Source organism: Streptomyces sp. NPDC086023 (assembly GCF_044540325.1).
In the GTDB taxonomy this organism is placed as follows: Bacteria; Actinomycetota; Actinomycetes; order Streptomycetales; family Streptomycetaceae; genus Streptomyces.
Window position 1 is genome coordinate 165,969 of the sequence record NZ_JBITRX010000014.1, and the last position, 45,996, is coordinate 211,964.

General features: G+C 74.9%; 31 protein-coding genes and 1 riboswitch (1 of these 32 cut by a window edge). Of the genes, 19 read left to right on the forward strand and 12 right to left on the reverse strand.

Annotated features, from left to right (window positions below; all coding sequences use genetic code 11):
- On the forward strand, positions 1–490 hold the 3' portion of the coding sequence (locus ACIF6F_RS26265; protein WP_399951286.1) for a VOC family protein. 14 nt of this gene lie to the left of the window's left edge; only the last 490 of its 504 coding nucleotides appear in the window; its start codon lies beyond the left edge, outside the window; the stop codon is at positions 488–490.
- Between the two features lie 85 nt (positions 491–575).
- On the opposite strand, the gene ACIF6F_RS26270 is transcribed toward ACIF6F_RS26265, so the two are convergent.
- Entirely contained in the window at positions 576–1,481 is a 906-nt protein-coding gene (locus ACIF6F_RS26270; RefSeq protein ID WP_399951290.1) for a LysR family transcriptional regulator, read from the reverse strand.
- 157 nt (positions 1,482–1,638) lie between these two features.
- Between ACIF6F_RS26270 and ACIF6F_RS26275 the strand changes: the two genes are divergently transcribed.
- Positions 1,639–2,844 (forward strand): MFS transporter, encoded by a 1,206-nt coding sequence (locus ACIF6F_RS26275; protein ID WP_399951293.1) that lies wholly within the window; start codon positions 1,639–1,641, stop codon positions 2,842–2,844.
- 300 nt (positions 2,845–3,144) lie between these two features.
- Here the strand turns inward: ACIF6F_RS26275 and ACIF6F_RS26280 are convergent, their stop codons facing one another.
- Complete coding sequence (locus tag ACIF6F_RS26280) at positions 3,145–3,966, reverse strand: alpha/beta fold hydrolase (protein WP_399951387.1); 822 nt, start codon at positions 3,964–3,966, stop codon at positions 3,145–3,147.
- A 166-nt stretch (positions 3,967–4,132) separates the two neighbouring features.
- On the opposite strand from ACIF6F_RS26280, the gene ACIF6F_RS26285 reads away from it, so the two are divergent.
- The 7 genes from ACIF6F_RS26285 to ACIF6F_RS26315 all read left to right on the forward strand — a co-directional run bounded on the left by ACIF6F_RS26285 (position 4,133) and on the right by ACIF6F_RS26315 (position 19,621).
- Positions 4,133–11,470 carry an amino acid adenylation domain-containing protein gene (locus tag ACIF6F_RS26285; protein ID WP_399951296.1) on the forward strand — a complete coding sequence of 2,446 codons (7,338 nt, stop codon included), beginning with the start codon at positions 4,133–4,135 and terminating at the stop codon, positions 11,468–11,470.
- Positions 11,471–11,567: 97 nt separating this feature from the next.
- Complete coding sequence (locus tag ACIF6F_RS26290) at positions 11,568–12,773, forward strand: FAD-dependent monooxygenase (RefSeq protein ID WP_399951390.1); 1,206 nt, start codon at positions 11,568–11,570, stop codon at positions 12,771–12,773.
- Between the two features lie 49 nt (positions 12,774–12,822).
- Complete coding sequence (locus ACIF6F_RS26295; protein WP_399951299.1) at positions 12,823–13,701, forward strand: SDR family oxidoreductase; 879 nt, start codon at positions 12,823–12,825, stop codon at positions 13,699–13,701.
- A 344-nt stretch (positions 13,702–14,045) separates the two neighbouring features.
- Positions 14,046–15,788, forward strand: a complete 1,743-nt coding sequence (paaN, locus tag ACIF6F_RS26300; RefSeq protein ID WP_399951302.1) for a phenylacetic acid degradation protein PaaN — start codon at positions 14,046–14,048, stop codon at positions 15,786–15,788.
- Positions 15,785–17,029: a LuxR C-terminal-related transcriptional regulator gene (locus ACIF6F_RS26305; RefSeq protein WP_399951305.1), complete on the forward strand. Its 1,245-nt coding sequence runs from the start codon at positions 15,785–15,787 to the stop codon at positions 17,027–17,029. Before paaN ends, ACIF6F_RS26305 begins: the two co-directional genes overlap by 4 nt.
- Positions 17,030–17,276: 247 nt before the next feature.
- On the forward strand, positions 17,277–18,704 hold the full coding sequence (locus ACIF6F_RS26310) for an NAD(P)/FAD-dependent oxidoreductase (RefSeq protein ID WP_399951308.1): 1,428 nt from the start codon (positions 17,277–17,279) through the stop codon (positions 18,702–18,704).
- Positions 18,705–18,898: 194 nt separating this feature from the next.
- On the forward strand, positions 18,899–19,621 hold the full coding sequence (locus ACIF6F_RS26315; RefSeq protein WP_399951311.1) for a DUF4232 domain-containing protein: 723 nt from the start codon (positions 18,899–18,901) through the stop codon (positions 19,619–19,621).
- Between the two features lie 182 nt (positions 19,622–19,803).
- Here the strand turns inward: ACIF6F_RS26315 and ACIF6F_RS26320 are convergent, their stop codons facing one another.
- Complete coding sequence (locus tag ACIF6F_RS26320; RefSeq protein ID WP_399951314.1) at positions 19,804–20,751, reverse strand: XdhC family protein; 948 nt, start codon at positions 20,749–20,751, stop codon at positions 19,804–19,806.
- 290 nt (positions 20,752–21,041) lie between these two features.
- On the opposite strand from ACIF6F_RS26320, the gene ACIF6F_RS26325 reads away from it, so the two are divergent.
- Together ACIF6F_RS26325 and ACIF6F_RS26330 are read left to right on the forward strand one after the other, a co-directional pair.
- The gene (locus ACIF6F_RS26325; RefSeq protein WP_399951317.1) at positions 21,042–21,941 is read left to right on the forward strand and encodes a potassium channel family protein; all 900 of its coding nucleotides are present in this window, start codon (positions 21,042–21,044) and stop codon (positions 21,939–21,941) included.
- 226 nt (positions 21,942–22,167) lie between these two features.
- Positions 22,168–22,422 carry a hypothetical protein gene (locus tag ACIF6F_RS26330; protein WP_399951320.1) on the forward strand — a complete coding sequence of 85 codons (255 nt, stop codon included), beginning with the start codon at positions 22,168–22,170 and terminating at the stop codon, positions 22,420–22,422.
- Positions 22,423–22,439: 17 nt separating this feature from the next.
- On the opposite strand, the gene ACIF6F_RS26335 is transcribed toward ACIF6F_RS26330, so the two are convergent.
- A complete protein-coding gene (locus tag ACIF6F_RS26335; protein ID WP_399951393.1) occupies positions 22,440–23,102 on the reverse strand; it encodes an NADPH-dependent FMN reductase in 663 nt (220 codons plus the stop codon).
- Between the two features lie 455 nt (positions 23,103–23,557).
- Positions 23,558–23,754, forward strand: a riboswitch (cyclic di-AMP (ydaO/yuaA leader).
- Positions 23,755–23,758: 4 nt separating this feature from the next.
- On the opposite strand from ACIF6F_RS26335, the gene ACIF6F_RS26340 reads away from it, so the two are divergent.
- Both ACIF6F_RS26340 and ACIF6F_RS26345 read left to right on the forward strand, forming a co-directional pair.
- Positions 23,759–24,538 (forward strand): transglycosylase SLT domain-containing protein, encoded by a 780-nt coding sequence (locus tag ACIF6F_RS26340; RefSeq protein ID WP_399951324.1) that lies wholly within the window; start codon positions 23,759–23,761, stop codon positions 24,536–24,538.
- Positions 24,539–24,805: 267 nt separating this feature from the next.
- The gene (locus ACIF6F_RS26345; protein ID WP_399951327.1) at positions 24,806–26,026 is read left to right on the forward strand and encodes a cytochrome P450; all 1,221 of its coding nucleotides are present in this window, start codon (positions 24,806–24,808) and stop codon (positions 26,024–26,026) included.
- A gap of 69 nt (positions 26,027–26,095) precedes the next feature.
- On the opposite strand, the gene ACIF6F_RS26350 is transcribed toward ACIF6F_RS26345, so the two are convergent.
- Together ACIF6F_RS26350 and ACIF6F_RS26355 are read right to left on the reverse strand one after the other, a co-directional pair.
- Positions 26,096–26,341 carry a hypothetical protein gene (locus tag ACIF6F_RS26350; RefSeq protein ID WP_399951329.1) on the reverse strand — a complete coding sequence of 82 codons (246 nt, stop codon included), beginning with the start codon at positions 26,339–26,341 and terminating at the stop codon, positions 26,096–26,098.
- Positions 26,342–26,461: 120 nt separating this feature from the next.
- Positions 26,462–28,048 carry an FAD-binding oxidoreductase gene (locus ACIF6F_RS26355; protein ID WP_399951332.1) on the reverse strand — a complete coding sequence of 529 codons (1,587 nt, stop codon included), beginning with the start codon at positions 28,046–28,048 and terminating at the stop codon, positions 26,462–26,464.
- 361 nt (positions 28,049–28,409) lie between these two features.
- Here ACIF6F_RS26355 and ACIF6F_RS26360 point away from each other — a divergent pair, with 361 nt between their 5' ends.
- A complete protein-coding gene (locus tag ACIF6F_RS26360; RefSeq protein ID WP_399951335.1) occupies positions 28,410–29,807 on the forward strand; it encodes an APC family permease in 1,398 nt (465 codons plus the stop codon).
- A 126-nt stretch (positions 29,808–29,933) separates the two neighbouring features.
- The gene (locus ACIF6F_RS26365) at positions 29,934–30,551 is read left to right on the forward strand and encodes a class I SAM-dependent methyltransferase (protein ID WP_399951338.1); all 618 of its coding nucleotides are present in this window, start codon (positions 29,934–29,936) and stop codon (positions 30,549–30,551) included.
- Between the two features lie 33 nt (positions 30,552–30,584).
- Here ACIF6F_RS26365 and ACIF6F_RS26370 read toward each other — a convergent pair whose 3' ends face one another.
- Both ACIF6F_RS26370 and ACIF6F_RS26375 read right to left on the reverse strand, forming a co-directional pair.
- Positions 30,585–31,472 carry a squalene/phytoene synthase family protein gene (locus tag ACIF6F_RS26370; RefSeq protein ID WP_399951341.1) on the reverse strand — a complete coding sequence of 296 codons (888 nt, stop codon included), beginning with the start codon at positions 31,470–31,472 and terminating at the stop codon, positions 30,585–30,587.
- 186 nt (positions 31,473–31,658) lie between these two features.
- Positions 31,659–33,845, reverse strand: coding sequence for a M4 family metallopeptidase (locus tag ACIF6F_RS26375; protein ID WP_399951344.1), 2,187 nt, complete (start codon positions 33,843–33,845; stop codon positions 31,659–31,661).
- A gap of 132 nt (positions 33,846–33,977) precedes the next feature.
- Here ACIF6F_RS26375 and ACIF6F_RS26380 point away from each other — a divergent pair, with 132 nt between their 5' ends.
- Entirely contained in the window at positions 33,978–34,958 is a 981-nt protein-coding gene (locus ACIF6F_RS26380; protein WP_399951347.1) for a LysR family transcriptional regulator, read from the forward strand.
- 96 nt (positions 34,959–35,054) lie between these two features.
- Positions 35,055–36,767: a serine/threonine-protein kinase gene (locus ACIF6F_RS26385; RefSeq protein ID WP_399951350.1), complete on the forward strand. Its 1,713-nt coding sequence runs from the start codon at positions 35,055–35,057 to the stop codon at positions 36,765–36,767.
- A 59-nt stretch (positions 36,768–36,826) separates the two neighbouring features.
- Here the strand turns inward: ACIF6F_RS26385 and ACIF6F_RS26390 are convergent, their stop codons facing one another.
- Positions 36,827–37,501 carry an HAD family hydrolase gene (locus ACIF6F_RS26390; protein WP_399951353.1) on the reverse strand — a complete coding sequence of 225 codons (675 nt, stop codon included), beginning with the start codon at positions 37,499–37,501 and terminating at the stop codon, positions 36,827–36,829.
- A 67-nt stretch (positions 37,502–37,568) separates the two neighbouring features.
- Here ACIF6F_RS26390 and ACIF6F_RS26395 point away from each other — a divergent pair, with 67 nt between their 5' ends.
- Positions 37,569–38,828, forward strand: coding sequence for an MFS transporter (locus tag ACIF6F_RS26395; protein WP_399951356.1), 1,260 nt, complete (start codon positions 37,569–37,571; stop codon positions 38,826–38,828).
- Between the two features lie 19 nt (positions 38,829–38,847).
- Here ACIF6F_RS26395 and ACIF6F_RS26400 read toward each other — a convergent pair whose 3' ends face one another.
- The 3 genes from ACIF6F_RS26400 to ACIF6F_RS26410 form a co-directional block, all read right to left on the reverse strand.
- Positions 38,848–39,378, reverse strand: a complete 531-nt coding sequence (locus ACIF6F_RS26400) for a DinB family protein (protein WP_399951396.1) — start codon at positions 39,376–39,378, stop codon at positions 38,848–38,850.
- Positions 39,379–39,545: 167 nt separating this feature from the next.
- Positions 39,546–43,331: an NB-ARC domain-containing protein gene (locus ACIF6F_RS26405; RefSeq protein WP_399951399.1), complete on the reverse strand. Its 3,786-nt coding sequence runs from the start codon at positions 43,329–43,331 to the stop codon at positions 39,546–39,548.
- Positions 43,289–44,059, reverse strand: coding sequence for an alpha/beta fold hydrolase (locus ACIF6F_RS26410; RefSeq protein WP_399951359.1), 771 nt, complete (start codon positions 44,057–44,059; stop codon positions 43,289–43,291). Before ACIF6F_RS26410 ends, ACIF6F_RS26405 begins: the two co-directional genes overlap by 43 nt.
- Before the next feature lie 286 nt (positions 44,060–44,345).
- Between ACIF6F_RS26410 and ACIF6F_RS26415 the strand changes: the two genes are divergently transcribed.
- Complete coding sequence (locus ACIF6F_RS26415; protein WP_399951362.1) at positions 44,346–45,905, forward strand: alpha/beta hydrolase; 1,560 nt, start codon at positions 44,346–44,348, stop codon at positions 45,903–45,905.
- Positions 45,906–45,996: the final 91 nt, after the last annotated feature.

A 45,996-nucleotide genomic window follows, 5' to 3' on the forward strand; every position in this document is an offset into this window, starting at 1 on the left:
GCACCACCCGCAGCAGCCGCACGACCCGCGGCACCCGCAGGACCAGCCCGCATCCGGCGGCCACCCGCCCACCCCCGTGGCCCGGCTCGACCACACCGTCGTGTACGCCAGCGACCGGAGCCGGTCGGCCGAATTCCTGGCTTCCGTCCTCGGCCTGGAGGTGTCGGCGCCGTTCGGGCCCTTCCTCCCCGTCGACCTCGGCAACGGCGTGACCCTCGACTACTACGCGCTGGCCGACGAGCCGATCCAGTCCCAGCACTACGCCTTCCTGGTCGCCGAGGACGCGTTCGACGGCATGATCGACCGGCTGACGGCGGCCGGGGTCACCTACTACGCGGACCCCCACCACACCGAAGCCGGGCAGATCAACCGTCTCTTCGGCGGCCGCGGCGCGTACTTCGAGGACCCGGACGGCCACAACATGGAGATCATGACCCGCCCCTACGTCCGCCCCGTCCGCCCCCACGTCCGCCCGTCCGACCGCCCTTAGGGTCGAACGGCCCCGGGGTACCGGACAATCCCCGGGGACCCGGACAACCCCCGGGGCCCCGCCCAACCCCCCGGCGGTACGGGCGCTACGCCGCCTCCCGCCCCAGCGTCTCGCCGACCGCCTGGGCGAAGGCCTGGGCCTGGGGGGTGGCGTGCTCCCGGTGCCTGACCAGGCCCAGGAGCGAGTCCGGCAGCCCCTCGACCGGCACGAAGGCGATGGAGCTGCGCCGGCCGTGGTACTCCGCGGTCGACCGGCACAGCAGCATCGCGCCCCGGTCCGCGGCCGTCAGCGACAGGCCCTCCTGGAGGGTGTTCACCAGCGGCCCGGCCGGTACGGGCAGGCCGCCCGGGGTCTCCCCGGGGGCCTGCGCCCGGCGCCAGTACTCGGGCGCCGAGCCGCGGATGCCGATCAGCCGGCACCCGGCCAGCTCCTCCGCCGACACCGACTCGCGCCCGGCGAGCGGGTGCCGGGCGGACACCGCGAGGGTCTGCGGCTGCCGCGAGAACACCGGGCCCAGCACCAGGTCCTCCTCCGCCACCGGCAGCAGCACCACCGCGCAGTCCACCTCCTTGCGGCGCACCGGCCCGAACGGGTCCGACAGGGCGATCTCCGCCACCTCGATGGCGCACTCCGGGTACCGGTCCTCGAACAGCGCGATGGCCTGCGCCAGGTAGTCGTCCACCGTGCCCTGGAAGCCGATCCGCAGCACCCCGCCGAAGCCGCGGGCGGCCGCCCGCGCCTCGTCCACCGTCGCGCGCAGCGCCTCGTACGCAGGACGCAGCGATGCGAGGAACGACTCGCCGAGCGGCGTCAGGCCGACGCGGCGGCTCGTACGCTCCACCAGCGGGGCGCCGATCCGGCCCTCCAGCGACCGGAGGAGCTGGCTGACCCGGCTCTGGGACACGTACAGCCGCTCGCCCGCCCGGCCGAAGTGCAACTCCTCGGCGAGCACGAGGAACGCCTCCAGCTCGCGGAACTCCAGACTGCTCATGGGTCACCTTTCTACCCCGCGTTCGGACCCCCGCTGTCTACCGGGCGGAGGCCCGCGCCCGCCAGCCGCGCCCGGGCAGTCGATCAAGTAGCCCAGCTCATCGAAGCATGAGGGATTGGCCGTTGTTCCCGCAGGTCATCGCGGGTTGGCTGAACTCATGGCACAGACAGAGGAAATCGCAGGGGTGACGCCGCAGGCCTCCGGCCCCCGCGGCGGCTGGCCCGCCGTGGCGGCCGTGGCAGGCGCGACGTTCACCGTGGTCACGTCCGAGATGCTGCCGGTGGGCCTGCTGACGCCCATCGGCGACGCGCTGCGGGTGACCGAGGGCACGGCCGGACTCACGCTGACCATCACCGGCCTGGTCGGGGCGGTGTCCGCGCCGCTGCTCACCCCGGCGCTCGGCCGCTTCGACCGCCGCCTGGTGCTGTGCGGTCTGATGGCGGTGCTGGTCGCGGGGAACCTCCTCGCGGCCTGGTCCCCGAACTTCGCCGTCATGGTGGCCGCCCGCGTGCTCGTCGGCATCGGCATGGGCGGCGTCTGGGCGATCGCGGCCGGACTCGCGGTACGACTGGTGCCGGGCGGCTCCGTCGGACCGGCCACCTCGCTCGTCTTCAGCGGGATCGCGGTGGCCTCCGTGCTCGGCGTTCCGGCCGGCACGTACATCGGCGAACTGGCCGACTGGCGCACCGCGTTCGTCACCATGGCCGGGCTCGCGCTGCTCGTGCTGATCGCGCTGGCGGTGCTGCTGCCGAAGCTGCCCGCGGAGCAGGAGATCCGGCTGGGCGGCGTGCTGAGGCTGGTCGGCAACCCGCGGGTCGCGACCGGGCTGGCCGTCGTGGCGCTGCTGGTCACGGGCCACTTCACCGCCTACACGTACGTACGGCCCGCCCTGGAGGAGATCTCGGGGGCGAGCGCCTCCATGATCGGCACGCTGCTGCTGGTGTACGGAATCGCGGGCGTGCTCGGCAACTTTGCCGCGGGCGCCGGTGCCGCCCGCTCCCCGCGCGGCACGCTGCTGGTGATCAGCCTGGTGCTGGCGGCGACGGTCTGCCTGCTGCCGGTGGTCGGCGGCTCGGTGATGACGGCGGCGGTGCTGCTGGCCGTCTGGGGCCTGTCGTACGGCGGGGTCTCGGTCTCCACGCAGACCTGGCTGCTTGGTTCGGCCCCGGAAGCCCGCGAGGCGGCCTCCGCGCTGTTCGTCGGCGTGTTCAACGGGGCCATCGCGCTGGGCGCGTTCGTCGGCGGCCTGGCCGCGGACGGGTCCGGCATCGAGGCCGTGATGTGGCTCGGCGCGGCCCTCGCCGCGGGCGCCCTGGCGGTGACGGCCCTGGGCCGCGGCCCCGCGCGAGCCACCCGAGGCTAGGCGAGCCACCCGAGGCTAGGCGGGCCGCGGCTAGGCGGGCCGGGCCCCGGGATCCTCCGGACCGGACCCGGCGGACCCCCAGACCCGCCCCCGACGGGGGCGGCGGTGGAACGGCGCTCCGGGGCAAGCCCCCGCCCCCGGAGCGCCGCCCCCGGTGGCCGGCGGTACGTGCCCCAGGCCCCGGCAGCGGTACGTGCCCCAGAGCCCGGCAGCGGGAAGCGGCCGACCCGACCGCGACCTGACGGCGGCCCCACCGCGGCCCCACCGGCGAGCCGGCCGGGCCGCCGGTGCCCGCCCCGCTCAGCAGCCGACGCCGTCGAGGAACTCCCGGATCAGCGCCGCCCATTGGGTCGGCCGCTCGGCCGCGATGGCGTGCCCGCAGTCCAGGGCCGCCAGCCGGGCGCCCGGAATGCCCTCCGCCAGTTCGCGGGAGTGAACGGGTGTGGTCAGCAGGTCCCGGGTCGGCGACACGACCAGGGCGGGCACCTCCACCCGGGCCAGGTCGGCCCGCACGTCGAGGTGGTCGAAGAGGGCCAGCTGTGCGTCGGTGCCGGCCGGCATGCCCGCGGCGAACAACCCGAGCTGCTCCTCGATCTCGGCGCCGGACCGCGCCTCCAGCCACTCGGGCCCGCCGACCATCAGCGACAGGTACGCGGCCAGCTCCCGGCCCCGGGGGTCCCGCCGCCCCAGCGCCCGCCAGGTCTCGACCGCCAGCAGGAGCCGCGGGCTCGGGCGGGCGAAGCCGGCGGAAAGGACCAGGGCGGTGACCCGCTCCGGATGGCGGACCGCGGCCCGCACGGCGACCGTCGTGCCCATCGAGAAACCGGAAATGGCGAAAGTCCCGAGACCGGATTGCACTGCGCTTTCCACAATGCCGTCGGCCAGCTCGTCAAGACTCAGCGGGCCGTCCGAGAGAGGGGTGGAACCAGAGCCGGGAAAATCGGCGCCGACCACCGTCCTGGATTGGGCGAGGGATTCGATGACGGGGCCGAAACTGTCCCGCACATCGCTGCCCGCACCATGCGCGAGCAGCAGTCCGGGGCCGCTGCCCCACACGGAACGCGATAACGCGGAAGGAAGTGAAGAGGTCATGGCGGAGATGCTAGCGAAACGTCCGGCCATTTCTTCGGGTTCCCCGTCCACATTGCGCCATTCCTGCCGATGACTACTTGATCGAGTGGTCTCCGGCTACTCACTCAGGTAGTGGTGGACCGGTTGGCGTGAAACGTAGGCTCACGAGCATCGGGCAGTGAAAATTCCCTGCGCCCGAATTATCGAAGGAAGGCCGATGCTCGCTTCACGTCAGCTCCCGCTGTCCGCCTATCAGCGCGATATCTGGGCTGCCGAATCAGCCACCGTCGCCGACCCCCAGTTCAACGTGGTCATCCACGAACGGCTGGACGGCGACCTAGACACCGACGCACTGCGGGACGCCCTCCGGCACGTCCTGGAGACCAACGACGCGTTCTCCCTCCGGTTCGACGACCGGGACGGCGTCCCCTTCCAGTGGTTCGCGCCCGAGGACGGCGGACCCGAGGTGGAGTACGTCGACCACTCCGGCGCGCCCGCGCCCGCCGCGGCCTGTGCGCGGTGGCAGCGGGACTCCTTCAACCGCCCCTTCACGCTGCGTCGTTCGCGTCTGTTCACGGCAGCGGTGCTGCGCGAGAGCGAGCGGGTGGTGCACCTGCACCTCAACGTCCACCACCTGATCGCCGACGCCTGGGCGCTCAACCTCGTGCTCCGCCGGGTCCACGACGAGTACGCCCGCCGCACCGGCACCGCCGTCCAGGCCGGCACCGGCTCCGGCACCCCCGACGCCACCGCCACCCCCGGTGCGACCACCACTCCCGGGGCGACCCCCGCCCCCGCCCCCGCCCTCGTGCCCTCCGTGACCACGCTGCTGGACGCCGAGGCCGCGTACCGTGACTCCGCCGCATACGACGAGGACCGGGCCCATCACCGGGAGGCACTCGCGGGCATCACCCCCGCCCTCTTCCCCCGGACCGTGGCCGCCGAGGACGCCCCCGTGCTGCGCGGCCGCCACACCTTCACGGTGGACGCCACGCTGGTCCGCCGCATCCGGGAGGGCGGCAGCTCCCCCTTCGCCTTCGTGGCCGCCGCCTTCGCCACCTACCTCGCCCGCGTGCACAACGCCGACGAGGCCGTCCTCGGCGTCCCCTTCCTCAACCGCCGTTCCGAGGCCGAGAAGGCCGCCGTCGGCCAGGTCGCCAACAGCCTCCCGGTCCGCGTGGCCGTCGACGCCGCCGCCACCCTCCCCGAGCTGGCCGCCCGGGTCCGCGCCGGCACGGACACCCTGCGCGGCCACGAACGGCTCGCCCTCGGCGACGCCGTGCGCGAACTCCCCGCCACCGGGGCCGGATCCCGCCGCCTCTTCGACGTCACGCTCTCCTACCTCCGCTTCCCCCGCCCGGCCGCCCTGCCCGGTGTCGAGACCGAGACCGTGATCAAGGCGCCGGTGCACGCCCAGGACGCGCTGTCGGTGATGGTGCACGCCTTCGACGACGACGCCGACCTGCGCATCGACCTCGACTACGCCCTCGACGTCTTCGACGACGACCTGCCCATCGCCTCCGTCGCCGGCCACCTGCTCACCCTCATCCGGGCCGGCGTGGACGAGCCCGAACGGCCGGCCGTCACCCTGCCCCTGCTCGACGCGGCCGGCTACGCCGCGCTCGTCCGCGACTCCCGCGGCCCCCGCGTCCCGTACGCCGACGGCACCACCGTCCACGCGCTGATCGCCGAGCAGGCCGCCCGTACCCCCGGCCGCACCGCCGTGACCGGCGCGGACGGCACCGAGACCCTCACCTACGCCGAACTCGACGCCCGCTCCAACCAGCTGGCCCGCTCCCTGCGCGAGCGGGGAGTCGCCACCGGCGACCGCGTCGCCGTGCTGATGGAGCGCTCCCCGCAGCTCCTCGTCGCCCTGCTCGGCGTGCTCAAGGCGGGCGCCGCGTACGTGCCCGTCGACCCCGGTTATCCGGCCGAGCGCATCGGCCTGTTACTGGAGGACAGCCGCGCCGCCGCCGTCCTCGCCGACCCCGGCACCCGACTCCCCGAGGAGGCGGGCGCCCTCCGCCCGCTGACCGTCGAGGAACTCCTCACCGGCCCGGACGGCCCCGTCGGCCCGCACGCCGGGCCGCGCGACCTCGCGTACGTCATCTACACCTCGGGCTCCACCGGCCGCCCCAAGGGCGTCATGGTCGAGCACCACTCCGTCGTGAACCGGCTGGCCTGGATGCAGTCGGCCTACCCGGTCGGCGCGGACGACGTACTGCTCCAGAAGACCCCGATCTCCTTCGACGTGTCCGTCTGGGAGCTGTTCTGGTGGGCGATCGAGGGCGCCGGCCTCGCCCTGCTGCCCGTCGGCGGCCAGAAGGACCCCCGCGAGATCCTCGCCGCGATCGACGCCCGCCGGGTCACCGTGCTGCACTTCGTGCCGTCCATGCTCGGCCCCTTCCTCGACCTCCTGGAGGTCTCCCCGGAGCTGCGCGCCCGGGCCGGCTCGCTGCGCACCGTCTTCTGCAGCGGCGAGGCGCTGCCCGCCGCGCGCGTCGAGCAGTTCGACCGCGTCTTCGGAGCCGGTCCCGGCGGCCCGCGCCTGGTCAACCTGTACGGGCCCACCGAGGCGACCGTCGACGTGTCGTACCACGAGTGCCCCGGCGCCACCGGCGGGCCGGTCCGGCGGGTGCCCATCGGCCGCCCGATCGACAACACCGTGCTGTACGTGGTGGACGCGCACGGCGGGCTCCAGCCGGCCGGCGTCCCCGGCGAGCTGTGCATCGGCGGCGTCAACGTGGCCCGCGGCTACCTGGACCGGCCGGAGCTGACCGCCGAGAAGTTCACGGCGGACCCCTTCCCGGGCCGTCACCTGCCCGACGGGGAGCCCTTCACCCCCGAGAACCGCATCTACCGCACCGGCGACCTCGCGCGCCGGCTGGCCGACGGCTCCATCGAGTACCTCGGGCGGATCGACGGCCAGGTCAAGATCCGCGGCAACCGCGTCGAGCTGGGCGAGGTCCAGAACCGGCTCGCCTCCCTGGACGGGATCCGCGACGCCGTCGTCGTCGACCGCGACACGGCCGCCCGGGGCACCGTCCTGGTCGGCTACTACGTCGCCGACGCCGGGCGCGACCCGGCCGCCCTCCGCGCCGAACTCGTTTCCCGGCTGCCCGAGTTCATGATCCCCTCGTACTTCGTGCGGATCGACCGGGTGCCCCTGACGCCCAACGGCAAGGCCGACCGGCGGGCCCTGCCCGCCCCGGCGGCCAGTGCCGCCGGCGCCGCCGAACCGCCGCGGAACCCCGTCGAGGAGACCCTCCACGGCATCTGGGCGCGGGTCCTGGAGACCGAACCGGACCGCCTCGGCATCCACGACGACTACTACGCCCTCGGCGGCGACTCCATCACCATGCTGCGCATCCACGCGCAGGCCGAGAAGGCCGGCGTCCGCTTCTCGCTGACCGACCTCATGAACCACCCCACCGTCGCCCAGCTCGCCGCCCGCGCCGCCACCGGCACCGCGGCCGGAGCGCCGACGGACCTCGCGCCGTTCGCCCTGGTCTCCCAGGTGGACCGGGCCCGCCTCGAAGGCCGGGCCGACGCCCACCCCCTCACCCGCCTCCAGCTCGGCCTGCTCTACCACAGCCGGGCCGAGGAGCACTCGGCCGTCTACCACGACGTCTTCCAGTACAGCCTGGTCCTGGACTGGGACGAGGACCGCTTCCGGGAGGCCTTCGCGCGGCTGACCGCCCGCCACCCCGTGCTGCGCTCCTCCTTCGACCTCGGCTCCTTCTCCGAGCCGCTCCAGATCGTCGACCACACCGTCGAAGGCGGCCTGGAGACCGCGGACCTGCGCGGCCTCCCGGACGCCGAGGCCCGTGCCGAGATCGCCGCACACATCGAGGAACGCCGCTTCCACCGCTACGAGTTCGAGCGCGCCCCGCTCTACCTCTTCCGCGCACACGTCCTCGACGACACCGTCGAGCTGGTGCTCAGCTTCCACCACGCCATCCTCGACGGCGGCAGCGTCGCCACCCTGCTCCGCGAGCTCCTCCAGGACTACCTGCACGCCCTCGGCCATCCCATCGGGGCCGTGCCGGACACCGTCCTGCCCTCCGGTGCCCACCACGTAGTCGCCGAGCGCCGGGCCCTGGAGTCCGCGGACACCCGGCGGTTCTGGCAGGAGAAGCTGGCGGACGCGCCGCTGCTGCGGCTGGAGGCCTTCCGGCCGCACGAGACGCCGCGCGGCGCGGAGCAGCTCACCCGGCTCGTCGACCTGCCGAAGGAACTGACCGACACCGCCCGCGAGTTCGCGGCCGACCGCGGGCTGCCGCTGAAGTCGGTGCTGTTCGCCGCCCACGTCCTCACCCTGAGCCTGTACTCCGGCTCGGCGGACGTCACCACCGGCCTGGTCACGCACGGCCGCCCCGAGATCGAAGGCGCCGACCGCACCGCCGGCCTCTTCCTCAACACCATGCCCGTGCGCCTCGACACCGGCGCCCCCGCCGACTGGGCCGGCCTGGTCCGGGCGGCCTTCGACGAGGAGCGCCTCAGCCACGACCACCGGCGCTACCCGCTGAGCGCCGTCCAGGAGGACCGGGGGGCCGCCGTCCTCGAAACCGCCTTCAACTACATCCACTTCCGCCAGCTCGCGGCCGTGTTCGAGCTGCCGGGCGTGCGCCTGCTCGACTTCCGCACCTGGGAGGAGACCAACTTCCAGCTGCTGGTCAACGCCATGACCGACCCGGTCGAGGGCACCATACGGCTGCGGATGGACTTCCACGGCCAGACCTTCACCCCGGCCCAGGCGGAGCTGTACGCCGGCACCTACACCGCCGTGCTCGACCGGATCGTCCGGCACTTCGGCGAGGCCCCGGACCTCGGCTTCCTCACCGCGGTACGGGCCGACGCACCCGGTACCGACCGGCCCGCCCCCGCCCAGGCCCCCGCCTCGTCCCCGGCCCGCCCGTTCACCGACGTGGCCCGCGCCGTGGCCGAGCGGACCGCGCTCACCCCCGACGCCGTGGCCGTGGCCTTCGGCGCCCGCCGGTGGACGTACGCCGAACTCGGCCGCGCCGCCGACCGGGTGGCCGCCCGGCTGCTGGCCCTCGGCTCCCGCCCCGGCGACCGGGTCGGCATCGCGATGCCCCGCTCCCCGGAGACCGTCGCGGTGATCCTGGGCGTGCTGCGGGCCGGCGCCGCGACCGTGCCCCTGGACGTGAGCTACCCGGCCGAGCGGCTGACCTCCATGGTCGAGCAGGCCCGGCCGTTCCGGATCGTCGCGGACGCCGAGCACGCCGGACCGCTGGGCGGGCTGGCCCCCGTACTGCCCGCCGAGGAGCTCTTCGGGGACCCTGCCCCCGGGACCGGGCCGGACACCCCGCTCACCCCGCCGCCGGTCGCCCCGGAGGACATCGCGTACGTCCTCTTCACCTCCGGCTCGACCGGCGCGCCCAAGGGCGTGGCCATGCCCCACCGCTCCCTCGCCAACCTGGTGGCCTGGCAGAACGCGGTCCCGAGCGGCGTCGTCGGCGGCACCACCGCCCAGTACGCCCCGCTGAGCTTCGACGTCTCCTTCCAGGAGATCTTCTCCACGCTCTGCGGCGGCGGCACCCTGCTCCTGCTCTCGGAGGACGAGCGGCGCGACATGCCCGGCCTGCTGCGGCTGCTCGACCGCGAGGGCGTCGAGCGCCTCTACCTGCCGTACGTCGCCCTCCAGCAGCTCGCCGAGGCGGCCGCCGCCCTGGACCTCGCCCCGCGGAGCCTGAAGGCGCTGCTCTCCTCCGGCGAACAGCTCCGCGTCACCGACGAGATACGCCGGCTGTGCGCGGCCGTCCCCGGGGTGATCCTGGAGAACCAGTACGGGCCCACCGAGTCCCACGTGGTCACCGCGCACACCATGCAGGGCGACCCGGCCGGCTTCCCCGCCCTGCCGCCCGTCGGCCGGCCCGTCGACAACTCGGCGGTCCGGGTGCTCGACGCGCGGATGCGCCCGGTGCCGCCCGGCGTCAAGGGCGAGCTGTACCTCGCCGGCGACTGCCTCGCCGAGGGGTACGTGGGCCGGCCCGACCTGACCGCGGAGCGGTTCGTCACCCACCCGGTCACGGGGGAGCGGCTCTACCGCAGCGGCGACCTGGGCCTGGAACTGCCCGGCGGCGACATCGTCTGCCTGGGCCGCGCGGACGCGCAGGTCAAGGTGCGCGGCTACCGCGTGGAGCCGGCCGAGGTGGAACTGGCCATCACCCGGTTCGCCGCCGGCCACCCCGGCATCCAGGAGGCCGCCGTCGTCGCCCGCCGGCGCGAGGGCAACGACTCCTTCCTCGCCGCCTTCCTGACCGGCGACCCCGACGGCGCCGATCTGGCGCTGCTGCGCAAGCAGCTGCGCACCGTCCTGCCGGACTACATGATGCCCTCGCACTTCGAGTGGCTGACCGCCCTCCCGCTCACCCCGAGCGGCAAGCGGGACGACGCAGCACTGCGGCGGGCCGGACTGACCGCCGGCACGGCCGACGACGCGGCCGAGCCCCTCGACGCGTACGAGCGGACGCTGACGGAGATGCTGGCCGACCTCCTCCAGCTGCCCGCCGTGGGCCCGCACCAGAACATCTTCGACCTCGGCGGCACCTCGCTCACCGCGATGCGCCTGGTGGTCCAGATCGAGCAGCGGTACGGGACGAACATCCCGCTCTCGGAGTTCGTCGCCGCCCCCACGGCCGCGGCCCTCGCCGCCCGGCTCCGCTCCGGGGAGGCCCGTACCGCCTTCGACCCGCTGGTGCCCATCCGGACCGACGGGGACCGCCGGCCGATGTTCTTCGTCCACCCCATGGGCGGCAACGTGCTCTGCTACGTCCGCTACGCCCGGCACCTCCCCGAGGACCAGCCCTTCTACGCGCTCCAGGCGGCCGGTGCCGACCCGGGCACGGAGGCGCTGCGCAGCGTCGAGGAGATCGCGGCGAGCTACGTCGAGGCCATCCGCCGGGTGCAGCCCGCCGGCCCCTACGTGATCGGCGGCTGGTCCTTCGGAGGCTTCGTGGCCTTCGAGATGGCCCGTCAGCTGCGGGCGGCGGGGGAGGAGATCCGGCGCCTGGTGCTGCTGGACACCACCGCCCTCAACCCCGGACGGCGGCTCAACACCGGGGACGAGGCCCTGCTCGGCTGGTTCTTCTGGGAGCTGCTCTGGCTGCGCCGCGGCGGGGACTCCCCGCTGGAGCTGATCCCGGCCGGACTCGGCACGCTGGAGGAGAAGTTCGACTTCATCGCCCAGCTCGCCGTAGACGAGGGCGTACTGCCCGCGGGCAGCACCGGCGCGGTGGTCCGGCGGCTGTTCCACGTGTACGAGGCCAACTGGAAGGCGGCCTTCGCCTACCGGCCCGAGGTGGTCGACCAGGACATGGTCCTCATCCACGCCTCGGAGCCGCTGCCCGAGGTCCTCAACTCGATGCACACCGCGATCGAGAGCATGCACAAGGACCCCACGAACGGCTGGCGCGAGCGGACCAGTGGCCGCCTCGACGTGGTCGACGTACCCGGCGACCACCTCACGATCATGGAGGAGCCGTACGTGGGCCACATGGTCAAGGTCGTCGACGAGCTGATCGGCGACTGACATGAGCACCACTCACGTCCCGGACGACCACCGGGACGACACCTCCCACGACACATCCGACCGGCACCACGGACGAGGAAAGAGCACGGGCAGCGGCATGGAGCGGAACGGCGGGACGGCCAAGGCCATCGTCCTCGGCGCGGGCATCGGCGGGCTCACCGCCGCGATCGCCCTGCGCGGGGCGGGGCTCGACGTCGAGGTGTACGAGCGGGCGGGCGAGCTGCGCGCGGCCGGCTCGGGGCTGTCGGTGATGAGCAACGCCGTCGGCGCCCTGGACTCCCTGGGGGCCGGCATCGACCTGGAGCGGCGCGGCACGGCCCTGGAGTCGTACCACGTCAGGACCGGCCGCGGGCGGCTGATCAGGGAGTTCCCCTTCCCGGAGATCATCGGACGGCTGGGGGTGCCCAGCGTCCTGATCACCCGCGCCGACCTCCAGGCCGCGCTGCTGGAGGCCGCGGACGGCATCCCGCTCACCCTCGGCGCGGCCGCCACCGGCTTCGAGAGCGGCGAGGACCCGCGCGACGGCGTGCGGGTGCGGTTCGAGGACGGTTCCGAGGCGCACGGCGACGTGCTGATCGGCGCCGACGGCTTCAACTCCGTCGTCCGCCGGCAGCTGGTCGGCCCCGAGGACTCCCGGGACAGCGGGTACATCTGCTGGCTGGCCGTGGTCCCCTTCTCGCACCCGCGGTTCGCACCGGGCTCGGTCACCCACTACTGGGGCAGCGGCAAGCGCTTCGGCATGGTCGACATGGGCGGCGGACGGCTCTACTGGTGGGGCACGAAGAACATGCCCGCCGAGCGCTCCGCCGACTGGCGGGGGGACAAGTCCGAGATCCTCGCCGCGTACGCGGGCTGGGCCGACGAGGTGCAGGAGGCGATCCGGGCCACCCCCGAGGAGTCCGTCATCGCCGTGCCCTCCCGGGACCGCGCCTTCCTGGAGCGCTGGGGCCGCGGCCCGGTCACCCTGCTCGGGGACGCCGCGCACCCGATGCTCACCAGCCTCGGCCAGGGCTCCGGCATGGCCATCGAGGACGCGGTGGTGCTCGGCCGGGCCCTCAAGGGGGCGGCCGACCTGCCGCGCGCCCTGCGCCGCTACGAGGACGAACGCCGGGAGCGGACCCGGGCCATGGTGGCCGCCTCCCGCGGCATCAGCACCTTCGAGCAGTCCGAGGACCCGGTGCGCCGTCCCGTCCGGGACGCGTACTTCCGCTTCATGCCGGAGCGGAAGCTGGTCCGCACCCTGGAGGACTCGCTCACCTTCCCCCTCGCCGGCCCGGGTGCCCGCACCCCGGCCGCTGCCTAGCCGCACCGCACCGCACCGCTCAGGACCGAACGACTCAGGAGAGAACCACATGTCATCCCCTCTCGGCGCGCTCGCGCCGCACGGCAGGTCCGTGCTGGTCACCGGGGCCTCCTCGGGACTCGGCCGGGTCTGCGCGCTCGAACTGGAGCGCTCCGGCTTCCGGGTGTTCGCGGGCGTGCGCAACGCGGCGGACGGCGAGGCCCTGGCCCAGGAGGCCGCGTACGGGCGCATCACCCCCGTCCGGGTCGACGTGACCGAGGAGAAGAGCATCGCCGAGGCGGCCGAAAGGGTCGGCGAGGCGGTCGCGGACCGGGGCCTGTGGGGCCTGGTGAACAACGCCGGCATCTGCGTCTCGGCGCCGCTGGAGTGCGTCGCGCCCGAACAGCTGCGCCGCCAGCTGGACATCAACGTGGTCGGCCAGCTCGCCGTCACCCAGGCGTTCCTGCCCCAGCTGCGCCGCGCCCGCGGCCGCGTCGTCAACGTGACCTCGGGCCTGGGCAGCGTGGCCATCCCGTACCTGGGGGCGTACGCGTCGGCACAGTTCGCCAAGGAGGCGCTGACCGACGTGCTGCGGCGCGAGCTGCGCCCGCACGGGGTGGACGTCAGCGTGGTCCAGCCCGGGGCGATCATGACCCCGATCTGGGGGAAGGTCACCGAGACCGCGCGGGCCGCCATGGACGGCGTGCCCGAGCACGTCGCGGACCTGTACCGCATCCCGTTCCACCGCTTCCTGCACGCCAACGAGCGCCAGGCCAGGGACAGCAGGACCCGTCCCGAGGACTTCGCCCGCACCGTCGGGCAGGCGCTCACCGCCCGGCGACCCCGGTCGCGCTACCGGGTGGGCGCGGACGCCCGCACCGTGAGCGTGCTGGCGCGGGCCCTGCCGGACGCGGCACTCGACCGGTACCTGCGCCCGATCACCCGGTAGGAACCGGCATTCGGGTCGACCGACCGGTATGAAACAGGCCAGTCGGCGGGCCCGCCCGGCATCGATCCCGAAGGGAACGCGCCATGATCGTGACCGGAACTCTTCGCTCCGGGCGTGATGTGGCTTTCGTTCTCCATACCCCGGGTATGCCGGACGGGCCCGCCGCGGCCACCCCACGGCCCGGCAAGGGCCCCTGGTCCCACGAGATTTGAACACCTCCCACGCCCCGCGGCGTGCGGCGGGCCCGCGGTGCGCGACACGGCGGATGTGAACGGACCGTCACGTCGCCGCAGTGACCGAGTTTGCTGTGGAACCCGTGACCCCGCACGACAAGGATGAAGATCATGGCACGAAGCACTCAGCCCGCTCCCGCCGGCGCGGGCGGCTCCCTGGCACGGCTGATCACCCGGCACCGGACCACCCTCGACCGGGCCCTGGAGGTCATCCACACCCGCGAGCACTGGTCCCCGTACCCCGAGGAGACGGGGGCCTACGGGCCGGACGCGGCGGCCGACGGCGAAGCCGCCTTACGGGCCCTGCTCGGCCGCCCCCTGGACCTCGGCCAGCCCGGCCGGGACGGAACGGTCGGCCCGGCGCCCGACCAGGGCGGCGAGCGCTCCCCATACGGCCTGGATCTCGGCATCTCCTACCCCCACCACGACCCCGCGGTCCTGCTCCCGGCCATGACCGCCGCCCTGCCCGCCTGGCGGGACGCCGGGCCCGAGGCGCGCGCCGCGGTCTGCCTGGAGATCCTGGACCGGATCAACGCCCGCAGCCCGGAGTTCGCGGCCGCCGCCGCGCACACCAGCGGTCACAACCCCGTGATGGCCTTCCATGCCGGCGCCGTCCACGCCCAGGACCGCGGCCTGGAGGCCGTCGCCTACGCCTACTTCGAGCAGAGCCGGCTGCCCGCGGGGGCCCGCTGGCGCAAGCCCCAGGGCCCGGACCGGGCCGTCAACCTCAGCAAGCGGTACGCCGTGGTGCCCCGGGGCGTCTCCCTCCTCGTGGCCGGCAGCGTCTTCCCCGCCTGGAACGGCTACCCCGGCCTGTTCGCCTCCCTGGCCACCGGCAACCCCGTCCTGGTCAAGCCGCACCCCGCCGCCGTCCTCCCGCTCGCACTGACCGTCGCCCAGGCCCGCGAGGTGCTGGCCGAGGCCGGCTTCGCCCCCGACCTCGTGTGCCTGGCCCCCGAGTACCCGGGCGAGCGGCTCGCCCGGCGCCTGGCCACCGCCCCCGAGGTGCGCCTGGTCGACTACACGGGCCGCACCGCCTTCGCGGACTGGCTCACCGCCAACGCCCGCCAGGCCCGGGTGTTCACCGCCGCCTCCGCCGTCAACACCGTCCTCGTCGAGTCCACCCACGACTACCGCGACATGCTCGCCAACCTGGCCTTCTCCGTCTCCCTCTACAGCGGCCAGCTGTGCACGAGCCCGCAGAACCTGCTGATCCCGCGCACCGGCATCGCCACCGACGAGGGCCACAAGGGCTACGACGAGGTGGTCGCCGACCTCGGCGGCGCGCTGCACGCGCTGCTGGGCGACGACGCGGACGCCTGCGCGGTCCTCGGCGCCCTGCTCGGCCCCGAGGTCCGCTCCCGGGTGGACCTCGCGATGTCCGGCGCCCTCGGCCCGGTCGGCGTGGCCTCGCGGAGGGTGCGGCACCCCGGACACCCGGACGCGGAGGTGCGCACCCCGGTCGTCGTGAAGCTCGACGCGGAGCGCGGCGGGGACCGGGCCACCCTGCTCTCGGAATGGCTCGGCCCGGTCTGCTTCGCGGTGGCCGTGGACTCCGTGGCCTCCGCGCTGGAACTGCTCGCGGAGACCACGCGGGAGTGCGGGGCGCTCTCCGCCGGCCTGTACTCGGTCTCGGGTGAGGTGGAGACGGCGATGGAGGCCGCCTGCGCCGAGGCCGGGGTGATGCTCTCGATGAACCTGATGGGGGACTGGTACATCTCCCAGTCGGCCGTCTACTCCGACCTGCACGGCACCGGAATGAACCCCTCGGGCAACGCCGTCCTCACCGACGGCGCCTTCGTGGCGGATCGTTTCCGCACGGTGGTGGTACGGCGCTACGGCGGTGCCGAGTGAACACCGTCCTGGCCGCCGAGGTGCCGCTGCGCGGCCGGGAACGCGAACTCGCCCTGATCCGCGACGTGCTGGAGCACGGCCGCCGCGAGGGCGGGGCCGTCCTGGCCGTCGAGGGCATGCCGGGCATCGGCAAGACCCGGCTGCTGACCGAGGCGGCCGCCCTCGCCCGGGGGCTCGGCTACCTGCCCCCGCGCCGCCCCCACGGGCGCGAGAGCAGGGCCCGCCGGGCCTCGGCCACCCTCACCGGCGGCCGGACCGGCGACGGCCACGGCCGCTGCGACCAGCCCTCCGGCCCGCACCTGGTGATCGTCGACGACCTCCGCGGGGCACCCGACCGCACCCCGCACCGGACCCGCGCCACCGGCCCCCGGGAACGCTCCGGCGCAGGCCGGGCCGTCTGGCTGATCGCCCACCGGCCCGGCGAGGCACCGCCGCTCACCGGGCCGCTGCTCGCCGACCCGGCCGCGCGGACCGAACGGCTGGTCCTCGGCCCCCTGGGACCCGCCGCCACCGCCGACCTCGCGCACGACCTGCTGGGCGCCCCGCCCGACCCGGCCCTGCGGCGGCTCATCGGGGACGCCGCGGGCCACCCGCGGCTGCTGATCGAACTGCTCACCGGCCTCCAGGAGGAGGGCGGCGTCCGGCTGTCCGGCGGCGAGGCGGAGCTGCTGGCCGAGGGCCTGCCGGCCCGCCTGTCCACGCGCGTACGGACCACCCTGGAGCGGTACTCGGTCGCCTGCCGCCAGCTGCTGCGTGTCGCGGCGGTCCTCGGCGACGAGGTGGTCTACGAGGAACTCGCCCTGATGCTGCGCACCTCCGTGTCCGCGCTGCTGCCCACCCTGGAAGAGGTCTGCGCCACCGGGGTGGTCCGCAACGAGGACACCCGCGCCGTCTTCCAGGGCCCGCTGCTGCGCCGGCTGATCGCCGAATCGGTGCCCGCCTCGGTACGGCTGGCCCTGGAGCAGGAGGCCGCCGCGCTGCGCTCGGTGCGCCGCGGGCAGCGCCGCGGCGTGCCGGTGCAGCCGGGCCCGCTCACGGCGGACTGCCCGGCGCGCGGCGGCCGGCTGAGCGAGCAGCAGCACGCCCTGGTGGCGCTGGTGGCGGAGGGCCTGACGAACCAGCAGATCGCCCGCCGTCTGGCGCTGTCCCCGCACACCGTCAATTACCACCTCCGCAAGCTCTTCAAGATCTACGGGGTGAGCTCGCGGATCGACCTGCTCCAGGCCGCCCGCTGCAACTGACCCGCCGGCATCGCGCCCACGAGATCCGACGTCCCCGCCCGGACCCCGCAGCACCGGCGCCCACACCCTCGTCCGGCCCTCACGGCCCCCGCCCCCGGTCCCCCCGGCCGCCACGTCCCCCCGGCCGCCACGTCCCCGCCCGGCCCCCACGTCCCCGTCCTGGCGCCCCCAGTGCCCGACCCCACACCCCTGTGCCAGGGCCCCCAGCGCCCGCGCCCGACCCCCCTGCCTCTGGAGACCCCGCACCGTGACCGAACTGCGCCTGCCCCCGACCTGGCCCCACCTCGACACCCCGCCCCCCGCCCGCCGCACGCCCTGGCTGCGCGACGCCCTGGCCGCCGAGCCCGAGGACGGCCGCACCCCGCCCCTGGCCGGGGAGCTGCGCGCCGACGTGTGCGTGGTGGGCGGCGGCTTCACCGGCCTCTGGACCGCCTTGGAGATCCTGCGCCGCGCCCCCGGCACCGACATCGTGCTGATCGAGGCCGACGTGTGCGGCGGCGGCGCCAGCGGCGCCAACGCCGGCTACCTGATGCCCATGTGGGCCCGGTTCAGCAGCCTCGTCGCCATCGGGGGCCCGGAGGAGGCCCGCCGCATCGGCGAGGCCTCCGCCGCGGCCGTCGACGAGATCCTCGACTTCGCCTACGCCCACGCCATCGACATCGAGCACCGCCGCGGCCCCTGGATGTGGGCCGCCTCCTCGCCCGCCCAGCGGGGCGCCTGGCAGCAGACCCTCGACGACCTGCACCGCGCCGGCATCGAGCCCCTGCGGCAGATCACCGCCGCCGAGGCCCGCGCGGCCGTCGGCACCCGGGCCCACCACGGCGCCGTGCTCGACCCCGGCTGCGCCACCCTCCAGCCCGCCAAGCTGACCCGGGGCCTGCGCCGCGCCGCCCTCGACGTCGGCGTCCGCATCCACGAGCGCACCCCGCTGACCGCGCTGCGGGCCGCGGAGGGCCGTACCGTGCGCGCCCACACCCCGTACGGCAGCGTGCACGCGGACCGGGTGGTGCTCGCGATCAACGCCTGGGCCGGGCAGCTGGAGGACCTCGGCCGGCGCATGGTCACCGTGGCCAGCGACACCCTGCTCACCCAACCGGTGCCGGCGGAGCTCAAGGCCCTGGGCTGGGACGGCGAGACCTCCGTCTGCGACTCCCGGCGCCGGCTGAACTACTACCGCACCACCCCCGACGGCCGGCTCCTCTTCGGCAAGGGCGGCTCCGGCGTCGCCTTCGGCGGCCTCGGCCCCAGCACCCTCTGGGGCGACGCGCTGCGCCCGGCCGAACTCCGCGCCCACCTCGGCCGCCTCTTCCCCGGACTCGCCTCGGCGCCGGTCGACATGAGCTGGACCGCGCCCGTGGAGTACTCGGTGACCTCGCTGCCCTTCGCGGGCTGGCTGAAGTCCGTGCCGGGGGTCTGCTACGCCACCGGGTACTCGGGCGACGGCGTCGGCCCGTCCCGGCTGATGGCCCGGGTGCTGGCCTCCTTCGTGCTGGGCACGGACGACGAGTGGTCGCGGTCCGCCTTCACCCGCCCGCCGGCCGGCTGGTTCCCGCCGGAACCCCTCCGCTACCCGGGCTCCCGCCTGGTCCTCCCCGCACTCCGCGCGGTGGAGGCCCGCGAGGACCGCGGCGGCCGCGTTCCGCCCGCCGTCAAGCGCCTGCTGTCGGTGTTCTGAGTCATCGTCAGGTGACGTGCGGCGGGCGGCGATCGGGCGGGGGAAGCGGCCCGCGGCCGGAAGCGGAACGCGGGCTGCTCTATGCGCGCTCCGTAACGGTCGGGGGCGGAGGGGCGTACGCAGCGTGGCGCGGAGCATAACCACCTGGTCAGCCGCACGAAGCGGAGCACCTGAAGCCATCACGGGGGACCATCATGCGCAGCACCCGGAAGGGCGGGAGGAACCTCGCCCTCGGAGCCGTGGCCGCCGCCGCGCTCTTTTCCACCACCGCCTGCACGGACGGCGCGAAGGACGACGCGCGCCCCGGCACCCGGCCCGCGACCCAGAGCCCGACCGCACCCGCGGGCGCCGGGGGCCGGACCTCCGCGCCGCCCGCCGACCCCGGGGGCCCGGGCCCCTCCGCGTCCGGCGGGCCGGGGCGCCCCACCACCCCGGCAGGCTCTCCCCGGCCCGGCGGCAGCGGCGGGCCCGGCGGGGGCAAGGACGGCACCGCCGCCTGCACCTCCGCGAACATCTCCGTCGCCACCACGTTCTACCGGCAGGACTCGGGCCGGCACGTGCTGCTCACCGCCACCAACACCGGGAAGACGCCCTGCACGCTCTACCGCTACCCGTTCGTGCGGTTCGGCGACGGTGCCCAGGACCCGATCGGTCCGCTGGAGTCGGACTGGCACGCGGTGGCCACGATCCGTCCCGGCGGCAAGGCCTACGCGGGCATGCGGCTGTTCCGCGCCGGTGAGCAGGTCGACCTGAAGAAGAAGATGACCGTCGGCTTCGTGGACCGGGACGGCGAGGTCGGCACACCGCTGAACGTGCCGCTGCCCGAGCCTACGTTCGTGGACGTGGGCCCGACGCCGGGCGTCACCTACTGGAACACGAGCGAGGCCGTGGTGAGCAGGTACATGTTCGCCACCTGACGGCCGCCGGCGGCCGAACGGCGGGCCTGCAGGCCGTGCGGGCCGGCTCCCGGGCCGGCCCGCACGCGCGGAGCCGGCCCGCACGCGCAGAGCCGGCCCGCACGCGCAGGGCCGGCCCGCTCGCAAGGTGCCGGACCGTCTCTCTCGGACCGGACCCGACGGCAGGAGCCGAGGAAGACGGTCTACCGCGCCGACGGCGCCGTCAGGGTGCTGAGGATCTCCGCACAGATCGCGAGGGCCGTCTCGGCGGGGGTACGGGCGCCCAGGTCGAGGCCGATCGGGCCGTGGACGCGCGAGAGTTCGGCCTCGCCGGTGCCGCCGGCCAGCAGCTCCTCGCGGCGCCGGGCCTGCGTACGGCGGGAGCCGAGGGCACCCACGTACGGGATGCCGATCCGCAGCGCGTGCGCGAGGGTCGGCACGTCGAAGGACGGGTCGTGGCTGAGCATCGCCAGGCAGGCGGAGCCGCGCCGGTCCGTCAGCAGCTTCTCCGCCTCGGGGCCGCTCTCCGTGGTGGTCCACTCCCAGCCCAGCAGCCCGGCCTGACGGCCGATCAACTCCGCCAGCTCGCCGCCACCGCCGATCACCAGGTACGGATCGGCGGGGAAGACCTCGATCAGTACCAGCCCCTCGTCGTCGTACCGTGCCTCGTGCCCGGCGCGGTGCCGGGCCAGCAGCTCCCGCGCGTCCCGCCCGGCCTCCGTGCCGTCCTCGTCGCCCGCACGCACGACGGTGCTCGCGACCCGCGTGCCGTCCTCGGCCAGCCGGGTCACCAGCGCCGCGCTCTCGCCCAGCGCCAGGGACTCCCACCACTCGTCCGGCACCGACGCCAGCGGCTGGACCAGGATCTCCGCCTGGCCGCCGCAGGTCAGCCCCGCTCCGGTGGCCTCGGAGCCGTGCACCGACACCCGGCACACCCGGGCCCCGCCCTCCCCGATCGCGGCGGCCTCCGCGACGAGCTGCTCGTCGAACACCCCGCGGTACAGGCTTCCCGCACACGCTCCGCGCGGATCGACGAGCAGCGCACCCGCGGGGTCCCGGGGACCGAAGCCCTGCTCGGCCACCGGCCGCGCCAGGAACGCCCCCCGGCCCTCGGCCACCCACTGCCGCGCCGTCTCCACCAGCTCGCGCATCACACGCCGCCCTTCTCGACTCCGCCCGGTCTTCCCAGGCAGCCCCCAACGTATGCCCGCTCCGGGCCGTGGGACCCCGTCCGCGCCGAGTTTCGGGCGGACCACCAACCCACCCGCTTGGACGATCACCCCAACCCTGCCGGCGCCCGTCCTCGTGAATGCCGCCGTGCCCCGCGCGGCGCCGACCCCTCGCCGGCCCCGGTACGACGACGATGCCCGGAGGCGGGGCGCCGCGGAACCCGGGACACCGGGGGCGGGCGGCCGGCGCGGGCTACGGAAGGACACACCCGATGGACTGGGTCGTCACGGCGGTGGGCGCGGTGCTCGTGGCGGCCATCCTGCGCGATGTCTTCCACACCCTCTGGCACCCCACCCGGCACGGCGGACTCAGCAGGCTGGTGATGACCGCGTTCTGGCGGTTCAACCGGACCCTCCACCTCCGCCGCAGGACGGCTGCGGGACTGGCCGGCCCGCTCGGCATGGTCAGCGTCGTCGCGCTCTGGGCCGCGGTCATCGGGGTGGGCTGGGCGCTGATCTACTGGCCGCACATGCCGGACGCCTTCTCGTACAGCTCCGACCTCGCACCGGCCGAGCACGCCGGACCGCTCGACGCGCTGTACGTCTCCCTGGTCACCGTCGCCACCCTGGGCCTGGGTGACATCGCCCCCATCGACGGCTGGCTGCGCGTCCTGGCGCCCGTCGAGGCCCTGGTCGGCTTCGCGCTGCTCACCGCGACCGTCTCCTGGGTGCTCGGCATCTACCCGGCCCTGGCCCGGCGGCGCGCGCTGGCGATGCGGCTGTCGCACCTGGCGCGCACCCGGCCCACGGGCGAGGGGTTCGACTCGCCGTCCGGCGCGGCGCTGCTGGACGGCCTGGCCGCCGGGTTCTGCGTGACCTGCGTGGACTTCCTCCAGTACGCCGAGTCGTACTACTTCTCCGACGGCGCCCCGCACACCACACTGGCCCGCCAGGTCCCGTACGCCGCCCGGCTGGCCGCGGCCGCCGAACGTGCCCGGGACCCGGACGTGCGGATGGCCGGCAGAGCGCTGAGGGCGGCCCTGGACGACCTCGCGGCCGTGCTGGACGAGCAGTTCCTGCGGACCGGCGGGCCGCCCGACCGGGTCTTCGCGGCCTTCGCCGAGGACCACGGCCGCCGCGGGGGCCGCCGGTCCGCCCCGGAGACGTTCTAGTGCTGTGACCGCAAAGGTTCACCGTGTCGCGACGCCCGGCACGGCACCTCGCGCGTTGTCGGACCACGCAGGTACGTCCAGTACGAGCCGTGGCCCTCCGCCTTGCGATGCACCGCACCGGACGCCGCGACCCGGCAGACCTTTCCGGCCACAGCACTAGGCAACGGTTCCATACCGGTGGGCGGGGGCGCCGTTTCCCCTTCCGCCGGGCCCGGTTGAGAAGGGCGTGAAGACGACATCGACACCCGGGCCGCTCGCCGCGCTCCAGGGTGCCTACTGGCTCGACTCCCCGTCCGCGCACCAGGGCGAGGACTGCGGGCGGTGTGCCGCCCTGCGCACGGACGCCCCGGCTCCCGTGCCGCCCGCCGCCGAACCGCCGTGTCTGCGCGCCCCGTTGGTGCTGCGCGCGGCGATGACGGTGCTGGCCGCCGCCTCGATCGTGACCGCGTTGCTGCTGACCGGCCTCGACGTGGTGCCCTGAGGGCGGGGCCGCGCCGGTCAGTCCTCGGAGCGTTCGGTGACGGGGGCGTCGGTGCGGTCGCCGAGGAACTCGTACCAGCGGCGCTGGAGGCACACGTACCGGGTGTCGGCCTCCACGAGCCGGAGGAAGGCGCCGACGGTGTCGGCCAGCCGGCCCTGGAGGGCGCCGTCGGCGAGGTCGCCGGTGCCGGTGAAGCCCTCGTGCGCCTTGGCCAGGCTGAACATGTCCGGGTAGACGCGGCAGCCCAGGTGCTCCAGGGGGACGCGCAGGGCCCAGAGGCCGCGGTTGCCGCCGACCATGGACGGCGAGGCGGAGACGAGCAGCGCGTGCTTGTCCTTGAAGGGCTGCGGCCGGACCCGGGACACCCAGTCGACGGCGTTCTTCAGCACCCCGGGCACGGAGGCGTTGTACTCGGGCGAGGAGATCACGAAGGCGTCGCAGGAGGCGATCCGCTCCCGCAGGGCCAGCGCGCCCTCCGGCAGCCCCGTCTCGGCCTCGATGTCGCCGTCGTAGACCGGCATCGGGAAGTCGGCCAGCCGGGCCAGGTCGACGGCCGCACCCGCCTCGGCGGCCAGCCGGGCCACCAGGGCGGCCAGCCGTGTGTTGAGCGACCCGGCACGCAGCGACGCGCCGAAGACCAGCAGACGCACCGGCTGGCGCCCCTCGTCGGGGACCGGCATGCGGGCCGCTTCGGGGACCGCCGCGGGTCCGGGGTCAACAGTCATGGTCCGCTGCCTCCAGTGCGGGGGGTGTGACCACGAGCCCAGCACAGCGGGAGAGCGGCGGACGGGTGCCGGGGCCGTGCCGTGGGGGAAGTCACCCGGGCGGCGGCGGCCTCTCCGACCACCCTCACCAGAACGGACTAAAACGGACAAAAATGAGCGCTTGCGGCGCATCCTGTTTTTCCATGCCGCGCCGGTATTTCGCACCCCTTGTGATGGCCGGTGATATGTGTCACGCGCGGCTTTCGCGCGACGGGTCGCGACGGCCCCGAAAGTGGTGCCGCGACTGGAAAGTTGGGGTGTGCCGAAAAATCGATCTTGTCCTTTTCCGGCCCGAATTCCCCCGCTCGCTTTCCTTTAGCGAATTCGGGGCTTGTTCCGTCCCGCGGCTCTCGCCTACGGTCACGCTCATTCCGGGTGGAACGCCGAATCCTGCCGCCGCCCGGACCGCACCGTCCCCATTCAATTCACGTACGGCAGGAGCGGGGGAACCAGGTAGGCCGCCGTTCCGCGATCTTTCGCGGAACGGCTAGGGGTGAAGTCACCGCGTGTGGCCGGTCAACTCCAGTCCGAACCCGACAGCTCACCTCGCAGGCGACGGAGAGGAATGCGCCATGCCCGGAAAAGGCAAGCACCGCCGCCCCAAGAACACCCGTCTGACCCGCGGTTTCGTCGCCGTCGGCACGGGTGGAGCCGCCCTGGCCCTGCCCGTGCTGGGCGCCGCCACGGCCAGTGCCGCGGCGCCCGCCGCAGCCGGGACCGTCGCCCCGCAGGCCGTCGCCGCCGCCCCGGCCGCGGCGCAGAAGGCCGCCGTGACCTATTCCGTCAAGGCCGGCGATTCCCTCGTGAAGATCGCCGAAAAGCATTCCCTCGCCGGCGGCTGGAAGAAGCTCTACCAGGACAACAAGACGATCATCGGTGACGATCCGTCACTCATTCGTCCGGGCCTGAAGCTTTCTGTCGGAGCGGCCGCCAAGAAGGCCGCGCCGGCCAGGAAGGCCGCCCCCGCGCGGGCCGACCGTTCCGCCCGTACCACCACCCTCAAGGCCGTGGCCCCCAAGGCGAAGACCTACGCGAACAACCTCGACGGGTGGATCCGCGAATCCCTCGACGTCATGGCCAAGCACGGTATCCCCGGTACCTACAACGGCATCTACCGCAACGTCATGCGGGAGTCCTCGGGCAACCCGCTCGCCATCAACAACTGGGACTCCAACGCCGCCGCGGGCATCCCCTCCAAGGGCCTGCTCCAGGTGATCGACCCGACGTTCCGCGCCTACCACGTGCCCGGTACCTCGACGGACTCGTACGACCCGGTCGCGAACATCACCGCCGCGTGCAACTACGCCGCCGCGCGCTACGGCTCCATCGACAACGTCTTCGGCGCCTACTGATCCCTCTCGGGTGTGCGACACCGGGACCGGCGGCCACGGCCGCCGGTCCCGGCCGCGTTCGCGGGCGGGATTGCGGGTGCGATTGCGGGGGAGTGCCCCGACACGCGCCGCGTCAGGTGCGTGTGTACCTGACGGACGGCGGGCGGCAGCGTTGAGCGCGTGGCCCGGGCTGCCGAAGCTGGCCGGAAGTGGCCCCCGGCCCCGGCGTCGCACCCCGCTCCGCCGTGGCCCGGGGCGTGATGTCGCGCCGACCGGATGAGGAACCACGTGATCGACCTCGATGGACAAGTCGCCCTGACCACGGAGCTCTTCGGTGACCCCGAGGCCCTGTTCGGCACGCTCGGCGGGCGCGGCCCGGTCCACCGCGTCGCCCTGCCGGACGGCATGCCCGCCTGGCTGGTGACCGGCCACCGGGAGGTGCGGGAGGCCCTCTCGGACCCCCGCCTCGTCCGCGGGGCGCACGCCGCCGCCCCCGAACTCAGGCAGTACCTCGGCATGTACAGCGACGAGTTCGTGCTCACCCAGCACATGATGCTGAGCGACCCGCCGGACCACACCCGGATGCGCAAGGTGGTCGCCAAGGCCTTCACCCCCCGCCGGGTCGAACTGCTGCGCCCCCGCGTCCAGGAGATCACCGACGGGCTGCTCGACGCCGTCCTGCCCGCAGGCCGGGCCGACCTCGTCGAGGCCCTGGCGCTCCCGCTGCCGATCGCGGTGATCTGCGAGATGCTCGGCGTCCCGTTCGGCGACCGGGACGAGTTCGGCCGCCACGCCGAGGTGATCACCGGCATGAACGCCTCCTCGGGGCCCGGTGAACTCGCCGCCGCGGGGCAGTGGTTCAACGCGTACCTCAGCGAGCTGATCGCCCGCCGCCGCACCGAGCCCGGCGACGACATGATCTCCGGGATGCTGGAGGCCCAGCGGCACGGCGACACGCTCTCCGACCTGGAGATGCGCTCCAACGTGTTCATCCTGCTGGTCGGCGGCTTCGAGACCTCCGTGAACCTCATCGCCAACGGCGTCCTGGCCCTGCTCCGCCACCCCGAGGCCCTGGAGCGGCTCCGCTCGGACGAGAGCCTGCTGCCCGGCGCCGTCGAGGAGCTGATGCGCTTCGACAGCCCGGTCTCCACGGTCACCTACCGCTTCGCCACCGAACCGCTCACCATCGGAGGGGCCGACATCCGGCCCGGCGACCACGTCGCGGTCTCCATCGCGGCCGCCAACCACGACCCGGCCAAGTTCACCGATCCGGGCAGGCTGGACATCACCCGCCGGACCAACGGCCACCTCGCCTTCAGCCACGGCATCCACTTCTGCCTCGGCGCCCCGCTGGCCCGGCTGGAGGGCGAGATCGCGCTCCGCGAGGTGCTGCGCCGGCTGCCCGGCCTCGGCCTCGCGGAACCGGCCGAATCCCTCACCTGGAAGCAGAACTTCATCGTGCACCGCCTGGACCGGCTCCCGGTCACCTTCACCCCCGGGCCCGCGTAGGCCCCGGCCCGCACAGGCCCGGGCCGGCACCACCGCGGCCGCGAGGCCGCTCCCGGAGCCGGGCCCCGCTCAGAACCCCGGGAGCGGCTCCGGGGCCGGCTCCGCGGAGGCGTCGGTGCCCGGCAGCGGCAACTGGTGCAGCAGCCGGTCCGCTTCCACCGCGCGCAGCGAGGCACTGCAGCTCACCAGCGCGCCCGTGGCGTCGCGCTGCATTCCGGGGTGGTCGTGGCGGGCGGCCTTCCACTGCCCGACGCCGACCGGCATCGCGGCGACGTTCCGCCCGCAGGCGGGACACTGGACACGCGGCATCTTCATCCCCTCAGGATGGCGCATCCCGCCGACACCACGGCCGGCCGCCCTCCCGCCCTCCCCGCCTCCCCGCCTCCCGGCCGCCCCCGCCGGCGCCGGCCGTCCGGCCCGGGAGGTGGCGGCCCGTCAGACCGCGTGCGGAAAGCGGAACAGCCGGTCCGGGTCGTAGCGCCGCCTGACCTCCTCCAGGCGGGGCAGTGCCGGCCCGTAGTAGGCCCCGCGCCAGTCCGGCAGCCACGGGTCGGCGTAGTTCTGGTACGCCCGCCCGCTCGCCCAGGGCCGCAGCCGCGACCACAGCTCCCGCAGCCACCCCTCGTGCCGGGCGACCTCGGCGGGCGTGGCACTGCCGGGCCACAGGGCCAGGTACTGGGCCAGCAGCTCCTCGCCCCGGTGCACGAAGGCGGTGTCGCCGACGGCCACCCGGTTCAGGGCCCCGCCGCACACCCCGTCCAGCTGGACGACGCCCCGCCCGCCCGGCGGCACCGCCGCCGGGTAGCCGGCTACCGCGTCGAGCAGCACGTCCACCGCGGCCTCCGACAGCCCGCCCGCGCGCCAGAAGTCCGAGCGCGCCGCGTACGTCTCGCGCTCCAGGCTCCCGCGCGGATCCTGGCCCGGCAGCCCGCCGGGCAGGTGGCACTGCGGCACCGTGCGTTCCCCGCACCCCGCCATGACGCGCATCGTCTCCTCGTACCCCCGCACCACGAAGTGGCGGTCGCGCGGCTCCGATCCGGCGAGCGCCTCCAGCCGGTCCAGCAGGCGCTCCGTCTCGCCCGCGCCGTCCAGGCACACCACGCGCACGGCCGGCCCCGGCGTGCTCCCGTCCGGCCCGGCCCCGTACAGCTCCACCTGGCTCCAGTACGGGTCCGGCAGCTCCGCCAGCCACCGCCGCCAGCCCAGCACCAGCGCCTTCGCGTCCCGCCACGCCCAGTTCAGCTCCGCGAAGGCGCAGTCGGCCATCGCGTGGGTGCGGAAGCGGAACTCGGTGACCACGCCGAAGTTCCCGCCGCCCCCGCCGCGCAGGGCCCAGAACAGGTCCGGCTCGTGGCCGGCGTCCACGTCCCGCACCACCCCGTCGGGGGTGACGATCCGGGCTCCGGTGAGCCGGTCGCAGGTCGCCCCGTACGCCCGGCCGGACACGCCCAGCCCGCCGCCCAGCGTGAGCCCGGCGATCCCGACGGACGGGCACAGCCCGGTGGGCAGCGCCGCCCCGACCGCCCCCAGCCGGGCGTGTACGTCGGCCAGCCGGGCTCCGGCACCGATCCGGGCGCTGCCGGCGCCCGGCGTGACCCGCGCCAGCGCTCCCACGTCGAGCACCAGGCCGGGGCCGGTCGACCAGCCCGGGTAGCTGTGCCCGCCGCTCCGGGGCACGACGGGCAGGCCCTGGCGGCGCGCGAAGTCCAGGCACGCCGCCACGTCGGCCTCGTGCGCCGGGTAGGCGACGGCGGAGGGGGCGGTCCCGTCGTGCCGCGGCTGGTACAGGCGCTTCGCGGCGGGGTAGTCCGGGTCCCCGGGCAGCACCAGCCGCCCGTCGAGCCCCCGGGCCAGCGCGGCGAGGTCGGCGTCCCGGCGCCCGGCGCCCCCGGCCCTCCCGCGGCCGCCGGGCCCCTGAGCCGGGCCGCCGGGCTTCCGGTGCCCGGCCGCCTCCGCCCGGCCCGGCACGGCGAAGGAGGCGAACAGGGACGCGGCCAGCAGCCGCCGCCGGTGAAGGGTCATACCGCCCACTACGCCGCGTACCGGCCCCCGGCCCGCCGCGGCACGCCGCCGCCCCGCCGATCTCCGCCCGGCCGGCCCCGGCAGTCCGGGGCCTACCGCCGGTAAAGGCCGGGGAAATTCCTGTCGGCCGCCCTGCGCTTCCCGCACCCGGAGTTTTCGTTGCCTTGACGCGTCCTTGACGCGGATCCATGCGTCCGGACCCACCCCGCACAACGGAATCCGCATCCCTGCGGCCATTGACCGGTGCCCACCCGGAGGCTTCCATTCCTCCCCGGGAGCACCGGCACCCCCATCACCAGCCGCCCCGGAGGCGATACCGCTCCCGCCCCAGAGACACCGCAAGCCGATCGGAACCCGCCTGATGACCGACACCCTCAGCGCCCCGCACGCGCTGGCCCCCGCCACCGGCCCCACCCCGCAGAAGCTCAAGCGTTCCATCGGCGTCGTGGGCGGCACGCTGCTCACGCTCTCGTGCGTGACGCCCGCCTCGACCCTCTTCGTCGTCGTCCCGGACCTGTTCTCCGGCCTGGGCACCTTCACGGCCCTCACCATCGCCATCGGCTCGCTGCTCTGTATCGGCGTGGCGTTCTGCTACTCAGAGCTGGGCACCCTGATCCCCAGCGCGGGCGGCGAGTACGCCATGGTGTCGACCCTCGCCGGCCGCCTCGCGGGCTGGCTGGTCTTCGTGCTCTCGCTGCTCGTGGTGATGATCGTGCCGCCCGTGATCGCGATGGGCACCGCCGACTACCTCGCCCCGGTCGTGCACGTCCCCGCCGCGCTCGCCGGCGCCGGCGTCATGCTGCTCGCCACCCTCGCGGGCCTGCTCGACCTGCGCGCCAACGCCTGGATCACCGGCGTCTTCCTGGTGCTGGAGGTGGTGGCCGCCGCCGTGGTCGCCGTACTCGGCTTCGCACACTCCGAGCGCGGCACGGACGCCCTCACGCACGGCCAGGTGGCCGCCGAAGGCGGCGGCCACTCCGCCGTCACCGCGGGACTCGTGATCTCCGGCCTGGCCATCGCCCTGTTCATCACCCAGGGCTTCTCCACCGCCGTCTACCTCTCCGAGGAGCTGGAGAACCCCCGCCGCAACGTGGCACGCACCGTGCTCGCCACCCTCGCCATCTCCACCGCCGTGATCCTGGTCCCGGTCATCGCGATCACCGTCGGCGCCCCCGACCTGGAGACCCTGACCAGCGGCGACATCAGCGGCATGGTCACCGCCTGGTCCAACTCCGCGGTCGGCACCTTCGTCAGCCTCTGCGTGGCCCTGGCCATCGTCAACGCGGGCATCGTGATGGTCATCCAGAACTCCCGCGTGCTCTTCGCCTCCGCCCGCGACAAGGCCTGGCCCGACCCGGTGAACAACGCCCTCTCCCGTCTCGGCCGGTTCGGCTCCCCGTGGGTCGCCACCCTCGTCGTCGGCGTCCCCGGCGCGGCCCTCTGCTTCGTCAACCTCGACACCCTCTACGGCGTGACCGGCGTCTCCGTCACCGGCATGTACCTCCTGGTCGCGGTCGCCGCCCTGTTCAGCCGCCGGGGCGCGCACGGCGGGACCCGCGCCTGGCGGATGCCGCTCTGGCCCGCCGTGCCCGCGGTGCTCATCGCCGTCCTCGGCTACGTCCTCGTCCAGCAGGACACCGCGTACCTGCTCTGGACCGGCGGCATCACCGCCGCGGCCACCCTCTACTGGGCGCTCTACCTCCGCCCGCGCCAGGACTCGCGCTGGCTGGTCAGCCTCCCGGAGGACGCCGGTCACTGACCGGGACGGGAGCGTCCGTACGACGGGGCCGGGGGCGGCCGGGACGACGCCCCCGGCCCCCGCGCGTGCCCCATCCCCCGGTGCCATGCTGGGAGGAGACAGAGGCCGGGGGACCGGGAGGCCGCGATGGGCTGGTACGGCGACCACGTGGTGCCGCGGATCATCGACGCCGCCTGCGGCGCGAAGACCGCACCCCCGCTGCGCCGCCGGGTCTGCGCGGGCCTGGCCGGCGAGGTCGTGGAGATCGGCTTCGGCTCGGGCCACAACGTGCCCTTCTACCCGTCCGAGGTCACCTCGGTCGACGCCGTCGAGCCCTCCGACACCGGCTGGCGGCTGGCCGCCGACCGGATCAGGGCCTCGTCCGTGCCGGTCCGCCGCGGCGGCCGGGACGCGCAGTACCTGCCGTACGAGGACGACCGCTTCGACGCCGCGCTGTCCACCTGGACCCTGTGCACCGTGCCGGACCCCGGTGCCGCGCTGGCCGAGCTGCGGCGGGTGCTGCGGCCCGGCGCGAGCCTCCACTTCGTCGAGCACGGACTGGCTCCCGACGAGGACGTGCGCCGCTGGCAGCGCCGCCTCGAACCGCTCAACAAGCGGCTCCTGGGCGGCTGCCACCTCACCCGCCGGACCGTGCCGCTCCTCACCGCCGCCGGCTTCACCATCCGCGAGGTGGACTTCTTCTACGAGGAGGCCGCACCCAGGTTCCTGGCCGCGGACGCCCTGGGTGTCGCGCTGTCCCCCTGACGCGATCGTCCCCGCGCGGGCCCCCGCCCGGGTTCAGGACGTACGCCGCGCCCGCAGCAGGATGCGCAGCGGGGCCACCACCCCGTACCCGACGTCGCGGCGCAGCGCGCCCGGCCCCGCCTGCTCCACGGCCGCGAGCTGGTGGGCCATCAGCTCCCGCATCGCGCGCCCCACCCGGCGCAGCCCCGGGACGGCCAGGTCCACGACGTCCGCCGAGGCGGCCAGCGCGGTCCTGGCCCGCGCGCACTCGTCCGCCAGCAGCGCCCGTACCGCGGGACCGTCCGCGCCACGGGCCAGCGCGGCCCGGTCCAGGCCGTGTGCCGCGACCCGGTCCGCCGGCAGGCAGAGCCGGCCCTCCGCCAGGTCGCCGGCCAGGTCGGCCAGGAAGTCCACCCGCTGGGCGGCGTCCACGAACCGGCGCCAGGCGGCGGCCTGTTCGGCGTCCGGCCCGCCCCGGTACTGGACGCCCGTGAACACGACGATGCCCGGGAAGCCGTAGTCGTCGAGGTACGCCTGGAAGTCCGCCTCGCCGGCGAAGCCGGTGAACGCCGCCTCGGCGGAGGCCGCCCCCGCGAGGAAGCGTTCCACCCACTCCGCGGGCAGTCCCCGCTCGGCCACCGCGTGCGCGTAGGCCCGCAGCACCGGGTCCGCCGAGCGGCCCGAGTCCAGCACCTCGCGGGTGCGCTCGGTGAGGTCCTTCAGGGCCTCGGCGGAGCCGCTCTCGGCGGTGTCGTCGACCAGGTTCATGAAGGCCAGCCCGGCCGTCAGGTACGGCACCAGCGCGGGCTCCGTGAGCAGCCGCAGGGCCAGGTACGGAGCCTGCTCGCGCCGCACCACCCGGCGCGCGGCGGCGGTGTAGTCGGCCCGCACCGCCGGGCCGGCGAGCCCGGCGTCGTCCATGGTGCCGCGCCAGCTGCGCACGATCCTCGTCCCCTCCGACGGCGTATTCGGGCCCCCCACCGTAATCGACGCGCCGCACGTACGACCGGGCGCCCCCGCCCCCGCCCATGCGCCTGATGCCCGGTGCCCCCGCCCGTACGGCAGGGCGCCCCCGGCCGGATCCCGGCCGGGGGCGCCCCTCCCCCTTGCAAGCGCCGTCTCGGTCGGTTACGGCGCGCTCAGACCCAGCGTGTACGAGCCGGAACCGCTGTACGCATGGACCACGTACCGGTAGTAGCCCGCCGTGCCGGTGTAGGTGATGTCCTCGTCGGCGCCCTCACTGCCGGAGACCGCCACGTCGGCCCAGCCCGACCCGTTCCACTTCTGGAGGTAGAGGTCGAAGTCCGTGCCGGCCGGCCCGCGCAGGCAGCCCACGTGGGTGCCCGAGGTGGCCGAGTAGTAGTAGGAGCCGTTGGGCTGTGCCTGGGCCCGGCCCTGGCTCAGCGCGCCCTGGTAGGTGTTCTCGGCGTCCTCGCAGCCCCCCGGCTGCGGGGTGCTGCCGACGGTCAGGGTGTAGGTCACGGTGTGCTGCGTGGAGCCGGTGCCCTTGACCGTGATCGGGTACGTGCCGTTGGCGCTCCCTGCGGCGACCGCCACCGTCATCGTGGAGGAGTTGCCCGAGGTCACGGACGAGGGGCTGAAGGACACGGTCACGCCCGAGGGCGCGCCGCTCGCGGAGAGCTGCACGGTCTGCGCGCTGCCCCCGGTCGTGGTGGTGGAGACCGTGGAGGTCGCCGAGGCACCGGGCTGGACCGAGCCGGTCGCCGGGTTCAGGGCCAGCGAGAAGTCCGGGTTCTGGGTGCCGCCGCAGTCCGTCTCACCGGACTGGGCCGGCACCCGGATCGCGTCCCAGGCGGCCTTGACCGCCAGGCACTCGGTGCTGCCGTAGGTGTTCTTGGCGCTGGCGAGGGTCGCCTTGCGGGCGGCCAGGTGGTTCCAGGACGAGGTCTTGCTGAGCAGGGCGCCCATGAAGATCTTGCCGGCCTTCTGGATGCCGATGCCCGTCACGGAGGAGGGGCCGCCGGAACATATGGGGCTGGCGGGCTTGCCGCCGCCCGGGTTGGAGCCTTCGGCCAGCAGGTAGAACCAGTGGTTCTGCGGACCGGCCGCCGCGTGCACCTCGGTGTTGGAGGTCAGCTGGTTGTAGCAGTTGGGGTCGTTGTTGTGCAGCGACGGGTTGTACATGTACCGGATGGGCTTGTTGTCGCCGAGGAAGTTGAGCTTCTCGCCGACGGTGTAGTCCGGGGTGTCGTTGGGGTTGTTGGCGAAGTGCTCGGTCAGCGCGCCGAAGATGTCGCCGGTGGACTCGTTGAGGCCGCCGTTCTCGTTGCTGTTGCCGGCGCTGCCCGGGGTCTTGTCGAAGATCTCGTGGCCGTACTCGTGGGCGACGACGTCGATGCCGGTGAGCTGGTTGGTGCCGTTCTGGTTGCGGCCGTACGTGGTCTTGCTGCCGTCGTAGTAGGCGTTGACCTCGGTCAGGCCGGCGCGGGCCGGGACCATGCCGCCCTGACCGTTGATGCCGTTGTAGCCGAACCACTGCTTGAGCATGTCGGACTCGCGCTGGGCCGCGTACATGATGTCGACGCAGGCGGTCACCAGGTCGTTCGCGCCGCCGTTGCCCCACGGGGAGGAGCCGGTGTACGCGCTGCCGTTCTGGCCGCCGCACCGGAAGCCCGAGCGGTTGGGGTCGGTCATCGAGGAGGCGGCGGTGTCGATGGTGACGTTGCCGTTGTGGTAGCCGCGGCCGTCGGCGTGCGAGACCTTCTCGGTGGCGCGGGCGATGGCGCCGGTGCGCGCGTCGACGTACGTGTCGAGCACGCTCGGGGCGTTCTTCGCGGTCCGGCCGGAGACCCGGGTGTGCCAGGTCAGCAGCGCCCTGCCGTCCTTGAGGAGGACGGTCAGCGCGGGCCTGGTGGCCGATTCGGTCCGGGCGAGCTGCCTGCGGGCGGTGGCGGTGGCCGCCGCGGCGGAGACGGTGGCCTTTGTGCCGGTCCTGATGGCGGGGGCCGGGGCGGCGGCGACGTTCCTTACCCTGCCGGTGCTGTCGGTGAGGACCACGGCGTCGCCGCCGACCACCGGCAGGCCGCGGTAGGTACGCTGGTACCCGGCGTAGTAGAGGCCGTTGGCCCAGGGGGTCACGGAGGTGCGGACGAGTTCCTCGTCGGCACCGTGGCGCAGGGCGTCCAGGCCGCTGTCCGCGGCGCGGTCGGCGGCGGCGAGGGCGAGCGACTTGCCGTGCTGGGGAGGCACGGGCTGCTGCTTGGGCGTGGCTGACGCCGTGCCGGTGAGGGCGCCCGCGAGGCTCGCGGAAAGCGCCATCGCGGCGATGGCCGCCGTCAGTCTGGTGCGGTGCACGTCCACTCCGTTCGTGGGGGGAGTCTGCGGTCGCCGCCGAGTATGGGCGTGGACATGACCGGATAGGGACATCCCGCACGGCATAACACCGGAGTTATGGTGCGCCGCCCGCAGGCTGCGTACGCTGCTGAAATGCAGCTGGAATTGAGGCATCTTCAGGCCGTCTGCCGGATAGCGGAAGCGGGCAGTCTGGGCCGTGCCGCCGCCCGGCTCGGGGTCTCCCAGCCCGCTCTCTCGGCCCAGTTGCGCCGGATCGAGCGGGTGGCCGGCGGCGACCTGTTCGTGCGCGGCCGGCACGGCGTGGAACCCACCGCGCTGGGGCAGTTCGTCCTGGACAAGGCCCGCCGGGTGCTCAACGAGATGGACGAACTCGCCGCGGGCGCCCGTGCCGCCGCCCCCGGCACCCCGCTGCGCCTGGGCTGCATCCTGCTCGTGCTGCTCGACGGGCTGCTGGAGGAGATCGACCTGGCCCTGGCGGGTCAGGAGGTCACCGTCGACCTGGAGGACTCGGTGACCGCGCTCGCCCGGCTGCTGGGCGCCGGCCGGTACGACGCGATCCTGTACGGCGAGGTCAACGACCACGAGGTGCCGCTGCCCGAGGGTGTGCTGGCCAGGACGCTGGTCTCCCGCGAGCCGTTCTGCGTACGGATGTCCGCCGGGCACCGCCTCGCCGCCCGGGAGAGCGTCGAACTGGCCGACCTGGCGGGGGAGTCGTGGATGACGCTGGTCGAGGACGACGACGGCGGACCGGAGGCACTGGTCGCGGCGTGCGCGAAGGCCGGGTTCACGCCGTCGCTGCGGTACCGCATCACCGACCGCAAGATGCACTACGACCTGATCGCGGCGGGCCGGGCCGTCTCCCTCAGCCAGCCGTCCGCGCCCTCGGCCGAGGGCACGGTGATGCGCCCGCTCGTCGGGGCCCCGGTCACCGGCCGCATCCGGCTGGCCTGGAACCGCTCGGCGGTCTCCTCGGCCCAGGCGGACCTGCTGTACCGCGCGGCGGCCCGCGCGTACCTCGCCAACGTCGACAACAACGCCTTCCACCGGGCCTGGTGGGACGCGCACCCGGAGGCCCACCCACCGCTGGACGCGGGCGAGCCCGTCGCGCCCTGAGCCCGGCCCGAGAGGCGCGATGATGGTCCGGACAGGACCGTCGTGCTGTGCCTATACTCGCGCCGTCGTGCGGAACGGTGCGCAACGGGGGGCGAGTTGAACGGCTGGTTCGTCGCGGAGGGTCCTGCCGTCACGGGCGGCGAGTGGGTCGGCGTGGCACTCACGATCACGGGCTGCGCGCTGGCCGTCCGGCTGGTGTCGCTGCCCCTGCTGCTCCGCACCCAACGGGCGTTCCGACAGCGGGAGGCGGCGGCCTCCTCCGGGACCCCGGTGGCCGCCGCACCGGACTGGGCGCTCCCCTTCCTGGAGGGCCTGCTGCTCCTTGCCGGCGCCGGGGTGCTGACGGCGCTGCTGCCCCACACCCGGTGGCCCGTCGACCTGCGGGGCGCGTCGGTCGCCCTGTGGCCCGAGAACCCGCTCGACCTGGGCACCGTGGCCGCCGAGATCGCGAACGACCACGTCTCGCTGTACACGAACTTCGCCGGCGCCGGGGTGGCCGGGGCGGCGCTGACCGTGCTGCTGTGGTTCCTGACGCGGCGCAACCTGCTCACCCGCGGAATGCCGGCCGGGGCCTGGGCCTCGCCACGCACCCGGGTACGGGTGGTGTGCGGCTTCCTCGGGTCCGCCGCCGCGCTGGTGGTCGTGACGCCGGTGGGGCTCGTGTTCGCGGCCCTGGCCTTCCAGGCCGTCGCCTTCGGTGCGAGCCTGCGGCACCGGGCCCCGGACACCGTCGGGGCGCTGCCTCCGGCACCGGAGCGCGGGCCGGCGGTGCCGGCCCGGGCGGCGCCCGTACCGTCCGTGGTGCCGGCCGGCGTGCCGCCCGTACCGGGGTACGCCGCGCCGACGTCCCCGGTGCCGGACCGCCACCCGGGCGCCGGCGACGCGGCGGCCGGGGAGCAGCCGGCCGGGCACCGGGAGCTCCACCCGTACGAGCCGCGCGCGATCGGCGAGTACCGGCTGCTCGGCAGGATCGGGTCCGGCGGCATGGGCACGGTGTACCTCGCCCGCCGTGAGGGCTCCGCCACCCGGGTCGCCCTCAAGACGCTCAACCCCGAACTCCTGGGAAACCCCGAGCTGCTGAGCCGCTTCGCCCGCGAGGCCGAGGTGCTTGCCATGGTCTCCGGTGCGTACACCGCCCGCGTCCTCGACACCGGGGTGGCCGAGGGCCGCCCCTACCTGGCCATGGAACTCCTCGACGGCCGCCCGCTCGACGCCCGGCTGCGCGAGGAGGGACCGGTCCGCTCGCCGGAGGCGCTCCGCGCTCTCGCCCTCGCCCTGGCGACGGCCCTCGACGCGGTCCACCGGCTGGGCCTGGTCCACCGGGACCTCAAGCCCGCCAACATCATGCTGACCAGCGCGGGTCCGCGGCTGCTCGACTTCGGCATCGCCGCCCTCGTGGACGGTACGCGGCTGACGCGCACCGGTGCCTCGCCGGGCACGCTCACCTACATGGCGCCGGAACAGTTCGACGGGCCCCCGGCCGGCCCGGCCGCAGACGTGTGGGCCTGGGCCTGCTGCGTGGTGGCCGCCGCGCACGGCGAGAGCCCGTTCGCCGGCACGGGCATCGGAGCGGTGTACCGGCGCATCACCGAGACCGGGCCGGACCCGGCCGCGACCGCCGCGGTCCGCGCCCTGGCACCGGCCCTCGCCGACGTCGTCCAGCGCGCCCTCGACACCGACCCCGCCCGCCGCCCGGCCGACGGAGCGGCGCTCCTCGCCCTGCTCGCCCCCGGCCCGGGCCACACCACGCCCGATCCGGGAGCGGTCCGCGAGGAGATCACCCGCGGCTGGCGCACGTTTTCCCCGTGACCGCCGCGGTCGCCGCCCTGAGCGTCCGCACCTCGCCCGCGCGGCGTCCGGCCCCGGCCTCAGCAGGGCGCGCCGCGCGCGATGAACGCGGCGATGTCGGGCGCGGCCTCGCGCAGCGTGCGGTAGTGCCGGTGGGCGCCGCCCTCCGGCGGCTCGGGGGTGTTGACCGCCCACACCGCCATCCCGGCCCGCAGGCCCGCGGTGATCCCGGACGGCGCGTCCTCGACCACCAGGCAGTGCGCGGGCTCGGCGCCCAGCAGCGCCGCCGCCCGCAGGTAGGGCACCGGGGAGGGCTTGCCCTCCTCGACCGCGGCCGCGTCCACCACCAGTCCGGGAGCGGGCAGTCCGGTCCGCGCGAACCGTCCGCGCACCCGGTGCTCGTAGTTGGAGGTCACCAGCGCCCAGGACCCGGCGGGCAGCGCGCGCAGCAGGCCGGCGGCGCCCTCGTACGCCCCGTACTCCCCGGTGCGGACGTCCTCGTCCTCCAGGGCGTGCAGCTCGGCGAGGCACGCCGCCGGGTCCAGCCCCGGCGCGACCTCCGCGAAGGTCTCCAGGGGCCGCGTCCGCAGCGCGGTCCGGTACACGGCGTCGGGGTCCAGTCCGTGGCCGGCGGCCCAGGAGTGCCAGACCCGCCGCTGGTTGTCCAGGGCGTCGACGAGGGTGCCGTCCACGTCGAAGAGTACGTACCGGGCGGGGGCGGTGGGAGGAGTGCGGGGGTGGCGTGCGTCGGACATGATGATGATCATGCCATCGGCCGGTGTGGCCGCGGCAGGCCCCGCGGCCGTTGTTAGCCTGCCCTCCATGATCGAGGACAGTACGCCGGGCTGGACGGGCCGGATCGGCCGGATGGCGGGGGACAGCGGGCCGGAGCGCGTGCTGGTCGCCGCCAGTTTCGTCAACCGGGTCGGCAACGGCCTCTTCAACGCGGCGTCGGCCCTCTACTTCACCCTGGTCGTGGGCCTGCCCGCGGTGCAGGTCGGCGCCGCACTGACCATCGCCGGCCTGATCGGCCTGTGCGCGGGGATACCCGGCGGGCACCTCGCCGACCGGCGGGGCGCCCGCGCGGTGATGATGGCGGCCCTCGCGGTCCAGGCGGTGGCCATGGCGGCCCTCGTCCTCGTCGACAGCTGGGCCGCGCTCACGGCGATCGCGACGGTCGACCAGATCGCCGCGGCGGTCGGCGGGGCCGCCTGGGGCGCACTCGTGGTCCGGGTCGGGGGCGACCGCCCGGCCCTGTTCCGCGCGAAGCTCCGCACCTTCGTCAACCTGGGCGTCGTCCTCGGAACGGTGGGGGCCGGGCTCGCCCTGGCGGCGGACACCCGCGGTGCCTACGTCGCGCTGGTCCTGGGCAACGCGGCGAGCTTCGCCCTGTGCGGGGCGCTGCTGCTCCTGCTGCCCCGCTATCCGGTGCCGGCGGCGCCGCCCCGGCAGCAGCGCTGGATCGCCTTCGCGGACCGTCCGTTCCTGGCGTTCACCGCCCTGTACGGGGCCATGGGACTCCAGTACCCCGTGGTCTCCCTGCTGTTGCCGATCTGGATCTCCGAGCACACCGAGGCGCCGCGCTGGACCGTGGCCGTGCTCTTCGCCGTCAACTCCGCCTTCTGCGTGCTGATGCAGACCAGGATCGGCTCGCGCATCGAAACCCCGCAGGAGGGCGGCCGGGCGTTCCGCACCGCGGGGCTGCTCTTCCTCGTCAGCTGCCCGATGATGGCCTTGGCGGCGCACACCCCGGTCCTGGCGGCCGCGGGACTGGTCCTGGCGGCGGTCTTCGTCCACAGCCTGGGCGAGGTCTGGGAGTCCTCGGCGGGCTTCGCCCTGGGCTTCGGGCTGGCCCCCGACCACGCCCAGGGCCAGTACCAGGGCGTCCTCGGCCTCGGCTTCGGCGCGGGCCAGGCCCTCGCCCCCGCGATCCTCACCACGGTGGTCCTGGGCCTCGGCACGGCGGGCTGGCTGCTGCTGGCGGCGTTCTTCGCGGCGCTGGGGGCGGCCGGCCCGGCCCTGGCCCGCTGGGGTGAACGGGCCCGGCCGCAGCCGCGCGTCGCCGCGGAAGCGGCCGGCTGACCGGGCTGCCGGTCCGCCGCTACTGCCCGACCCGTCCGTCGATCAGCTCCCGCAGGAAGTCGGCGTGGCCGTTGTGCCGGGCGTACTCCTCGATCATGTGCACCAGCACCTCGCGCAGGCTGACCGGCTCGTCGCCGCCCGCGCCCGTCAGGTCCAGGTCCGGGGCCTCCCCGACGAGCCGCTCCGCGAAGGCGACCTCGGCCCGCCAGGTCTCCCAGGCCTCCGCCACGGCCGCGGGGTCGGCGGTCACGCCCTCGAACTCCGAGCCCAGCTCGCCGGTCGGCCGGAAGTGCCGCCCGGCGACCTCCTCGCCGGCCATCACCTGCCGGAACCAGTACTGCTCGACTCCGGCCAGGTGCCGCACCAGCCCCAGCAGCGACAGGTTCGAGGGCGGCACCGAACGCCGCGCCAGCGCCTCCGCGTCCAGGCCCGCGCACTTCAGCTCCAGCGTCAGCCGCTGGTCGCGCAGGTACGTCGTCAGCACCTGCCGCTCGGTGGCCCCGGGGCCCGCGCCGTCGGTGCGCGGGTCGTCCTCGGGCCGTACGAACATGTTGGACCAGGCGAAGTTCCTCTCCCGGGACGGCGGTACGGGGTGTGCGGGGCGCGCTGCGGCTTCGGACATGCCCGGGAGCCTCACCCCGCACGGGGTGCCGGCGCAACCGGATTTCGGGGCCGGACGCCCGCCGGCTGCGGGCCGCCGCGGACCGCCTCGGGATCCTAGGGCTCGAACGCGTAGACGTGCGGGCCCCATTGACCGACCGCGACGACGGTCCGGCTGTCCGGGGTCCAGTCGCACCCGGTGAGCGGACCCTCCGTGCGCAGCAGCGCCGCGGTCAGGCCGGACACCGTGTCCCACACGCGCAGCGCGCCGTCGTCGGCGGTGCTCGCGAGCCAGGCGCCGTCGGGGGAGGCGGCCAGCGCAAGCACCGTCCCGGTGTGGCCGCGCAGCCGGGTGTCCGTACCGCCGCGCCACCGCCGTACGTCCGGTCCGTCACCGCACGCGAGCCACGACCCGTCGGGGGCGAGGACCAGCGGCCCGGGCCGGTGGCCGAAGCCGCGGTACTCCGTGCACCGCCCGGTCTCCCGGTCCCGCACGCGCACCACGCCGTCGCCGTCGGCGGTGGCGTACCGGCTGCCGTCGCGCGAGAAGGCGGCGGCGAACGCCGCCTCGGGGCGGCGGGGTTCGTGGGTGCGCACCTCGGTGCTGCCGTCGCGGAACGTGCCGGGGAGATGGGCAGGCGTGCCGGCCCGGTGGTTGCGCAGGCCGGTGCCGGTCCGCAGGTCGAAGAGTCGTACGGTGCCCTGCTGGTCGGCCGCCACGAGCCAGTGGCCGTCTCCCGACAGGGCACAGGCGGACACGCGGTGCGGCAGTTCCAGGAGGGATCCGGCCACCGACACGACGCCGTACGAGTCCATCGAGACCGGGGCGCCGCCGGGTGCGACCGCCAGCCAGGTCTCGCTGCCGTGGTGCCTGGGGTGGTATTCGGAGCCGCCCCTGACCAGGTGCCAGATGCGCACCGTGCCGCGGTGCCGGTCGGCGGTGAGGAAGCGCGTTCCGTCGGCCTCCACGGCCACGAGGCCCAGCGGCTCCGACCGCTCGGCGCCGGAGTCCCGGCCGACGCGGGGCCGTTCGGCGCCGGGGTCCCGGCCGACGCGGGGCCGTTCGGCGCCCCGCTGCCGGGGCGCGCCCGGGCCGCCGGCCCGTCGCCCCCGCAGAGCCTCCCACCCGGTGGCCTCCGGCGTACCGGCGCCCCCGTTGTCCGGCGCGTCCCAGATCCGTACCGCCCCGTCGCCGCCCGCGCTGGCGAGCCACTCCCCGTCCGGGGCCACGGCCAGAGCGTTCACCTGCCCGGCATGGGCGCGCAGTTCGGTACGTACGCTTCGGTCGCGTGTACGGTCCGCCGCGCCCGTGCCGTCCCGCGTACCGCCCCCCGCCCCCGCGCCGTCCTGCCGTGCCCAGAAGCGGACCGCGCCGTCCTGGCCGCCGGAGGCCAGCCAGCGCCCGTGCGGCCCGGCGGCCAGGGCGAGGACGGGCCCCTCGTGGCCGCCCGGGTGCCGCTCACGGCCGGCGAGGTCGCAGCCTTCGAGCTCCGTACGTCCGGTCTCCGCTCCCACGAACAGCACCGACGGCGCGCCGGCCGTCGGGCCGGGAGCCGCCGGGGCACCCGCCGCCGGTTCCGTCCGGCCGCTCCGGGGCACGACCGCCACCCTGGTCCAGGTGGTGGTGTGGCGCCGGTACCGGGGCCCCACCTCGCTGAGCGTCCCGCCGTCCCACCGCCGGGTCCTGCCCCCCAGGTGCGTGGTGGCCAGCAGGCTCCCGTCGGGCGCGGCCGCGAACCCCACCACGTCCTCGTCCGCCTCCAGACGGCCCGTGTTCCGCCGGGTCGCGAGGTCCCAGAGCGTCACCACCCGCTGGCCGGCGTCGAGCACGGCCAGCCACACCTCGCCGTTGCCCCGCGGCACCGCCGCGAGGGTCCGTACCGGACCGCCGCCCGGTACCGGCCGCACGCCCCGCACCAGCGGCCCCTCCCGCTCCACGTACCAGAGCAGCACCGCCCCGTACTCGTCGCCGGCCGCCAGCCAGGTGCCGTCCGGAGCGACCGCGAGCGCCGTGAGCGGATGCCGGTGTGCGCGCCGGTCCTTCTCCCGGCCGCTGCGCGCGTCCCAGCGGCGTACGGTGCCGTCGCGGCCTACCGACGCCAGCCACTGCCCGTCGGGGGACACCACCAGGTCAGTCACCCCGCCGTCGTGCCCCAGCAGCGTGCGCCGCAGGGCGGGTTCGGGGAGGTCCGGCGGATCCCACCGGTTGCCCAGCCGCGGCCGGGGCACCAGGGGTTCGCGCGCCGCGACCTGCGGACCCCAGTGGGGGAGCGGCGCGAGCCGGCTGTGCAGCACCTGGATCAGCGCCCCGGCCGGCTCCGTGGGCGTCAGCAGATGGGCGACCCGGGTGATGTCCCGGGCCAGCGCCGCGGCGGACGCGGTGGGGATCCGGTCCAGGTCGGCCCAGGGCGCGGTGGGACCCCGGCGGAGGAGCCGGGACTCCACCCACCGCAGGTCCCCGGCGAGCGCCTCCGCGCCGGCGGTCCGGCCGGCCCCCAGCAGGTGCTCGACCAGGTGGTCGTGCAGGTAGCCGTCGGGCAGGTCCCAGGGGGCGGGGCGCGGCCGGTCCCGCGCGGAGCCGGCCGGTTCCCGGGCGGGCGCGGTTCCTGCCGCCTCCCGGGAGGTTGCGGCTCCGGGCGCGCCGGCGAGCACGCCGTCCGCCCCCGACGCCGCCTGCCCGTCCCCCGCCGCATCGACCAGCAGCCCGTGCAGCGCGCGGAGTTCGGACGCGCCCAGCTCGCTGCGCAGGTAGTCCCGCAGCACGTCGTGGAGGGTGATCCGGCCCCCGCGCTCCGGGCCGAGGGCCACCAGCGACAGGGCGTCCAGCTGCGCGCACAGCGCCCGTACGGCCTCCTCGTCCAGGCCGCCGGTGGTCGCCCAGAGCCGGGCGACCAGCGGCACGGGTACGGCCTCGTCCTCGGCGAACACGGCCAGCTCGGCCAGTCGCCGGGCGCCGCCCGCCGGCAGCAGGGTCGTGGCGGCCTCCACGGTGGCCCGTACCGCCTGGGCCCGGCGGGCCGGATCGTCGAGGTCGAGCGGCGTGTCGCGCGGCCCGGCGGGACCGTCCACCGCGGCCGGCCCGCGGTCGCGCAGGGCCCGCAGCACGGCCCGGGCCACGCCGGCCGGTTCGCCCCCGGTTGCGATCCGGCGGGCGATCAGCCGGTTGGTCAGCCGCAGCAGCAGTGCCCAGCGGCCGGTGGCGTGCAGCAGGCCCGTCACGGTCTCCGGGGGCAGCGGCGGCAGCCCGTGGGTGAGCACGGCACGGGCCTGTGCGCGGGACATCTCGTCCACCCGCACGCGCTGCGTCCCCGGCGGCAGCACGGCCGGCACGCGGGTGGTGACCAGACGGACGCAGGGGGCCCCGCCGAGCAGGAACGGTTCGAGCTGCTCGGGCTCCCACACGTCGTCGAGGACCAGCAGGGTGCGCGGCCGCTGGTCGAGCAGCCGGCCCAGATGGGCGCCGGCCAGCGCCGGGTCGTCGAAGGCGGTGGTGTCGCCGGTGATGAAGCGGGTGACCTCGGCGACCTTCGCCGCCACGGCCGCCCGTCCCCGGACGTCCCGGCCGATGGTCACCGTGTAGACCCGGCCCCGGAAGTGCCGGCGCACCCGGCCGCTGGCGCGGACGACGGTGGCGAGCGTGGTCTTGCCGAAGCCGCCCGCGCCGTCGAGGGAGGTGGTGATGCCGACGGTACGGCGATCGGCGCGCCCCCGTCGGCGCGCGCCCCGGCGGTGCCGGCGGCACACCGCGGCCACCGCGCGGGAGCCCTCCCTGCGGTCCACCACCCATTCGGGTACGGCGGGCGGCGCGGGAGGAGGCGGGTCGCCGGCGGGTGCCGCCCCGCCGTCCCCGCGTACGGCCGTCACGACCGCGACGAGGACGGCGAGCAGTGCCAGCGCGCCCACCGAGGCCCAGGAGTGCCGGCGCAGCAGGTCCAGCGGGCCGGGCCAACGGTCCGCGGACGTCGCGGCGTTGGCGGCCAGGGAGGCGAGCACGGCCAGCACCGCGCCCAGGACCGCCAGCGTCGTGGTCTTTCCGGCGCCCCGCATCGCACACCCCCGGGCCGTGTCCTGGTGCCTTGCGGTGGATCACGATAGCGACGCCGGGGGCGGGGTGCGGGCGGGCCGCCTCGGCTGCACAGGCGTGCGATGTGCTCCAGTTCGTCGGCGAGTTCGGCGGGGTCGCGCGGCCCGATGTGGGGCGCGGCGAGGGACCGTACGCGGAACCGGTTGCCCGGCGTGGTCTCGTCCGCCTCCCGGATCATCAGGTCCTGGAGGGCGGGCAGGATGCTGCGGTCCTCGGTGAAGCGGAGGTACGTGCGCGGTACCCGGCCCCAGGAGCCGGGCAGCCCCCGGGCGTCGGCGGCGCCGATGGCAGCCGACTCGTCCGGCTCCAGCACGGTGAGCAGGGCCCGGACCTCTTCGAACGCCGAGGCGTACCGCGTCGGGCAGAAGGCCGAGGCGTAGACGAGGTGGGCGATCAGGCCGGGGATCCGGTTGGCGACCGCGTTGAGGGTGACGCCGCCCAGGCTCTGCCCCACGAGCACGACCGGGCCGTTGCGGTGGGCCCGCCTGACGGCCCCTTCGACGTGGTCGGAAGTGTGCCCGGCGAGCCCGGGGAACACCCCCGTCACGTATGCGAGCGCGGCCCGCACACGGAAAGGCCCCGTCCCCGGATGACGGGGGGCGGGGCCTTTCACCACTTCGCTGACCAGCCGGATCAACGAGGCGGGGGCGGCGGGGTCACGGATGGGTGCGCGGATCCTGCCCACACGTCAGGAATCGGCTGGATCGCGGCGGTTGGCCGAATCCCCGCTCCACCGTGAGGAGTACACGGCCCGACCCCTCGGGATGATTCGCGCTGCCCGGTTCATGACAGAGGGTGGGCTCGTCCACACATCTCCGAAAGGAACGGCTTTCGTGCGCATGCGACGATTCGCACCGCTGCTCGCCGCGGGCCTCTTCGCCACGGCCATCCCCGCGCTCGCCCCCGCGCAGGCCTCGGCCGCCACCACGCCCGAGTACCTCCGGCAGAAGCCCGCCTGGCACCGCTGCGACTCCTCACAGCCCGCCGCCTTCCAGTGCGCGACCGTCAAGGTGCCGCTCGACTACCGGCACCCCGAGGGCCGCAAGATCGACCTGGCCATCTCGCGGCTGAAGACCTCCACCCCGTCCAAGCGCCACGGCGTGCTGCTGCTCAACCCCGGCGGTCCCGGCGGCCCGGGCCTCGACCTGCCGCTGATGATGCGGGCCGAGCTGCCGAAGAAGGTCGCCGAGAAGTACGACCTCATCGGGTTCGACCCCCGCGGCGTCGGCCTCAGCACCCCGGTCACCTGCGGCCTGACCGACGCCGAGCAGAACTGGCTGCGCCCGTACAAGCGCGAGACCTTCGCCGCCGACGTCGCCCGGTCCAAGTCGGTGGCGGCCAAGTGCCGTGCCAGGGCGGGCGACCTGCTGCCGCACATCACCACCCGCAACACCGCCCGCGACATGGACACGATCCGCGTGCTGCTGGGCGAGAAGAAGATCAGCTACGTCGGCTACTCGTACGGCACCTACCTGGGCGCCGTCTACAGCCAGATGTTCCCGGCCCGCACCGACCGCTTCGTCCTGGACAGCGGCGTGGACCCGGCGCGCGCCTGGCGCGGCATGATCCAGGTCTGGGCCTCTGGCACGGAGCCGGCGTTCACCCGCTGGACCAAGTGGACGGCGCAGCGCAGCACCCGGTACAAGCTGGGCGGCACGCCGGCCGCGGTCCGCAAGACCTTCTACGGTCTGGTCGCCCGCGCCGACCGCACGCCGATCGAGATCGACGGCATGAAGCTGACGGGCGACGACATCCGCTCGGCCCGCGCGGTGTTCTTCAGCGTCAGGGACGCGGCCGAGTTCGTCTCCGCCCTGCAGCAGGCCGCCGACGGCTCCCGGCAGGTCCGGCTGCCCGCCGGCGTGCTCCCGGAGCAGCAGCCCGCAGCCGACCGCCCCGCCGCGGGCGTGCCGGAGGACAACGGCACCGCGGCCTTCTGGAGCGTGCTGTGCGGCGACACGGCAGCCTGGCCGCGTGACCCGGAGCAGTACCGCCGGGACGCCGTCCGCGACAAGGCGCGCTACCCGCTGTACGGCGACTTCGCCTCCAACATCATGCCGTGCGCCTTCTGGAAGAAGCCGGTGGAGGCCGCCACGCCCATGACGGTCAAGGCGCCGGTCCTCACCGTGCAGAACGAGTGGGACTCGCAGACCCCGCTGGCCAGCGGCAAGGGCCTGCACCGCGCCCTCAAGGGCTCGCGCATGATCCTCGCCGAGGGCGGTGTCGGCCACGGCGTGTACCTCTTCGACCGCGCCTCCTGCGCCAACGCCCCGGTCACCTCCTACCTGGTGACGGGCAAGCTCCCGGCGCGCGACATCACCTGCCGCACGACCGGTGACGGCAGCGCCCGCGTGGACGCGCCGCTGCCGAAGCCGCAGCCGTTCCCCGCGTTCTAGTGACCTGGTTTGGAGATCCTGTCGCAGTAGCGGCAGATGCGGTCGAGGATCTGGTCGGCGGTCTTGGTCCACTTGAAGGGCCTGGCCTGGT

What these genes read in the sequence shown, in the direction of transcription:
- ACIF6F_RS26315 (WP_399951311.1), top strand. Translation starts at nt 18,899, where the DNA reads ATGCGCAGCACCCGGAAGGGCGGGAGGAACCTCGCCCTCGGAGCCGTG.
- ACIF6F_RS26320 (WP_399951314.1), bottom strand. Translation starts at nt 20,751, where the DNA reads ATGCGCGAGCTGGTGGAGACGGCGCGGCAGTGGGTGGCCGAGGGCCGG.
- ACIF6F_RS26350 (WP_399951329.1), bottom strand. Translation starts at nt 26,341, where the DNA reads ATGAAGATGCCGCGTGTCCAGTGTCCCGCCTGCGGGCGGAACGTCGCC.
- ACIF6F_RS26280 (WP_399951387.1), bottom strand. Translation starts at nt 3,966, where the DNA reads ATGGCCGGACGTTTCGCTAGCATCTCCGCCATGACCTCTTCACTTCCT.
- ACIF6F_RS26395 (WP_399951356.1), top strand. Translation starts at nt 37,569, where the DNA reads ATGATCGAGGACAGTACGCCGGGCTGGACGGGCCGGATCGGCCGGATG.
- ACIF6F_RS26380 (WP_399951347.1), top strand. Translation starts at nt 33,978, where the DNA reads ATGCAGCTGGAATTGAGGCATCTTCAGGCCGTCTGCCGGATAGCGGAA.
- ACIF6F_RS26365 (WP_399951338.1), top strand. Translation starts at nt 29,934, where the DNA reads ATGGGCTGGTACGGCGACCACGTGGTGCCGCGGATCATCGACGCCGCC.
- ACIF6F_RS26360 (WP_399951335.1), top strand. Translation starts at nt 28,410, where the DNA reads ATGACCGACACCCTCAGCGCCCCGCACGCGCTGGCCCCCGCCACCGGC.
- ACIF6F_RS26400 (WP_399951396.1), bottom strand. Translation starts at nt 39,378, where the DNA reads ATGTTCGTACGGCCCGAGGACGACCCGCGCACCGACGGCGCGGGCCCC.
- ACIF6F_RS26295 (WP_399951299.1), top strand. Translation starts at nt 12,823, where the DNA reads ATGTCATCCCCTCTCGGCGCGCTCGCGCCGCACGGCAGGTCCGTGCTG.
- ACIF6F_RS26285 (WP_399951296.1), top strand. Translation starts at nt 4,133, where the DNA reads ATGCTCGCTTCACGTCAGCTCCCGCTGTCCGCCTATCAGCGCGATATC.
- paaN (WP_399951302.1), top strand. Translation starts at nt 14,046, where the DNA reads ATGGCACGAAGCACTCAGCCCGCTCCCGCCGGCGCGGGCGGCTCCCTG.
- ACIF6F_RS26290 (WP_399951390.1), top strand. Translation starts at nt 11,568, where the DNA reads ATGGAGCGGAACGGCGGGACGGCCAAGGCCATCGTCCTCGGCGCGGGC.
- ACIF6F_RS26340 (WP_399951324.1), top strand. Translation starts at nt 23,759, where the DNA reads ATGCCCGGAAAAGGCAAGCACCGCCGCCCCAAGAACACCCGTCTGACC.
- ACIF6F_RS26390 (WP_399951353.1), bottom strand. Translation starts at nt 37,501, where the DNA reads ATGTCCGACGCACGCCACCCCCGCACTCCTCCCACCGCCCCCGCCCGG.
- ACIF6F_RS26325 (WP_399951317.1), top strand. Translation starts at nt 21,042, where the DNA reads ATGGACTGGGTCGTCACGGCGGTGGGCGCGGTGCTCGTGGCGGCCATC.
- ACIF6F_RS26355 (WP_399951332.1), bottom strand. Translation starts at nt 28,048, where the DNA reads ATGACCCTTCACCGGCGGCGGCTGCTGGCCGCGTCCCTGTTCGCCTCC.
- ACIF6F_RS26335 (WP_399951393.1), bottom strand. Translation starts at nt 23,102, where the DNA reads ATGCCGGTCCCCGACGAGGGGCGCCAGCCGGTGCGTCTGCTGGTCTTC.
- ACIF6F_RS26275 (WP_399951293.1), top strand. Translation starts at nt 1,639, where the DNA reads ATGGCACAGACAGAGGAAATCGCAGGGGTGACGCCGCAGGCCTCCGGC.
- ACIF6F_RS26270 (WP_399951290.1), bottom strand. Translation starts at nt 1,481, where the DNA reads ATGAGCAGTCTGGAGTTCCGCGAGCTGGAGGCGTTCCTCGTGCTCGCC.